Origin of the sequence: Brevibacillus sp. SKDU10, assembly GCF_001645205.1 — a bacterium.
GTDB lineage: Bacteria > Bacillota > Bacilli > Brevibacillales > Brevibacillaceae > Brevibacillus_B > Brevibacillus_B halotolerans.
Map to the genome: position 1 here is coordinate 57,672 of NZ_LSSO01000192.1, position 56,575 is coordinate 114,246.

At 41.6% G+C, this 56,575-nt stretch carries 59 protein-coding genes, 1 other RNA gene and 2 other annotated features (1 of these 62 running past the window's edge); of the genes, 6 read left to right on the forward strand and 54 right to left on the reverse strand.

From position 1 onward, the window contains the following. The 9 genes from AYJ08_RS19235 to glmU form a co-directional block, all read right to left on the reverse strand. Window positions 1–410 carry the 5' portion of a putative polysaccharide biosynthesis protein gene (locus AYJ08_RS19235; protein ID WP_064019049.1) on the reverse strand. It extends 1,240 nt beyond the left edge of the window, so only the first 410 of its 1,650 coding nucleotides appear in the window; its start codon is at window positions 408–410; the stop codon falls past the left edge of the window. 194 nt (window positions 411–604) lie between these two features. Further along, entirely contained in the window at window positions 605–1,144 is a 540-nt protein-coding gene (spoVT, locus tag AYJ08_RS19240) for a stage V sporulation protein T (RefSeq protein ID WP_031412514.1), read from the reverse strand. A 348-nt stretch (window positions 1,145–1,492) separates the two neighbouring features. Beyond that, window positions 1,493–2,587 (reverse strand): peptidylprolyl isomerase, encoded by a 1,095-nt coding sequence (locus AYJ08_RS19245; protein ID WP_031412515.1) that lies wholly within the window; start codon window positions 2,585–2,587, stop codon window positions 1,493–1,495. Between the two features lie 43 nt (window positions 2,588–2,630). After that, entirely contained in the window at window positions 2,631–6,197 is a 3,567-nt protein-coding gene (gene mfd, locus AYJ08_RS19250; RefSeq protein WP_064019050.1) for a transcription-repair coupling factor, read from the reverse strand. A 209-nt stretch (window positions 6,198–6,406) separates the two neighbouring features. Then, window positions 6,407–6,637 (reverse strand): anti-sigma-F factor Fin family protein, encoded by a 231-nt coding sequence (locus AYJ08_RS19255; RefSeq protein WP_064019051.1) that lies wholly within the window; start codon window positions 6,635–6,637, stop codon window positions 6,407–6,409. A gap of 76 nt (window positions 6,638–6,713) precedes the next feature. Beyond that, window positions 6,714–7,286, reverse strand: a complete 573-nt coding sequence (gene pth, locus AYJ08_RS19260; RefSeq protein WP_064019052.1) for an aminoacyl-tRNA hydrolase — start codon at window positions 7,284–7,286, stop codon at window positions 6,714–6,716. Window positions 7,287–7,433: 147 nt separating this feature from the next. Continuing rightward, window positions 7,434–8,057 carry a 50S ribosomal protein L25 gene (locus AYJ08_RS19265; protein WP_064019053.1) on the reverse strand — a complete coding sequence of 208 codons (624 nt, stop codon included), beginning with the start codon at window positions 8,055–8,057 and terminating at the stop codon, window positions 7,434–7,436. Window positions 8,058–8,141: 84 nt separating this feature from the next. Further along, window positions 8,142–9,092, reverse strand: coding sequence for a ribose-phosphate diphosphokinase (locus tag AYJ08_RS19270; protein ID WP_003343435.1), 951 nt, complete (start codon window positions 9,090–9,092; stop codon window positions 8,142–8,144). 24 nt (window positions 9,093–9,116) lie between these two features. Further along, a complete protein-coding gene (gene glmU / locus AYJ08_RS19275; RefSeq protein WP_064019054.1) occupies window positions 9,117–10,496 on the reverse strand; it encodes a bifunctional UDP-N-acetylglucosamine diphosphorylase/glucosamine-1-phosphate N-acetyltransferase GlmU in 1,380 nt (459 codons plus the stop codon). A gap of 158 nt (window positions 10,497–10,654) precedes the next feature. Between glmU and AYJ08_RS19280 the strand changes: the two genes are divergently transcribed. Beyond that, on the forward strand, window positions 10,655–11,671 hold the full coding sequence (locus tag AYJ08_RS19280) for a CobW family GTP-binding protein (protein ID WP_064019055.1): 1,017 nt from the start codon (window positions 10,655–10,657) through the stop codon (window positions 11,669–11,671). Between the two features lie 142 nt (window positions 11,672–11,813). Here AYJ08_RS19280 and spoVG read toward each other — a convergent pair whose 3' ends face one another. From spoVG to metG, 10 genes are all read right to left on the reverse strand, one after another. After that, window positions 11,814–12,101 carry a septation regulator SpoVG gene (gene spoVG, locus AYJ08_RS19285; protein WP_003343428.1) on the reverse strand — a complete coding sequence of 96 codons (288 nt, stop codon included), beginning with the start codon at window positions 12,099–12,101 and terminating at the stop codon, window positions 11,814–11,816. A 176-nt stretch (window positions 12,102–12,277) separates the two neighbouring features. After that, complete coding sequence (gene purR, locus AYJ08_RS19290) at window positions 12,278–13,108, reverse strand: pur operon repressor (RefSeq protein ID WP_003333910.1); 831 nt, start codon at window positions 13,106–13,108, stop codon at window positions 12,278–12,280. A gap of 62 nt (window positions 13,109–13,170) precedes the next feature. Beyond that, window positions 13,171–14,049 (reverse strand): 4-(cytidine 5'-diphospho)-2-C-methyl-D-erythritol kinase, encoded by an 879-nt coding sequence (gene ispE / locus AYJ08_RS19295; protein ID WP_064019056.1) that lies wholly within the window; start codon window positions 14,047–14,049, stop codon window positions 13,171–13,173. 139 nt (window positions 14,050–14,188) lie between these two features. Next, window positions 14,189–14,371, reverse strand: coding sequence for a small, acid-soluble spore protein, alpha/beta type (locus AYJ08_RS19300; protein ID WP_031412525.1), 183 nt, complete (start codon window positions 14,369–14,371; stop codon window positions 14,189–14,191). Window positions 14,372–14,449: 78 nt separating this feature from the next. Further along, entirely contained in the window at window positions 14,450–14,722 is a 273-nt protein-coding gene (gene veg / locus AYJ08_RS19305) for a biofilm formation stimulator Veg (protein ID WP_003333913.1), read from the reverse strand. A 192-nt stretch (window positions 14,723–14,914) separates the two neighbouring features. Then, window positions 14,915–15,802 (reverse strand): 16S rRNA (adenine(1518)-N(6)/adenine(1519)-N(6))-dimethyltransferase RsmA, encoded by an 888-nt coding sequence (gene rsmA / locus AYJ08_RS19310; RefSeq protein ID WP_064019057.1) that lies wholly within the window; start codon window positions 15,800–15,802, stop codon window positions 14,915–14,917. A gap of 3 nt (window positions 15,803–15,805) precedes the next feature. Next, window positions 15,806–16,363, reverse strand: coding sequence for a ribonuclease M5 (rnmV, locus tag AYJ08_RS19315; RefSeq protein WP_003333915.1), 558 nt, complete (start codon window positions 16,361–16,363; stop codon window positions 15,806–15,808). Between the two features lie 182 nt (window positions 16,364–16,545). Next, window positions 16,546–17,589 carry a resuscitation-promoting factor gene (locus tag AYJ08_RS19320; protein WP_064019058.1) on the reverse strand — a complete coding sequence of 348 codons (1,044 nt, stop codon included), beginning with the start codon at window positions 17,587–17,589 and terminating at the stop codon, window positions 16,546–16,548. Window positions 17,590–18,305: 716 nt separating this feature from the next. Then, on the reverse strand, window positions 18,306–19,085 hold the full coding sequence (locus tag AYJ08_RS19330) for a TatD family hydrolase (protein ID WP_064019060.1): 780 nt from the start codon (window positions 19,083–19,085) through the stop codon (window positions 18,306–18,308). Window positions 19,086–19,231: 146 nt separating this feature from the next. Beyond that, a complete protein-coding gene (metG, locus tag AYJ08_RS19335) occupies window positions 19,232–21,265 on the reverse strand; it encodes a methionine--tRNA ligase (RefSeq protein ID WP_064019061.1) in 2,034 nt (677 codons plus the stop codon). A gap of 52 nt (window positions 21,266–21,317) precedes the next feature. Further along, window positions 21,318–21,570: a binding site (T-box leader), on the reverse strand. A gap of 441 nt (window positions 21,571–22,011) precedes the next feature. On the opposite strand from metG, the gene AYJ08_RS19340 reads away from it, so the two are divergent. Continuing rightward, window positions 22,012–22,278: an AbrB/MazE/SpoVT family DNA-binding domain-containing protein gene (locus AYJ08_RS19340; protein ID WP_064019062.1), complete on the forward strand. Its 267-nt coding sequence runs from the start codon at window positions 22,012–22,014 to the stop codon at window positions 22,276–22,278. A gap of 71 nt (window positions 22,279–22,349) precedes the next feature. On the opposite strand, the gene rsmI is transcribed toward AYJ08_RS19340, so the two are convergent. From rsmI to AYJ08_RS19400, 13 genes are all read right to left on the reverse strand, one after another. Next, window positions 22,350–23,228, reverse strand: a complete 879-nt coding sequence (gene rsmI, locus AYJ08_RS19345) for a 16S rRNA (cytidine(1402)-2'-O)-methyltransferase (protein WP_064019063.1) — start codon at window positions 23,226–23,228, stop codon at window positions 22,350–22,352. Between the two features lie 38 nt (window positions 23,229–23,266). Continuing rightward, window positions 23,267–23,569, reverse strand: a complete 303-nt coding sequence (locus AYJ08_RS19350; RefSeq protein ID WP_082891033.1) for a GIY-YIG nuclease family protein — start codon at window positions 23,567–23,569, stop codon at window positions 23,267–23,269. Continuing rightward, window positions 23,523–24,290, reverse strand: coding sequence for a tRNA1(Val) (adenine(37)-N6)-methyltransferase (locus tag AYJ08_RS19355; RefSeq protein WP_064019064.1), 768 nt, complete (start codon window positions 24,288–24,290; stop codon window positions 23,523–23,525). Before AYJ08_RS19355 ends, AYJ08_RS19350 begins: the two co-directional genes overlap by 47 nt. Before the next feature lie 102 nt (window positions 24,291–24,392). After that, a complete protein-coding gene (gene yabA / locus AYJ08_RS19360) occupies window positions 24,393–24,779 on the reverse strand; it encodes a DNA replication initiation control protein YabA (protein ID WP_031412539.1) in 387 nt (128 codons plus the stop codon). 26 nt (window positions 24,780–24,805) lie between these two features. Further along, window positions 24,806–25,621 carry a PSP1 domain-containing protein gene (locus AYJ08_RS19365; RefSeq protein WP_064019065.1) on the reverse strand — a complete coding sequence of 272 codons (816 nt, stop codon included), beginning with the start codon at window positions 25,619–25,621 and terminating at the stop codon, window positions 24,806–24,808. Window positions 25,622–25,624: 3 nt separating this feature from the next. Then, a complete protein-coding gene (holB, locus tag AYJ08_RS19370) occupies window positions 25,625–26,608 on the reverse strand; it encodes a DNA polymerase III subunit delta' (RefSeq protein WP_064019066.1) in 984 nt (327 codons plus the stop codon). Window positions 26,609–26,618: 10 nt separating this feature from the next. Next, complete coding sequence (locus AYJ08_RS19375) at window positions 26,619–27,062, reverse strand: YaaR family protein (protein ID WP_064019067.1); 444 nt, start codon at window positions 27,060–27,062, stop codon at window positions 26,619–26,621. A 33-nt stretch (window positions 27,063–27,095) separates the two neighbouring features. Continuing rightward, window positions 27,096–27,425, reverse strand: a complete 330-nt coding sequence (locus AYJ08_RS19380) for a cyclic-di-AMP receptor (RefSeq protein ID WP_003333929.1) — start codon at window positions 27,423–27,425, stop codon at window positions 27,096–27,098. Window positions 27,426–27,835: 410 nt separating this feature from the next. Beyond that, window positions 27,836–28,459: a dTMP kinase gene (gene tmk, locus AYJ08_RS19385; RefSeq protein WP_031412543.1), complete on the reverse strand. Its 624-nt coding sequence runs from the start codon at window positions 28,457–28,459 to the stop codon at window positions 27,836–27,838. A 25-nt stretch (window positions 28,460–28,484) separates the two neighbouring features. Then, window positions 28,485–29,969, reverse strand: coding sequence for an aminotransferase class I/II-fold pyridoxal phosphate-dependent enzyme (locus AYJ08_RS19390; protein ID WP_064019068.1), 1,485 nt, complete (start codon window positions 29,967–29,969; stop codon window positions 28,485–28,487). A 108-nt stretch (window positions 29,970–30,077) separates the two neighbouring features. Further along, window positions 30,078–30,260, reverse strand: a complete 183-nt coding sequence (locus AYJ08_RS23155) for a sigma factor G inhibitor Gin (RefSeq protein ID WP_082891034.1) — start codon at window positions 30,258–30,260, stop codon at window positions 30,078–30,080. A gap of 36 nt (window positions 30,261–30,296) precedes the next feature. Continuing rightward, window positions 30,297–31,400, reverse strand: a complete 1,104-nt coding sequence (locus AYJ08_RS19395) for a hypothetical protein (RefSeq protein ID WP_064019069.1) — start codon at window positions 31,398–31,400, stop codon at window positions 30,297–30,299. Between the two features lie 27 nt (window positions 31,401–31,427). Continuing rightward, complete coding sequence (locus tag AYJ08_RS19400) at window positions 31,428–32,939, reverse strand: alkaline phosphatase family protein (protein WP_064019070.1); 1,512 nt, start codon at window positions 32,937–32,939, stop codon at window positions 31,428–31,430. Window positions 32,940–33,073: 134 nt separating this feature from the next. Here AYJ08_RS19400 and AYJ08_RS19405 point away from each other — a divergent pair, with 134 nt between their 5' ends. Next, window positions 33,074–33,598 carry a hypothetical protein gene (locus AYJ08_RS19405; RefSeq protein ID WP_064019071.1) on the forward strand — a complete coding sequence of 175 codons (525 nt, stop codon included), beginning with the start codon at window positions 33,074–33,076 and terminating at the stop codon, window positions 33,596–33,598. Window positions 33,599–33,601: 3 nt separating this feature from the next. Here AYJ08_RS19405 and AYJ08_RS19410 read toward each other — a convergent pair whose 3' ends face one another. From AYJ08_RS19410 to ffs, 8 genes are all read right to left on the reverse strand, one after another. Further along, window positions 33,602–33,871 carry a pro-sigmaK processing inhibitor BofA family protein gene (locus AYJ08_RS19410; protein WP_064019072.1) on the reverse strand — a complete coding sequence of 90 codons (270 nt, stop codon included), beginning with the start codon at window positions 33,869–33,871 and terminating at the stop codon, window positions 33,602–33,604. A 17-nt stretch (window positions 33,872–33,888) separates the two neighbouring features. Beyond that, window positions 33,889–34,125 (reverse strand): DUF2508 family protein, encoded by a 237-nt coding sequence (locus tag AYJ08_RS19415; protein WP_064019073.1) that lies wholly within the window; start codon window positions 34,123–34,125, stop codon window positions 33,889–33,891. Between the two features lie 30 nt (window positions 34,126–34,155). Continuing rightward, on the reverse strand, window positions 34,156–35,121 hold the full coding sequence (locus AYJ08_RS19420) for a CPBP family intramembrane glutamic endopeptidase (RefSeq protein WP_064019074.1): 966 nt from the start codon (window positions 35,119–35,121) through the stop codon (window positions 34,156–34,158). Window positions 35,122–35,352: 231 nt separating this feature from the next. After that, window positions 35,353–35,949 carry a recombination mediator RecR gene (gene recR, locus AYJ08_RS19425; RefSeq protein WP_031412553.1) on the reverse strand — a complete coding sequence of 199 codons (597 nt, stop codon included), beginning with the start codon at window positions 35,947–35,949 and terminating at the stop codon, window positions 35,353–35,355. Between the two features lie 37 nt (window positions 35,950–35,986). Continuing rightward, window positions 35,987–36,298, reverse strand: a complete 312-nt coding sequence (locus AYJ08_RS19430; protein WP_003333941.1) for a YbaB/EbfC family nucleoid-associated protein — start codon at window positions 36,296–36,298, stop codon at window positions 35,987–35,989. Window positions 36,299–36,333: 35 nt separating this feature from the next. Further along, the gene (dnaX, locus tag AYJ08_RS19435) at window positions 36,334–38,115 is read right to left on the reverse strand and encodes a DNA polymerase III subunit gamma/tau (RefSeq protein WP_064019075.1); all 1,782 of its coding nucleotides are present in this window, start codon (window positions 38,113–38,115) and stop codon (window positions 36,334–36,336) included. A 171-nt stretch (window positions 38,116–38,286) separates the two neighbouring features. After that, a complete protein-coding gene (locus AYJ08_RS19440) occupies window positions 38,287–39,720 on the reverse strand; it encodes a PAS domain-containing sensor histidine kinase (protein ID WP_064019076.1) in 1,434 nt (477 codons plus the stop codon). 199 nt (window positions 39,721–39,919) lie between these two features. Continuing rightward, an RNA gene (gene ffs / locus AYJ08_RS19445) (signal recognition particle sRNA large type) lies at window positions 39,920–40,185 on the reverse strand. Window positions 40,186–40,376: 191 nt separating this feature from the next. On the opposite strand from ffs, the gene AYJ08_RS19450 reads away from it, so the two are divergent. Next, window positions 40,377–41,105, forward strand: coding sequence for a pseudouridine synthase (locus AYJ08_RS19450; RefSeq protein ID WP_064019077.1), 729 nt, complete (start codon window positions 40,377–40,379; stop codon window positions 41,103–41,105). A 14-nt stretch (window positions 41,106–41,119) separates the two neighbouring features. Here AYJ08_RS19450 and tadA read toward each other — a convergent pair whose 3' ends face one another. The 7 genes from tadA to AYJ08_RS19485 form a co-directional block, all read right to left on the reverse strand. Next, a complete protein-coding gene (tadA, locus tag AYJ08_RS19455; RefSeq protein ID WP_003333946.1) occupies window positions 41,120–41,620 on the reverse strand; it encodes a tRNA adenosine(34) deaminase TadA in 501 nt (166 codons plus the stop codon). A 202-nt stretch (window positions 41,621–41,822) separates the two neighbouring features. Continuing rightward, the gene (locus AYJ08_RS19460) at window positions 41,823–42,089 is read right to left on the reverse strand and encodes a hypothetical protein (protein ID WP_031412566.1); all 267 of its coding nucleotides are present in this window, start codon (window positions 42,087–42,089) and stop codon (window positions 41,823–41,825) included. A gap of 61 nt (window positions 42,090–42,150) precedes the next feature. Then, the gene (locus AYJ08_RS19465) at window positions 42,151–42,405 is read right to left on the reverse strand and encodes a GlsB/YeaQ/YmgE family stress response membrane protein (RefSeq protein WP_064019078.1); all 255 of its coding nucleotides are present in this window, start codon (window positions 42,403–42,405) and stop codon (window positions 42,151–42,153) included. Window positions 42,406–42,767: 362 nt separating this feature from the next. Beyond that, window positions 42,768–43,559 (reverse strand): sigma-70 family RNA polymerase sigma factor, encoded by a 792-nt coding sequence (locus AYJ08_RS19470; RefSeq protein ID WP_197490757.1) that lies wholly within the window; start codon window positions 43,557–43,559, stop codon window positions 42,768–42,770. Then, entirely contained in the window at window positions 43,510–44,010 is a 501-nt protein-coding gene (gene rsbW, locus AYJ08_RS19475; protein ID WP_003333948.1) for an anti-sigma B factor RsbW, read from the reverse strand. Before rsbW ends, AYJ08_RS19470 begins: the two co-directional genes overlap by 50 nt. After that, complete coding sequence (locus tag AYJ08_RS19480; RefSeq protein WP_003343375.1) at window positions 44,007–44,363, reverse strand: STAS domain-containing protein; 357 nt, start codon at window positions 44,361–44,363, stop codon at window positions 44,007–44,009. Before AYJ08_RS19480 ends, rsbW begins: the two co-directional genes overlap by 4 nt. Before the next feature lie 172 nt (window positions 44,364–44,535). Then, the gene (locus tag AYJ08_RS19485; RefSeq protein ID WP_064019079.1) at window positions 44,536–44,862 is read right to left on the reverse strand and encodes a YflT domain-containing protein; all 327 of its coding nucleotides are present in this window, start codon (window positions 44,860–44,862) and stop codon (window positions 44,536–44,538) included. A gap of 253 nt (window positions 44,863–45,115) precedes the next feature. Here AYJ08_RS19485 and AYJ08_RS19490 point away from each other — a divergent pair, with 253 nt between their 5' ends. Continuing rightward, window positions 45,116–45,331, forward strand: a complete 216-nt coding sequence (locus tag AYJ08_RS19490; protein WP_064019080.1) for a hypothetical protein — start codon at window positions 45,116–45,118, stop codon at window positions 45,329–45,331. A gap of 132 nt (window positions 45,332–45,463) precedes the next feature. On the opposite strand, the gene aceA is transcribed toward AYJ08_RS19490, so the two are convergent. The 7 genes from aceA to guaB all read right to left on the reverse strand — a co-directional run bounded on the left by aceA (window position 45,464) and on the right by guaB (window position 55,294). Then, window positions 45,464–46,747, reverse strand: coding sequence for an isocitrate lyase (aceA, locus tag AYJ08_RS19495; RefSeq protein WP_064019081.1), 1,284 nt, complete (start codon window positions 46,745–46,747; stop codon window positions 45,464–45,466). Between the two features lie 22 nt (window positions 46,748–46,769). After that, window positions 46,770–48,383, reverse strand: coding sequence for a malate synthase A (gene aceB / locus AYJ08_RS19500; protein WP_064019082.1), 1,614 nt, complete (start codon window positions 48,381–48,383; stop codon window positions 46,770–46,772). 451 nt (window positions 48,384–48,834) lie between these two features. Then, window positions 48,835–50,118, reverse strand: a complete 1,284-nt coding sequence (gene serS / locus AYJ08_RS19505) for a serine--tRNA ligase (RefSeq protein ID WP_064019083.1) — start codon at window positions 50,116–50,118, stop codon at window positions 48,835–48,837. A gap of 49 nt (window positions 50,119–50,167) precedes the next feature. After that, window positions 50,168–50,408: a binding site (T-box leader), on the reverse strand. A gap of 109 nt (window positions 50,409–50,517) precedes the next feature. Then, a complete protein-coding gene (gene pdxT / locus AYJ08_RS19515) occupies window positions 50,518–51,120 on the reverse strand; it encodes a pyridoxal 5'-phosphate synthase glutaminase subunit PdxT (RefSeq protein WP_064019085.1) in 603 nt (200 codons plus the stop codon). 1 nt (window position 51,121) lies between these two features. Next, complete coding sequence (pdxS, locus tag AYJ08_RS19520) at window positions 51,122–52,006, reverse strand: pyridoxal 5'-phosphate synthase lyase subunit PdxS (RefSeq protein ID WP_003333956.1); 885 nt, start codon at window positions 52,004–52,006, stop codon at window positions 51,122–51,124. 156 nt (window positions 52,007–52,162) lie between these two features. Then, complete coding sequence (locus tag AYJ08_RS19525; protein WP_064019086.1) at window positions 52,163–53,458, reverse strand: D-alanyl-D-alanine carboxypeptidase family protein; 1,296 nt, start codon at window positions 53,456–53,458, stop codon at window positions 52,163–52,165. A 375-nt stretch (window positions 53,459–53,833) separates the two neighbouring features. Continuing rightward, on the reverse strand, window positions 53,834–55,294 hold the full coding sequence (gene guaB, locus AYJ08_RS19530; RefSeq protein ID WP_064019087.1) for an IMP dehydrogenase: 1,461 nt from the start codon (window positions 55,292–55,294) through the stop codon (window positions 53,834–53,836). Between the two features lie 179 nt (window positions 55,295–55,473). Between guaB and AYJ08_RS19535 the strand changes: the two genes are divergently transcribed. Continuing rightward, a complete protein-coding gene (locus AYJ08_RS19535; RefSeq protein ID WP_064019092.1) occupies window positions 55,474–56,505 on the forward strand; it encodes a YaaC family protein in 1,032 nt (343 codons plus the stop codon). Window positions 56,506–56,575 lie beyond the last annotated feature (70 nt).

A 56,575-nucleotide genomic window follows, 5' to 3' on the forward strand; every position in this document is an offset into this window, starting at 1 on the left:
ACTAATGGTAAAGACCATGCTACGGCTCGTAGCGGCAATGTAAGCTGTTCATCGCCCATAAATCGAGCTAATGCAGGAGCCCCTAGATACAAAAGGAGAAAAAAGAATACTCCTAGTATTCCTAGTGAAACGCTGGCTACACGGAAAGCCTTACGTGCACCTAGATGGTCCTCGACTGCTAATCGTTCTGAGACGATTTTGGAAATGGCAATTGGAAAACCTGCTGTTGCCAAAATCAATAAGGCTGTGTACAACGGGTATACCTGCATGTACACATATAACCCAACATCACCTGTGATATTTTGATAAGGTATGCGATAGATCGCTCCGAGAACCTTGGAGAGCAAGCCGGCAATACCTAGAATAGCAGCACCTTTGACAAAATGATTCGCACTTCTCTCTCCTGCCATACAGTATCTATTTCTCCTCTTACAAAAAGTCTACGTTCAGAAACTTTGTCCATTATACCACACAGAGGAAGTGAGTAATCAAGGGGAATGAGACGTGGGTCATTGGTGGTTTACTTCCCATGTAGTAGGGAAAGTCAAAAAAACAAGCCCCTTGTGTAAGGCTTGTTTTTTTGACTTGCGTTAGTTAATCACTATTATTGTTCCATTTGTTTAGCTAGGAATCCAGCGGCTGTTTCTGCCATTTTCAGCTCTAAATCGCCCATTTTGGCTTCTGTTTTGCTGACAAGGATCACTGCGCCAATTGGATCTCCACCTGCTACGATAGGAGCTACTACATAAGATGAATACTGCTCCGGCATATCACGGCATAATTCATATTGACCGGAATTTTTTTCTACTCTGCTCTTGCGTTCTTCCAATGATTTTTCTACTAGACCGCCAATTGGTTTTTCCAAGTATTCCTTCTTGGAAGCGCCAGCTACTGCAATAACCGTATCTCGATCGGAAATAATGACAATATGATTTAAGCTTTCGTATAAAGAGTCAGCATATTCCTTAGCAAAATCAGCTAATTCCCCAATTGGAGAATATTTTTTAAGGATTACTTCCCCATCACGATCGACAAAAATCTCAAGTGGATCCCCCTCACGAATACGAAGTGTGCGACGGATTTCCTTCGGGATTACAACCCGTCCGAGGTCGTCTATACGACGAACAATTCCAGTTGCCTTCATAATCTTGTTGCCTCGCTTTCTTGAGAAGATTGATTTGTAGTTTTTTGAGGATTTACTCCTATGATTTCCTATCTTCTCGCCTTTTACTAATATCTTGTATTTGTATTTGTTACCAACTAACCTTGCTTTGTACTCTCCCCCGGGCGGTAGCGAGTGATAATAGTATTTGCCTTGGAAAGAAGAATATGCGATCAAAACAAAATTAAACCAGCTTTTTTTATCCCAAGGTAACCGTTTGATAGGTCTGTCCTGCACTGACATTTCCCCAATAAAAAAGCTCCTCTTGTAATCAACCGCAAACTGTAAACACAGTCCGCTTGGTTACAAAAGGAGCTACTTTTATTTATGCTATTTTGTTTCAGGAGTAGCTGCTGGAGCTGGCGCTTTTACCTCTGGAAGAGATTTTTTCGTAATAATCGCGTCCAGATCTTTGGTAGTGTATTGCTCAAAATTCTTCTCCAACACCTGCTGCTTCAACTGAGCTTTTACTTCATCAAAGGTTTTTACTTTACGGTCTTCTACTTTCACAATGTGATAGCCATATTCAGTCTTAACTGGCGGTTCACTGAGGACTCCAATTTTTTGGGTGAGAGCTGCCTTCTTAAATTCTGGCACCCAGTTGTTCACATCAGCATTTGCATATAATCCACCGTTTGCTTTGCTGCCTTCGTCCTCAGACACTTGTTTGGCAAGAGCGGCAAAGTCCTCCCCTTTTTTCAAGCGGGCAAGATAGCCTTTTGCCAATTTGTCTGCTTCCTCTGGTTTACGGTTCTCGAATTTAACCAAGATGTGGCGCACAGAAGCTGTTGTATAGGCAGATTTATCTGCTGTATCATAGGCTTTCTTCAAATCAGCATCTTTTACTTCACCTTCCATAACCTTCACAGAAGCGTTAATCGTTGCCAGTTGTTTCACAATCGCTTCTTTTGTGATGTTATGATTCTTCATCAATTGGTTAAATTTATCCTCGCTGCCGAGAACTTGGATATACTGACCTTTTAGTGATTCAAAAGATTTATCCGCTTCTGTAGCTGCTGCTTTCTTAATCGCTTCGTCAGCCTTTTCCGCTTTTAGCTTAGTAGCTAGGTATTGACGTGCATAGTTATCGACCATCTCTTGTGTAGAAACTCCAATAGCATAGGCTTGCGGAGGATTCATGAAGCCAAGTGCACGTAAGAAGTCTTCAAACTCCTGGCCTGTTAGCTTCCCGCCCTGATATTCAAAAATAGCAGCATTTGGATCAACCGTAAAAGGCAATTTAACCGGTGGGAATTGCGCAAGCGTATCTTCCTTATCAGCCGGCTGTTCTGCTCCTGGTTTAGCTGGTTGTGCTGTTTCGGCTTTATTAGTCGCTCCGCAGCCACTTAAAATCGCTAGCGTTAATGCCGTGGTGGAAAGTAGGGCCAACATACGTTTACCCTTCGTAAATGTTGTCTTTTTCATGAAACAAAAGCTCCCTTCTCGGCACCTTTAGCACCTAGTGGATTTAGTGTAATGAGGGGTCAGGGCTCTTACTCTTTTCAATCAGATGGAAATCATTAATTAAGTTTATTACCATCTTGACCCCATCCTCAATCTTTAACCCCTTAACTTTAACAGTTACGATGATCTGTTGTCCACCTGGGGTTGTCGAAAGCCCAATCCGGCGATCATATTTGCTAGACAAGCCAAATAAAGCCCCACCATCAATATTGGAGGTTTGATGCTCTGCCAAAATGATTTTAATAACATCAGGATCTTTCTGACTAATCTCAACAATATGATGCTCCATCGCTTGAATACGTAAACGTGAAATCATCAGTAAATTATCTACTGGAGATGGGATATTACCAAAACGGTCGATCAGCTCATCAGCAAGATCATCCAGTTCCTCAATTGTAGAGGTTGCTACAAATTTTTTGTACATCTCGATCTTCTGACGACTATCAGTAATATAATCAGAAGGTAAATACGCATCAATTTGTAGATTAATTTCAACTGGTGGAACAGGAGCAATCTCTTCTGTCCTTACCTCACCACGTAAATCATCAATCGCTTCCTTCAGCATTTGTGTATACAAATCAAATCCGACAGTATTAATGAAGCCGTGTTGCTCCGCTCCCAATAAATTACCTGCTCCACGAATCGATAAATCTCGCATCGCAATTTTAAAGCCGGATCCAAGCTCTGTGAATTCCTTAATAGCCTGTAACCGTTTCTCCGCTACCTCTGTCAGTACCTTGTCGCGTTGGTATGTGAAGTATGCATAGGCAATACGATTAGAACGGCCTACGCGCCCCCGTAGCTGATAAAGCTGCGACAAGCCCATCCGGTCGGCATTATAGATGATTAACGTATTTACGTTTGGAATATCGACACCAGTCTCAATGATTGTGGTACTTACCAACACATCATAATTTCCATCTAAGAAATCGAGAATAATTCGTTCTAGCTCACTTTCATTCATTTGTCCATGAGCAACCGCTACCCTAGCATCAGGAACTAAGGCCGAAATATGCTCCGCCATTTGTTCGATACCTTGTACCTGATTGTAAAGGAAGAAAACCTGTCCTTCACGGGCCAACTCTCGCTCAATCGCTTCTCGAACCAGAGCCGGGCTATAGTCTAATACATAAGTTTGTACAGGAAAGCGATTTTCCGGCGGTGTCTCAATAACAGATAAATCACGTACTCCTAGCATAGACATATGGAGCGTACGCGGAATAGGAGTAGCTGTAAGCGTTAGTACATCTACATTGGTTTTTAATTGCTTCAGTTTTTCTTTATGGCTTACACCAAAGCGTTGCTCCTCATCGACAATCAGTAGCCCTAGGTCACGGAATACAATATCCTTAGACAGCAATCGGTGCGTGCCGATCACCACATCTACCGTTCCTTCCTTTAGACCCTTCATTGTTGCATTTTGTTCCTTTCGAGAACGAAAACGGCTCAAAACCTCTACTCTGATCGGAAAATCAGAAAACCGCTCCTTAAACGTTTCAAAGTGCTGTTGAGCTAGAATCGTAGTTGGTACAAGTACAGCGACCTGCTTTCCGTCCATGACCGCTTTAAAAGCAGCACGTATCGCTACTTCTGTTTTTCCATATCCTACATCCCCGCAAACCAAACGATCCATAGGACGCTTGCTTTCCATATCAGCTTTCACTTCTGTGATGGCCCGCAATTGATCCACGGTCTCCTGATACGGGAACATAGCCTCAAATTCTCTTTGCTCCAGACTATCCTTGTTAAAGTTATAGCCTACAGCTTGCTCTCGTTGTGCATACAGCTTGATTAGATCCTCGGCGATATCTTTTACCGATGTTTCTACCTTGCTCTTTACACGTTTCCACTCATTTCCGCCTAAATTATAAATTTTTGGCTGAGCTTCTTCACTGCCAACATACTTTTGTACATGATCGATTTGATCAATAGGGACAAACAAACTATCTCCGCCTGCGTATTGTACATGTAAATAATCCTTATGAATACCTAGGATTTCCTTTGTTTCAATTCCTAGATATTTACCAATCCCATGATTAATGTGTACAACAAAGTCACCAGGCTTTAACTCCATGTAGTTCTTGATGCGCTCAGCATTGCTCATGTTTTGATTTACTTTGCGAGCTTTGCGCTGCTTTGCTGTAAAGACTTCTCCCTCTGTAACAACAACCATTTTGCTTAATGGCATTTCAAAACCGCTTTGAATATTTCCAATAATAATAGTAGGTCGGCCTGGAGGAATGGTTCTTACCTCTTCTAGCAGCAAATCAGCTTCCATCTCATAATCATCTAAAACTCGCTCCAAACGCTTGGCGCGCTCCGCATCAGCAGCAGCGAAGATAATTTGATGTTGACCCTTTATCCATCGTTGCAATTCGCTTTTTAATACGTTCATTTGCCCATGAAAATTTTGCATCGTACGACAGTTCATGTTGACGATATTTTGTGGATGCGTTTTTGGGGTTTGACGTAAAAATAGCGATAAATAAATAATCTGTCTCTTCTGCCCATGAATGAGCTCATCATACGACTGTGACAGAATAAGATTAGACATAAAATCGCCTTGTTCGATACGACCAGTAATCCATTCTGATTCGTCCTTTTGCAATTGTACAGCAGTATCAATGACACGGGACGGTTCATCAATAATCATTAACGTATCAGAAGGCAGGTAGTCTAGGATGGTTTCCATCTCAGGATACAGAACGGATAAATAGCTGTATAGATTAGCTGGTCGGCTACCCTGGCGCATTAATTCAATATCGCGCCCTATCTGCTCCATCAATCTTTCTTTTACAGCCTCATCCTTGGTGTTACCTAATGTTTCACCTAGTTTTTTCTCTAAATAAGCAGCACTCTCTACGAGTTTCGATGAAAAAACAATTGTCTCTTTTACCGGGCCGATCATATATTGTTCTAAATGTTCTTGAGAACGCTGTGTACCCATATCAAATGTTCGAATGGAATCAATTTCATCATCAAAGAGCTCAATTCGAATCGGCCAGTCCGAATCAACAGGAAATAAGTCAACGATTCCGCCACGAATACTTAATTCGCCTTTACGTTCAACCATCTCAACTCGTTCGTAGCCTAATTCGACCATTCTCTCTAAAAAGTCTTGTAAATCTAAAGTTCCTCCACGACTTACAGTCATTTGAGCCTCTTTCCATACATTGTGAGGTACAGTCAAGCGGCGAATACCTGCAAAAGGAACAACCAAAATACCCGTGAAGCCATTCGCTAAACGGTTAAATACTTGAATGCGTTGTGCTAATGTCTCTGGACTCGCAATGGCCATTTCTGACCCAATCAGCTCATTACCCGGATAAAGCATGACTTCCTCTGGGGAAAGCAGCTCTGCTACGTCCTCATACACTTTTTGCGCTTGAAACATATTATGCGTCACGATACACAGGGGGCGTTTACTCTCTTGATAAACGGCTGCCATGAAAATATGACGAGCGGAACCAGATAGTCCGGCCATCAACTGTTCATGTAAACCCTGTGACAAACCAGCAAGAATGGTTCCGAAATTGGAATCTTCTTTTATACGATTAATGATGACTTGCATCCCTAATCTCCTCTCCAACCTTACTCTCCTATTACTACATAGGTTACAGCACTAAAACTGCGGCGCAGATCAACCTTCCCACATCGCAGTTTGTACGAAAAAGTTATTTATTTATTCAATCGATAAAAATCCACAGGTAGCCTTAGCTTCTAAAAACTAGGCTACCTTAATATTCATGCCTTGTCATTGTGAAAGGTAAAAACGGCTTGCTATTGCAGCGGATTACCTACAACCGACAAATCAGGATTTTGATCAAGGGCTTCTTTACAATAGTCACAAACAACGCGAACAACTGTATTCCCTACCTCATCCTTGGATATTATATGTTGGCGCTCCTGTTGGGTCAAGAATTGAAAGCCTAGCTGCCATTCGGAGACATTCGATTGCTGAATTTCCCCCACCTTCATGCCACAACAACGACATACATAGCGGTAACTCATATGATTACCCCCTAAGTGAAAATATAGTACTTTCTTCCACTTAGTATAGGCATATTATAGCTATTCGATACTGCACCTATCCACGTATTGGATTATAGCGATTCATAACCGTCAGGAAGCTATCACCTTTGATCCAATCTTCACTGGCTTTTGCTGCTGATTGAATTGCATCTTGGATATGCGGCCACTCGCTTTTTGGAAATGAGTGCAGTACATAGTCACTCACACTTTTGCCCGGTTCTGGACGATCAATACCAATTTTGATGCGGCTAAAATCTTGTGTGCCTAAATGAGCAATAATGGATTTAATCCCGTTATGGCCTCCTGCACTGCCCTTTTCCCGCAGTCTCAGCTTGCCTACCGGTAAGTCAAGATCATCATAGATGACAACTATATCCTTTGCTGTCAGTTTATAAAAAGAAACGATTTGACCTACCGTTTCTCCAGATAGGTTCATGTAGGTTTGTGGTTTTACTAATAAAACCTTCTCTCCCTGTACATTTCCCTCTCCTATAATTCCACGAAATTTCATCGTGCTTAACGGAATTTGTAATTCTTTACTTAATGTATCTATTGCAAGAAACCCTACATTATGTCTGGTATCCTCATATTGTTTACCAGGGTTCCCTAACCCAATGATGACTTTCAATGAAATTACCTCCAAGCAAAATAACCTACTTATTCCATTGTACATGAATGTAAGCCTTTTAAAAAGCAAGGGAAGTCGACTTCTTCCGTCAAAAAACGGCATGTCCATACATAAAAGAGCCTCCCAAAGGAATTGGGAGGTCACTGGTTATACTTTTTCCGCTTCGGGTACAGGAGCTTTTGCTTGTTCTGCAACTTCCATAGCGCTTTGCTGAGCTTCAATGGATTCATCCGATTTTGCTTTTGGCGGAAGCACGCTTATGACTACTTCCAGCTCGTCAAGATGCACGTCTACGTTTGGAGGTATTTGCAAATCTTTAACAAGTACAACATCTCCTATATGTAGCCCATCTGTATCTACAGTGAGTGTTGCTGGGATATCTGCAGGTAAGCAGGAGATTTCTACACTGTGACGAACCAATGTAGCTGCTCCCAATTCAGGATCTCCCGTCATCGTAATAGGCACAGACGTATGAATTTTTTCCTTCATGTCTATTTGTCTAAAGTCAGCGTGCAAAATCCTGCCTTGAACTGGATGTCTTTGAAGCTCATACACCATCACGTTATATTCATTTCCATCTACCTGTAGCGTAAAGGGAACGTTAGTGGTTTGCGTACGTAAGACTTGATCCAGCTCAAGCGCAAGTATCTTGACTTCCTTATTTCCTACATCCGTTCCGTATAACACCGCAGGAACCCAGCCCTCACGACGAATCGCTTTAGCTGTTGTTTTATCTTGAGCTGTACGTACCTCTGCTTTAATTGCTACCAATATAAAAACCTCCTCTGACCAAGTAGATCTAAGACAGTTCTAGCTTGTCCAGAGGAGGTAATGAATATCAACTATACTGTAATTTTAATCGAACAATTTACTAATTGACAATTCTTCGTGAACACGAATAATCGCTTCTCCAATTAATGGAGCCACAGATAATACCTTCACCTTATCAATTAATTTGTCCGAATCTAAAGGAATCGTATTTGTAACAATCAATTCCTTAATCTTGGAATTTTGGATACGCTCTATGGCAGGACCAGAGAGAACAGGATGTGTGCAACAAGCATACACTTCACGAGCCCCTGCATCTACCAATGCATTAGCAGCTAAAGTAATCGTTCCGGCTGTGTCAATGATATCGTCAATGATGATAGCTGTTTTACCTTCAATGTTACCAACAATATTCATAACCTCAGCTACGTTTGGTTCAGGACGGCGTTTATCAATGATGGCAATTGGTGCTTCTAATCGTTCAGCCAGCTTACGAGCACGTGTAACTCCTCCGTGGTCTGGTGATACAACAACAACGTCTGAGAGATTTTTCTCTTGGAAATATTTAGCCAAGATTGGAACTCCCAACAGATGATCTACAGGGATATCAAAGAAGCCTTGGATTTGTGTCGCGTGTAAGTCCATTGTAATCACACGCTGTGCCCCTGCTGTTTCGATAAGATTTGCAACTAATTTCGCTGTGATAGGATCACGAGAACGCGCTTTGCGATCTTGTCTTGCATATCCATAATAAGGAATCACAACATTAATGCTTTTGGCAGAAGCACGTTTTAGAGCGTCGACCACAACCAGTAACTCCATTAGGTGTTCGTTAACTGGTGCGCAAGTAGGTTGGATAATGAATACGTCTGATCCACGCACACTCTCATTTAGCTTGATTTGGCACTCACCGTCACTGAATCTTGCTGTCTCCATGTTGCCCACGTTTAAGCCGATATGTTCAGCAATCTCCTGAGCCAATTTAGGATTGGCACTGCAAGTGAAAACCTTCAGCTTCGGGTCACGATAATTAGCCATCTTGTTAAAAGCCTCCCGTTATTCTTATTCGCTTTGTTTACGTGGTAGTTTTACCGCGTAGTCCAGTTTATTGGTTTGGCGTTCACGCGCAATGGCAAACGCTCCATCTGGTACATCTTGATTAATGGTCGAGCCAGCAGCAACGTAAGCATCATGACCTACCGTCACAGGAGCAACTAGGTTAGAGTTGCATCCGATAAAGGATCGATCGCCTACTATCGTCTTATGCTTTTTCGCCCCATCATAATTCACGGAGATTGTTCCGCATCCAACATTAACACTCTGACCAATCTCAGCATCTCCTAGGTAGCTGAGATGAGGAATTTTACTTCCTGCACCAATTTTAGCATTTTTCAGCTCCACAAAATCTCCAATTTTTACATTTGAGCCAATATGTGTTTGCGGTCGTACATAAGCAAACGGACCAACTGTAGCCTGTTCATCCACTTGGCTGTCCACTAATACGGAATAAGAAATGCTTACGCCATCCGCCACTTGCATATTGGTTAATTCAGTTTGTGGACCAATTTTGCAGTCTGTGCCAATAACCGTTTTTCCTCGCAAATAGGAATTCGGTTCAATTATTGTGTCGGCTCCAATCACTACATCTGCTTCAATATAGGTAGAAGCTGGATCAATGATAGTAACACCGTTCTTCATGTGTTCAACAGCAATGCGTTTACGCATATAAGCTTCTGCCTCAGAAAGCTGAACGCGATCGTTAACCCCCATTGTTTCATCTGGGTCTTCGGCAGCATAAGCCGATACTTTCTCGCCCGCTTCTCGTAGAATACCCACACAATCGGTGATATAGTATTCATTCTGAGCATTATCATTCTTCACCTTGGATAATGTTTCCCAAAGCTTCCGATTATCAAAGCAATAAATACCTGTGTTAATTTCTGCAATATTACGTTCCTCGTCTGTTGCATCCTTGTGCTCAACGATGCGTAACACTTCATTTCGTTCATTTCGAACAATGCGACCATATCCGGTTGGATCGGCCATTAAAGCGGTTAAAACGGTAGCAGCAGCGTTCTGCTCTTCATGATAAGCCAATAGCTTGGTAAGCGTTTCCTTTGAGAGCAATGGCACGTCCCCATATAAAAGCAAAGTCGTTCCCTCTTGATCCTGCAAGAAATCTTTGGCTTGCAAAGCTGCATGACCTGTTCCCAATTGTTCTGCTTGCATGGCGTATTGAACACGGTCTTGTAGCGTTTCACGAACTTTATCAGCTCCGTGTCCTACTACTACAACTACATCGTTTACTTGCATGGAAGCCAAAGTATCCACAACATGCTGAACCATTGGCTTGCCGCATACAGGATGCAGTACTTTATACAATTTGGATTTCATACGTGTTCCCTGACCAGCAGCAAGAATTACCGCATGTATAATAGACATGTTAACCCTCCAACATACTGAAGTTCCATCATGACTATATCTTAAAATAGGTGTTCATTTCAAGACATGATGAAACTTTTCCTGTTTGATAACACTTAATAAAACAACTACTATTTAAATAACATACTCTATTTTATTCAAAATACAAGGAGGATGAAATGAGTACAGATGTATATATATTGACAGGTTATCTAGGAAGTGGAAAGACGACTCTGCTACAGCAGCTCCTAGCTTATCTGCGTGATCAAAGCAGTAATGTCGTTGTTATGATGAACGAAATAGGAGAAGAGGATGTAGATGGGGAGCAAGTCGAGGGATTTGGTTTTCCCGTAAAAAAAATGCTCAATGGATGCATTTGTTGCTCCATTCGTGGAGAGCTGACAGAAAATCTAAAGGAAATAATGCAAAATATAAAACCAGAGCACCTCATCATTGAAACAACAGGTGCAGCTGACCCCATTGAAGTAGTCGATGCCATGACGCATCCCGAGCTTTATGACAGAATGAATTTAAAAGGAATTATCAGCGTCATAGATGCTTCGAGGTATTTAGAGCTGACTTCTTTCTTTCAAGCTGGCGGGGCGTTGATTAAGACCATTCGCAATCAGGTAAAATATGCAGATCTTTTAATCATAAACAAAGTTGATTTAGTGGAGGAAGACATCTTAACAAAAGTAAAAGCAAAGCTTCAGGAAACAAACTCTCATGCCCCTATGCATGTAACGATCCGGACAGAAATGGATCTGGAGAAGCTGCTACAGGTAAAACGACTGGCTCAAACCAAAGAGATGTCAAACACAACCTCTATCCCTGTACAAAAAACGATCGGCCGATTTTCTCCATTAGATAAATTAAAGCAAACATTAGGACTTAAAACAAACCAGCCTTCCCTTTTTCACTCGATTGATACTTTTTCATATCATTTCAAGGGACCCGTTGACGCTGAAGCCTTTGAAGATTTTTTGTATGATCTTCCCAAAACCATCTACCGGGCAAAAGGATACGTGCAATTTATTGGACAAGACGATCTGATTTCTTTCCAGCAAACTCAAACACAGGTACATTTATTTCCCTTTCGCAATTTCGGGCCAAAAATGGTAGCAGTTTTCATTGGAGAAGGATTTGATAAGGACAATATTATAGAAGCTCTCGAAAAATGCTACCGCACTTCATAAATTAACCATTTATGCCAAAAAATAAAAAAGCACCTAAAAAACAGGTGCCCTTTTATTTCATTTTTCATTAATTTCAGAATTAGGACGTTTGTAAAATGCCTAGGCATTCACCGAATACAGGGCGAATGCCAGCTCTTCTTCATCATGCTCCCGCTTCAATCTGCGCTTCTTCTTCAACTCCGACACGCTCATATTCAGATAGAACTGCTGCCTGAATTTTTTCGCGAGTTGTTGAAGAAATTGGGTGGGCAATATCTCGGAATTCACCATCAGGAGTGCGTTTGCTAGGCATAGCCACAAACATTCCGTTGTTCCCATCAATTACACGGATATCATGAACCACAAACTCGTGGTCAATGGTAATTGAGGCAATCGCTTTCATTCTGCCGTCCGTATTAACACGGCGAAGTCTTACATCAGTTACTTCCATCATGTTCACTCCCTTTATCTATGTCGGATAGCCTATATTTTCAACGTGATGGTTAAATATTCCTGCTTTGTTTTCCGAAAAATTGTAAAAAATATTTTTATCTGGCTTTTCTTTATTTTGATATAGAAAAGGGTCCCATGCATAGCTACGCTATCAGGACCCATTTATCTAGTGCATTATTCTTCTTTATTGGAAAAATAACTACCTAGTTCAATCATTATTTGTTTTTCTTTGACATCTACTTCTTGAAGCTTTGCAAGGGAAATATAATCTTCAATTAAACGATCTGCATCATCTGCTGTTTCTACAAACACGCCACAGCCCACAACTGTAGCTTTAAACTCCTGCAATAAGTCCATCATACCCTGAATGGTTCCACCTGCTTTCATGAAATCATCCACTATGAGGACACGAGACTCCTCTGGGAGTGCTCGTCTGGCAAGAGACATCGTCTGAATACGTTTACTGGAGCCAGATACGTAATTGATACTTACTACTGAGCCTTCTGTTACCATATTGTTTCTTCTTACCACCACCACAGGGACATTCAAAAAGCTTGCAGTCGCATAAGCGAGTGGAATACCCTTTGCCTCTACCGTCATTACCACGTCTACATCGCTTTGACGAAAAGCTGAGGCAAGTAGCTTCCCAATATGATTTAAGGTTTTGGGATCGCCAAGAATATCAGACATATACAAATATCCGCCTGGCAGTAAACGCTCAGGTTTAGCCAATTCCATAATCAATGTTTCCATAAACGCTGCGGCATGTTCATGAGTGGTTCGCGGGATGTATTTAACTCCTCCAGCCGCACCTGCTACCGTGCGTAGGTCACCGATTCCCTGAGACTCAAATGCTTCTTTGATAATGGACAAGTCTTCACTGATAGAGGACTTGGCAGAACCATATTCTTCTGAGAAATATGTCAGGGGAATCAATGTGTGTGGATGAGCTAACAAATGCTGCGTCATATCCACTAACCTCGCGCTTCTGCGCAATTTTCTCATCAATTCTTCCTCCAAACAAAAAGCCGTATATTATTACCATAATGTAACATTAATGTACGTGTTTAATCAAGTATTTCCATCTCTGATTCGCCTAACATTCGGACTGCATACACATCTTTGACAAAACCTCGCAATGCATTATAGATCCGATGCACTTTAGCTTCTTTTTGTACCAAAGCAAATACAGTGGGACCACTTCCTGACATCAGTACACCATCTGCCCCTGATTCTAGCATAAGCTCTTTAATTTGGCGGACTTGAGGATAACGATTAAGTGTAACCTCTTCCAAGACATTACCCAAAGATCTTGCCATTAAAGAAAAATCCTGCTCGCTTATAGCTTGTAGCATCTCTTCTGTCTTTGGATGCTTCTTAATTTGATCGACCCGCAAATTTCCATATACATCTGCTGTGGAAACTCCGATCGGTGGTTTGGCCAATATCACCCAGCAGGGGGTGGGACTGATCATATGTCTGAGTTTTTCTCCTCGACCTTTAGCCAGGGCTGTACCTCCGTACACACAGAAGGGCACATCAGAACCGATCTCCTCCCCAATCACAGCCAATTCATCCAGACTTAGCCTCAAATTCCACAAACGATTCAAGCCTCTTAGCGTTGCAGCTGCATCACTGCTTCCTCCTGCTAAACCTGCGGCAACAGGAATTTGTTTATCTATATAGATATGAACTCCTTTATTGACCGAATAACGCTCTTGTAATAGCTTGGCAGCCTTGTATGCATGATTTCGCATATCATTTGGAACAAAGCTTGCGGAACAATCGATTAGGATATCTCTTGACTCCAACAATGTCAGGTCAACGCGATCAGCCAAGTCAACCGTAGTCATAACCATTTCAACTTCATGATAACCATCTGGTCGCTTGGAGAGTACGTCCAATGTAAGATTTATTTTTGCGGGAGCTTTGATTGAAACTCGCACCGTGTTCACCTCAGCTTATCCTAATCTCTTCTTCTGATTTTATCACAGGCAGAAATAAGCTTGCCACTTGCGAGAGGGAAAGTCAATAAGAAACAAAAAAGCCGAGGGGGATTCCCTGCGGCTTTTGGATGTCAGTAAGTTATTTTATCGATTGTCTAGCTAATGCTTCCTCGGCAATTTCAATTGCTCGTTTCACCATGTTACCAGCATCGCGGGTTGTGATACCACCCCAGCCTTCGCTTTTGACGGTGTCGTAAAAGCCCAGTTCCTTGGCCAATTCATATTTGAACTCCTCGGACATGATGCCTCTTCTTCGACTCATCGTGCTTCAGCCTCCTTTACTTACTGACAAGGTTAGTATGATCAGTAAAGGGTAAAACAAAACAGTAGAACATAGGCTCTACTGTTGAATAAAGGTAATCTTTATATGTGTATCGTCTCGACATACCATTAGTTCTACGGTTTCCGTCAAAATATCAGCATAGCTGTAAGAAACTCGTTCAAATAACTGGTCGTCATCAAGCTTAACTACAAATACTGAGGGGTATGTCTCTTCTAGGATGCCAGTCCTTTCGACGGTCTTACGACGACCGCCATTGGCCTTGAGCATGATACGTTCTCCAATGTGTCCGTCCAAACTGCGTTTAATATCAACTAACGCGTTCCTAGCCATTCCAATTATCCACCTCGCTTATGTACAAGTATAACAGCCTATACTTAGTTTGTCAAACAAACGAAAAATTATATCAACCAAAGGAGCTTTTTGTCAATGAATTTTTTAGGACATTTATGTCAATTCTCATCGAAAAATATCTCTTCTTACATAAAAATGCCCTATCCTTTTCGTGAGGGATAGGGCATACACTTATTTTATCTGTAGGCGGTGAATGGTATTGGCTAATGTCGCAAATTCCTGAATAGAAAGCGTCTCTCCACGTCTGCTTGGCAAAATGTCGGCTTCTTCTAGCGCTTGCAGGGCCTGCTCCTTCTTTTCTTTACCGAAGTAGTTGGTAACTAAGTTATTCAGTAAGGTTTTGCGTCTTTGAGCGAAGGAAGCCTTTACAACCCGGAAGAATAGCTTTTCATCTGCTATCTCTACGATTGGTTGCTTGCGAATAGACAGCTTAATGACCGCTGAATCAACATTAGGCCTTGGAATAAATACGCTGGCTGGCACAATCATCTCTATGCTCGTCTCCGCATAGAATTGAGCTGCTACACTCAGCGAGCCATAATCCTTCGTACCAGGTTTAGCAGCAATACGCTCTGCCACTTCCTTTTGGATCATGACAACAATATGATCAAGCTGGATACCAGATTCTAACAACCCCATGAGAATTGGTGTCGTTACGTAATAAGGCAGATTAGCTACCACACTGACTCCGCTACACCCAGATAGGTGCTCTTCTATAAGAGCAGCTACGTCCAGCTTCAATACATCTCCATGTACCACTGTGATATTGTCGTAAGGAGTAAGTGTATCCTCCAAAATTGGCAGGAGACGTTGGTCGATCTCTATCGCCATTACTTTTCCCGCTGCCCGACAAAGCTGCTCAGTCAAGGCTCCAATACCTGGCCCTATCTCAATAACAGCTTTATCCTTAGAAAGCTCTGCAGCATCTATGATGTTATGCAAAATGTTAATATCGGTTAAAAAGTTTTGTCCCAAGCTTTTTTTGAGGGAAAAGCCGTACTTCTCAATGATCTCCCGCGTTCTGGTTGGAGTTGCGATATCTTTATATCCAGCCGTCATCTATTAGCTTCCCCCTTGTTCTGAATCAATCTGGTCCACAGCAGCATCAAACTCCGCCTTACTGATTTGAAACATGTTTAACCTTTTACCTAATTGTTTAGCGTTAGAGTAACCGATACCCAATATCTCTCCTAATCGGGTGCGACGATGCTTGGTGTCCATTCCGGCTACCATTCCGGCTTGCACGAGGTGCTCCAAGGTAATTTCCCCTTGCCCCTCTAGGAACTCGGTTTTTACATCAGCCAGAGCCTGTCTAATGGCTTCCGGTGTTGCATGCTCCACACCAAGATTACTTCCCTTTTTTCTAGCATCCTCTTTTTTAATAAAAGCATGCTTGCATCCGGGCACAGATTGGCTGACAATTTTTCTAATGCGCTCACCCGGATAATCTGGATCGGTAAACACAATCACACCGCGTTTCTGTTGTGCCATCTTTATTTTTCGAAGGGTTACCTCGTTGATTGCGGAACCACCTGTCTCGATGGTATCAGCATCGACTGCCCGCTTAATTGCGGCCGTATCGTCTCGTCCTTCCACCACGATAACCTCTTTGATCTTCATCCGTTAATCCATCCTTCGTTCTTGTAGTACTTGCTTGCAAAAAAACTTTTTTTATTTGTCCTAAAATAGGAAACGAAAGCAAGCTTACTTGCGTATAAGAAGTATAGAGATTCAAACAGCTTACCACATTTATGCACAAAACAAAAGACAGGAGAAACTCCTGCCTTTTTCTAAAGTAGATGTTACGGCAACTTCGGGCCGATTACATGTACCTTGTATCCTTTTTTACGACCGAATCTCATTGCCTCAGATTCGCTGCCCAAATATACATCCATCTTGTGCCCTTTGATGGCCCCACCGGTATCCTCCGCACGACGATAACCGATGCCCTCAATGTAGACCCACCAGCCTAATGGAACCAATTTGGGATCGACTGCCACTGTTTTTCCGACTGTAGCCTTTACACCCATTGCTGTTCTTCCGTATCCGCCGCCAGCGTTCGGAGCATAGGCTGTAAGAGTTACGTTATTCAAGACGCGTTTTGCGCGAATATCTTTTCCACCACGCGAAGGTAGGGAAGCCGCCATAACTTCTTGTTTCTTCGTACCCACTGCCAAAACGCGGTCTTGTTTTTCTGTTACCACGTCGGTTTTGACCAATTTGCGGGATACCTCTTTGCCATTCTCAAAGACCACACTATAGTGCAAAATAGCTTTCCCAGCTTGACCTTTTTTTAGTTCACGCACTTCGCCTTTGTTGAGGGAAGTGTCTTTTTGGCGTATTTCTCGAAAAGCGATATCTTTATTAACCTGAACTGCTTTTTCTTCTACCCTAATGACAGAAATTTCCGTATCTTTCGTCAGCTTTGAATCTACAGATGGATTTATTTTATCCTTCTGGCTTACTTTGACACCTGCATCCGCCAATGCACCGGCTACTGTACGTTTTGTTGTATGAACCACTGTCTTCTGTCCGGCAATTTGGACAGGTATTGCCCAGCTCGTTTGCAAATCAACGGTCATGGCTTTTTCAACAGATGTGTCCAAGCCTGGTTTAATACTATCTTTATCAGTAATTTGAATTTGTTTTTCTTGTAATAATTGTTCAACCGTTTTTGCCGTAGTCGTGATGTCCTGGGATACCCCATCAATGACTAGCGTTACTTGCTTTGGCTGGGTAGATAGGTTAAAGAAGTAGATACCCACTGATAACAACACAAAGGTTGCAGCTCCTAAAATCGAGAGGAGCAATCGATTGTGCGGTACCCAGATTTTACCTAATTCCATTCCCCACACTCCTTTTTTAAGCCTGAGAAGGATATTATATCACTTTTTTTCTTTTGTCAAATTCTCCCCCTTTTCCTCTCCAGATTGTGCGGCTGACTTTTTTACGGAAAATCCAGCTATTTCTGTGTTTCTCAACATGTCTTTTACCTTACCAAATAAGCCACGGAGAATGAAAGCAGTTTTCTGTCGAGCAATTCTGTCGATTCCTCTTTTTCGTTCGACAGGACACTAATTTCGCTTTAAAAAAGCGAAAAAAAGGGAACCTACGAAAACATGTTATGTCAATATGCAGTTTGATAGAACGCATATATAATTTTTACTCATTGCCCAGAGATCATGTGACAATCTTGTAACAAAAAAATAAAAACCCATTAAAAGTTTATATATAGTGATACTTTTTAAAATTTTAATAAAATATGCACTTTATGTATCTGCTTATATTTGGTTTCACTACATTTTGTTTACCAATAATGGAAAATGGACAAGTAAAAATCCTTTCATTAGTTTTAAATATATTAAAAATTCACTTCCACTAATCTAGTGAATTTTTATCGCTTTTTTTTACAAAAATAAAAGAATTTTCTTGAGATCTTTTTCCAAACATTCTATATAAAGTACTTACTAGAAAGCTACTTTTTAACGTCCAAACAACAACTTTCCATAAAAAAACCTGATCAATTTCCAGATGAAATCGATCAGGCTTACGCGTTCCTTCATTATAATACAGTTTCTCTAATGTTAAACAAACGGCGCGCATTATTAGCTGTAATCTTTGCCAATTCCTCATAAGGCAGTCCATGGATTTGAGCCATCTCTTCAGCAACAAATTTGACATACGCTGATTCATTGCGCTTACCTCTAAATGGATGAGGTGTTAAATATGGACAGTCTGTTTCAATCAAAATACGCTCAAGCGGGATTTTTGCTGCCACTTCTTTTGGTCTTTTCGCATTTTTAAAAGTGAGAGGGCCGCCAAACGAGATATAAAAATTCATATCCAGGGCCATTTTAGCCAACTCATAGCTACCAGAGAAGCAATGCATAATACCGCCTACTTCCCCTGCTTTTTCTTCTCGCAGAATATCGATAATATCCTGATGTGCATCACGGTCATGAATAATAATCGGCATTTGTAATTTTCGAGCCAGACGAATCTGTTTACGGAATACCTCTGCTTGTACATCACGTGGTGACGTATCCCAATAATAGTCCAGCCCCATTTCTCCCAGCCCAACAACCTTAGGATGTTTACTCAATTCTTCTAACCATTCCAGGTCTTGTTCCTTCATAGTAATAGCATCTTGTGGATGCCAGCCAACAACCGCGTAAATAAAGTCGTACTTCTCAGCCAGCTCCATTGTTGTAGGGATTGTCTCGCGGTTAAAACCAACGTTTACGATCGTACTTACTCCATTCTCCTTCGCACGAGCAATTACCTCATCGCGGTCCTCATCAAATTGTTCTGCATTCAAATGCGCATGTGTATCAAACAGCATAGATTTCCCTCCTTTATTTCATAACCTGTATTGAGATCATCTACCGTTACGATCATAATCAAAAAGGCAAGCAGTGCGAACGCCACACAAGGCTTCCGCACTGCTTTTAAACAACAATTCCTCTTATTTATTAGCCTGTGCTAGTGTTATTTTACAACAGAACCATTTGGCATGCTGGCATCAACCGTAGAAACAGTCAATTGGTCACCATGAGAAGCTGCTAAAATCATACCCTGAGACATTTCTCCACGTAATTTTACAGGCTTCAAGTTTGTTACTACGATAACCTTTTTACCAACCAATTCCTCTGGCTTGTAATATTTCGCAATACCTGAGACGATTTGGCGTTGTTCATCACCCAAATCAACTTGTAAAACTAGTAGCTTATCTGCATTTGGATGCGCAGCACATTCTTTTACCTCTGCTACACGTAATTCAACTTTTGCAAAATCATCAATTCCGATCAAATCTTTTGATTCAGAAGACTTTTCTTTTGCTTCAACTGCTTCTTTTTTCTCTTCGTTCACTTTGCCTTCCCCTTTCAATGCATCCTGTTTCTTTTTATTCTCTTCTGCTTGCTTGCGAGCTTCTGCTGTGCTTGCATCAATAAAAGCTAGCTCCTGTTCAACGTCAAGGCGTGGGAATAACAATTCTCCGCCGCGATTTACCTTGATTCCAACCGGCAATCTTCCCCATTCACCAGCTTGTTCCCAAGTCAATATAGCCGCTTGTTCTGCAATACCTAGCTGCGCCCAAATTTTAGCTGGAGTCTTGGTCATAAATGGTTGCAACATAATAGAAGTAATGCGAATACTTTCCGCTAAATTATACATAACAGTAGCTAGACGCTCTTTATTTTCTTCTGATTTAGCCAAAGCCCACGGTTGTGTTTCATCAATGTATTTATTCGTGCGGCTAACTAGATCCCACAGATGGCTTAGTGCATTACTAAAGCGCATTTCGTCTAAATGCTCTTCTACAAGCTTTTTCGTTTCAAGCGCCTGCTTAATTAATTGATCATCAAATTCCCCTGATTGACTTGGACTTGGAATAATGCCCTCGAAATATTTTTCAATCATGGCAATCGTACGACTGACCAAGTTACCTAGATCGTTTGCCAGGTCGTAATTTAAGCGTTGGATAAAGCTTTCTGGTGTAAACACTCCATCCTGACCAAAGGCGATCTCGCGGAGCAGGAAGTAACGAACACCATCAGAGCTATAGCGCTCAATTAAGAATTTAGGATCGATAACATTTCCTTTTGATTTGGACATCTTGCCATCCGGCATTAATAACCAGCCATGACCAAAAATTTGTTTCGGCAATGGAAGATCCAACGCCATCAGGATGATTGGCCAATAAATCGTATGGAAACGGAGAATATCCTTTCCTACTAAATGAACATTAGCAGGCCAGTAGCGCTGATACTTTTCATCGTTATCGGATAAGTAACCAAGCCCTGTAATATAGTTAGCAAGCGCATCAATCCATACATAAATCACATGCTCTGGATCTGTTGGCACCTTTACGCCCCAATCAAATGTGCTACGAGACACACTCAAATCCTGTAAGCCAGGTTTTAAAAAGTTGTTTACCATCTCATTGCGACGAGATTCAGGCTGGATAAAATCAGGATTTGCCTCAATATGAGCAAGGAGTTTGTCTTGATATTTGGACATACGGAAGAAATAGTTTTTTTCCTTTACTTTTTCAACAGGGCGTCCGCAATCTGGGCAGAAGTAGCCTTTATCGGTTTTCGCCTGAGTTTCAGTCCAAAATGCTTCATCTGGCACACAGTAGTAGCCTTCATATTCACCTAGATAAATGTCACCTTGATCGACTAAGCGTTTAAAAATCTTTTGAACGATAATTTCATGTCGTTCCTCTGTCGTACGGATAAAATCATCATAAGAAATGTCTAGCTTCTGCCATAGGTCCTTAATCCAATCAACTACAGGATCAATAAACTGCAAAGGAGCTAGGCCTTCTGCGGCAGCTCGTTCCTGTAATTTTTGACCGTGCTCGTCTGTACCTGTGAGATAGTATACATCGTAGCCGCGCAATCTTTTGTAACGGGCCATCGCATCTGCAGCAATGGTTGTATAAGCATTCCCGATATGTAGCTTATTACTTGGATAGTAAATAGGCGTTGTAATATAAAATGTTGGCTTTTTTGTCATGTCATACACCCTCCTAATATGTTTTTACACATACAAAAAAGACTCCTCCCCTAATTGGGACGAGTCTTGTACTCGCGGTACCACCCAAATGCTCCGTTCCTTCACAGAAACGGACTCGGTAAGTAGTCAACAGCTACTCTCCTATAACGCAGGAATACGTCGCTCCTTATCCGCCATCACTACAATGACCGTTCATGAACGAAACTCAAGGACCATCTTCCACTTCCTTCACTTAACTGGCTTTCACCTACCCCAGCTCTCTAAATAAGCTTTTGAAAGTGTACTCTTCCCGTCAACGTTTACTATTAAAATGATACTTCTATTGTATACTAAATTATCTGTTCATAAACGTAATGTCAAGGGATTTACGATAGGTTTCTTTTTCGCCAAAAAAATGTCGAATCTCGACATATAATTCGACATTTTTCTATATTAATATCCATTATTAGGTTAATTTGTCGTATGACATTTTCCATCTTTTATGAAAAAAGATTTCTGACAGATTCATATACAAAGGGGTTTTTAGCCTCTAATTTCATATAATTATTACTGATATTTCGTGATTATCACGTTTTATTCGTACAAATTGTAATAATTGTAAAAATGCCATTGACACCTTTGGTAATCACTGGTATCATAAGCTATAATAAATTGTCGAATATTGACGATTAATAGATAAATATTCGGTATTCATCGATACAGGATCCACCCACTTTTTTTAAGAGTTTGAGAGGAGCTTGAAGGGTATGAAATCAACTGGTATTGTAAGAAAAGTAGATGAATTAGGACGTGTTGTTATTCCAATTGAACTTCGTCGTACACTTGGAATTGCAGAAAAGGATGCTCTAGAAATCTTTGTTGACGGAGAACGCATCATCCTTAAAAAATATGAACCAGCTTGTATTTTCACAGGAAACGCTGAGGATTTGGTATATTACAAAGGAAAAATGATCAGCAAAGCTTGTATTGAAGAGATGGCATCTATGCTTGACGAGAGTTCCCAACCGAAATAATAATAAAAGGCTATTGCTCCAGATAATGAGCAGTAGCCTTTTTTTTGAATATTTGCTGTCATTCTTCTCAATTAGTCTTGGTGGTATTCATTATACACTTCTCTGCGTGTCAGCTTTCGATCTTCAGCCGTTCTTTTACATGCTTCCTTAACAGACATTCCCTGTTCGATATAATGTTCTACATGTTCTTTTAGACCAAAGTCGCTCCACCAAACCTCTGTTTCTTCTTCCGTTAAAGGCTGGCCATTATAGCCAGAAACAATTATGCAAAACTCTCCTCTAATCTCTGTTTGCTCTAGCCAGCCTATCAGCTCAGACATCGTGCCTCTGGCGAATTCCTCGTATCTTTTGGTCAGCTCTCTCGCCAGCACCGTCCCACGATCGCCTAATACCTCTTGCATAGCCGCTAATGTTTTCGTAATGCGATGAGGTGCTTCATAAAATAATAACGTTTCTGGGTAATGAGCTAAACGATCCAGCTCTACCTTACGTTGCTTTTTATCACGCGGTAAAAAACCGCAGAACACAAATTTTTCTGTCGGTAATCCAGAGGCAATCAAACCTGTTAATGCCGCGTTAGCACCAGGGATGGGAACGACCGTACAGCCAGCGTCAATTGCTTCTCGTACCAGGTCGGCTCCTGGATCAGAAATGGCGGGCAGGCCTGCATCACTGACTAGAGCAATGTTTTTTCCATCCAACAACCAGTTAATTAATTCCGGTCCACTAGATGCTTTATTGTGTTCATGATAGCTAAGTGTACGTTTCTCTATCTGAAAATGAGTAAGGAGCTTTCTGGTTTGGCGTGTATCCTCACAAGCGATCACGTCCACCTCACGCAATGTCTGCAAGGAACGGACTGTAATATCATCCAAATTTCCGATAGGTGTTGCCACTAGGTATAGGATACCTGTGCTTGTGTTTTGAGCAAAACTCTTTTGTATATTCATCTATCGTAACTCCTAAATGATTATTTCATCGAAGTAGATTAAACCGATGCATTACCGAATAAAATCAAGCTTTCCTTGGCCGAACGTTGAAGACGTTTAATTTGTTCTTCCCTTTTAAGTCCCCATGAACGATCAGCGCCTTCTTCCCAATACACCAGCTCAATCGGACAACGGCCTCTTGTATATTTGGCACCTTTCCCTATTCTATGCTGCTTAAGCCTACGCTGTATCTCTGTTGTGTATCCCGTATACAACGAACCGTCTGCACATTGTAACATATATACATAGTGACTTTTATGCGAGGGAATCTCGCTTTCCATAATAGATTTCATATAGTTCATCGCAGTACTCTTCCCCTTGCTTATACACAATCAGCGGTGGTTGTATCCGAAGCTCCGGTTTCCCTCCTCGTATCCCTTCCACAAGTACCATATTAGGTTCACTATCTTGGCGGGAATGCACGAACCGCATACGCTTAGGCTCGATACCATACATCCTCATGCCTGTAACAATATCTATCAGACGAGTTGCACGATGCACTAATGCCAGTTTCCCCCCATTCTTCAGCAGTCTGCTCCCAACCCGTAGTACATCATCTAACGTAAGATGAATCTCGTGGCGAGCTATAGCACGATGGTCATTTTTACTTGCTTCTCCTGCGATCGAAGGCATATAAGGTGGATTACAAGTGATGAGATCATATTTATTATCTCCAAATCTCTCCACCGCCTTGCGTACGTCGCCATGATGAATAGTAATACGTTCTTGCAATCCATTCATGATCACGTTACGTTCTGCCATATGAAACAATCGTTCTTGCAGTTCAATACCTTCAAATTCAGCAAATGGCGTTCTTGTACTCATTAATAAAGGAATGACTCCATTACCTGTGCAAAAATCTAATACTTTTCCCCTCTTAGGTACCTGTGCAAAACGAGCAAGTAATACTGCATCCATTGAAAAACAAAACACTTCATGGCTTTGAATGATTTTTAATTCGTAGGTTAACAAATCGTCAATCCGTTCTGTATCATACAAGGGGACTTGCTGTTTTTCTGTCATATTGTATCCTCTCTTACCAATCAGAAGGTAGTTATCCATCATTTTATCAGTAAAAAGCGACCCGTCTGTGTAAAAGACATCAGGTCGCTTTTGTTTTTCGTATCACTTGTGTCCACCGCTTAAAAAAGATAAGCAGAACAGGCAATCGCCTTCTTTTCTTATACTACCATAGTGTACGTTGCAAATATGAAATCCTTCCGCATATAGTCGCGCAAGATTATCATATCCTTCGCCCACTATTTTTTGATTGCCTACTACCTTTTGACTGGCTGCTGCCCTTTTTTGTTGGCCAGCACTTTGTTTTTTTGAAGTAGACTGATCGGCTCTTTTCTGGAATCGGTTACGCAAGTGTTCATTTTCAATGAGAAGCTGAGCATTCTCTTCCAAAAGTTTGACGATCACGTCTTTTAGGCTGCCAATCTCCTGATAGAGTTCGCCCACTCTCTCTTCCATGCTCGCGATTTTAGCGAAGATTTCCTGTTTCTCCAACTTCATCACCTCTCGCTACCCGTCCTCTATCCGATCTCTGGTCGACTTGTTACAATTTCATCAAAGGTAAACTCCATGACTCTTCCTACTTCTAGGAGATCAACCTGAGCCACTCTGCCTAAAATATTCAAGCTTACAACTCTGCCATCCCCCATTGGTGTTTTCACCCATGAGCTTAGTTCAGGTATTTCTTCCTTCGTTGTTTCGTAGTTATCATTTTCATACTTCAAACAGCACATGAGACGTCCACACAAACCGGAGATTTTAGCCGGATTAAGCGAGAGATTTTGATCTTTCGCCATTTTAATGGATACCGGTTCAAAATCACCTAAAAAGGTGGAGCAGCATAGCATTCGACCACAAGGTCCTATACCGCCAAGCATCTTAGCTTCATCCCGAACACCAATCTGCCGTAATTCAATGCGCGTACGAAACACCGCTGCTAAATCCTTTACTAATTCACGAAAATCAACGCGGCCGTCCGCTGTAAAATAAAAAATAATTTTATTCCGGTCGAATGTATATTCAACATCTACCAGCTTCATTTCCAGTTGATGTTCTCTAATCTTGGTTTGGCACACCTGAAAAGCATTTTTTGCAGCAGCGCGATTCTCATCGACTTGCCTAGCATCCGATTCATCGGCAATTCGAATTACTTTCTTTAAAGGAAGAACTACATCAGAATCTTCCACTGTCTTTTGTCCGATCACGACCTTGCCATACTCAACACCACGTGCTGTTTCAACAATCACGTGACTGTCTTTTTCTATCCGCATTTCGTCAGGATCAAAATAATATATCTTACCCGCTTTTTTAAAGCGGATTCCGACCACCTCGTACAAAATTTATCCCTCCTGGATATGAAGAACAAGTCGCTCTAACGCTAATTGTGGGTTAGCATTACGCTCTATCCGATTTCTTGTCTCCATGGCTACATCAATTCCTCGCAATATCTCGGTTTGAGCCCACTGCAAGGCCTGCTCTTCTAATGCATCCTGTTGGTCTATGTTGATGATGTTGGCCCTACGCCCTACTTGAATATAGAGGATATCTCGCAGCCAAAGGATGAGCAAATCCAGAAAGAGAGGAAGTTCTTCTTTTAATCTATCGTTACGTTGAAATTGATCTTGAATCGTAAACAGCGCTTGGGAATCACGTTGTTTCAAATCCCTTCCCAATTGTATCACCATAGCTTTAAGCTGTGCAAACCATTCTGATTGGCTTAATAGCCGTGCATCGTCCAGATTTGTTGTAATTTGGGAAGCAACTTGGGCAAGGCCCCGTGTAATTCCTTCGTTTACAAGCGATTGCACAATCATTTCAACCGGTAGAGGGTTGAATACTATTGTCTGACATCTGGATAAAATTGTGGGTAAAATGGCATGACTGTTTTCAGATAGCAACAAAGCAAGCACACCCGCTGGTGGTTCTTCTAAAAATTTCAGCAAGCTATTTGCCGCTTGGGTTGTCATTTTATCTACATGCTCTAGAATATAAACCTTATTCTTCGATTCAACAGCACGCATCTTCATTTCTTTTTGCAAGGCTCTAATTTGCTCTATTTTGACAGAGGCACCATCTGGAGAGATTTGATACACATCAGGATGGTTCCCTGATTGAATACGTTGGCAGTTCAGGCATGTCCCACAAGCGTCACCGGGCTGATCTAAGCAAAAAATGGATTTAGTCAAATGCCGAGCCACTTCCATTTTGCCTACCCCTTTTGGCCCCGTAAATAGGTATGCATGAGCCAAACGATCGTGCTTTATACTATTAGCTAAGACTTCTGCCACACGCTCTTGTTTTTTTGCTACATTACTCCAGCTCATTTATTGTCACCTAAAAATATAAATTGATTAGCATGCCTCTGATTTCACCAATTCGAGCAAGCATATCTATCAAAGGAGCCTGCTCGCTCAATAGATCGTCTGCCAATGCCAATAATTCGGCATCGATCTCTTTGATAATTTTATGAATGCGACCTCTTCCTCGGCGATTGGTTCCTTTACGCTCATCAAGAGCAATCCCAAACCGAACAGCTTCCTCCATAAATCGCTTGATAAGATTACGATACATATAGTAATCTCGTACATTGCGGGAGCGAGCCAAAATATCTCCGTGTTTATCTATTTCTGTAAGCAGCAGCTGAAGTCTTTCCTCGTTCAATCTCTGCCCTTCACCTTTAACCATATCTCGAAAGTTCATCTTTTCCACAGATACATCCCTGCGTTGACCTATCCCTTTTACTTCGAATGTAGGTCTGATGCCATTATCAATTTTCACTAGGTCCTCACTCCCGCTCACCTTTACCCGAAACTAAAAAGAATGGAAATGCTCTACGTCCATCACAAAAACGGCTGCGCCCCCCACTTGTACTTCAAGCGGATATGACAAAAATGAATCAACTCCACTTCCAAGCGGCGACACAGGAGTCACCATCTGTTTGCGGGATTGGCAGTTCTGCTCAATGATGGTGATAAGCTCTGTTACACGACCATCATCGGTCCCTACAAGAAACGTTGTATTCCCAGCGCGGAGAAAGCTTCCTGTACTGGCCAATTTTGTAGCACGGAATCCTTTTTTTACAAGGGCTTGTGATAAACGCCCACTGTCTTTATCCTGCACAACAGCGATGACCATTTTCATAGTGATTTCATCCTTTCTGCTTCGCAATTGTAGTGCTTAGCTCTCTTACCAGTAACATATAAATTACTCTGGCTATAATTCGATTGAAGGGTACCACTTTCCTGTAGAAAAGGGCATTGCTTAATCGGAAAAATCAAATAAAATTTGGTACTATCATTATTTTTAAGGGGCTTACCTTATTGTTATGTCAAAATAGCTACTTGGTGTAATTTTTCTAGCTTTCACACAAAGAAATCTTCCTCAGTGCTTTTTCCTATTATACAGCATGTACGACCTATTTTTCATTCAAACATATTTTTCTTGCTAAAGAGTTTTGCTGAAAAAAAAAGAGCATCTCATCATCGCTGCCTACACCGTATCGACGGGGAAAACACGAATGATGCGTCTGCTCTTTTTTTAAGGCTATCCCTCTATGCTTTTTTTATTTTTTCTTGGACGATAGCAAGCATTTCGTCGACTACCTGCTCTATTGGCTGGTCAGCATTAATACGAACAATCCGTTCCGGGAATTTATCAATCAATAGCTCATATCCTTCACGCACCCGGTTGTGAAATGATACTTTTTCCAAATCAAGGCGATTTTTTTCTCGATTGGAATTAGCCTCAATCCTAGCTAGTCCCACTTCTGGGGATACATCAAGATAAAAGGTAAGATCGGGCATACGATCCTCAATAGCAAATTGATTAATAGCAAATATTTCGTCGGTAGGTAGCCCCCGCGCAACACCCTGATAAGCTAGACTACTATCAATAAATCGATCACAAAGTACAATTTTCCCCTGTTCCAACGCAGGTATTACTTTTTCCACAAGATGCTGGCGTCTTGCTGCGGCATATAATAGCGCCTCTGTTCGCCCATCCATTTTTGTATTTGCTCGATTCAATATTACCTCACGAATTTGTTCAGCGATATCCACCCCACCTGGTTCACGTGTGACTAAGACCGGCAGCCCCTGTTCTGTTATTCTCTTTTCTAAAAGTGTAATTGCAGTGGATTTTCCCGCACCGTCTCCACCTTCTAATGAAATAAACATGCCTGTGTTCACCATACCCTCTCATTTAACAATGTTTACCTTTTATGACTTGAATGGTTTTTACCGTAGCATCCTTCACCCCATGAAAACGAGCCTCTTTTCTTTGTAATTCCTGTAAAAGAGCAATTACCTGCTCGTCCAGGACTTCACCTGGAACAATCATAGGTATGCCTGGCGGATATGGAATCACCATCTCAGCACAGATACGTCCCTGTGCTTCTTCTAATAATATAGACTCCGCTTCCTCTTCTGCCGCTATATGCATACTCATAGCTACTTTACGTAAAAAGCAGGAGGAGACTAATCCTGTTTCAAAAGCACGCAGGCCTTCTCCTCGCACTTCTTTTGACAGTTCTTCCATAACCGTAAGCAACCTTTTACAATCCAGCTCTGTCGTACCTGTAGACCCTAGTAGCAAAAGATGATGCAATCCAGCTAACTCTGTATAAATATAAGCTTCTTCTAGCTTTGTTTGCAATTCAAAGCCTGATAGCTGAGAGGAATGTAAATTGATTACAATTCGCAGCGGATCTAGGGTTTGATACCCTGTTTGCTTCTTCCAGCCGGCTACTGAAAACCAATCGAATTGACTAAGACGTTCTTTCGTTTTTTCAATAAGCCCAATCGCCTTCTGTAGCTCTTGTTGCCCCTCTAGCACCATATGTCGACGGGCTAAATCAAGAGACGCCATTAACGGATAAGAAGGGCTAGAGGATTGTAGCATCGCCAGATAACGATACAATCGGCTGCGATCAATAAGTTCTCCTTGAACATGCAGCATTGACCCCATTGTAAAAGCAGTTCCCATCTTATGTGTAGACTGAATGGAAATATCAGCCCCACTCTGCATAGCTGAGGCAGGCAGGTCCGGATGAAAACCATAGTGCGCGCCATGCGCCTCGTCAATGATTAATGGAATGTGATAACGATGAACAACCGTAGCCATCTTTTCTAAATCAATACCCATCCCATAATAAGTCGGGTTGGTAAGAAAGACAGCCTTGCAATCAGGGTGCTCCATCAAAAGCCGTTCTACATCCTCACGCCGTACACCTGCGGCAATACCAGTCTCTGCATCTACAGCAGGAACGACAAAGATCGGCTCCGCTTTCGCAAGCATCAATCCATGGTAAACGGATTTATGACAATTACGCTGAACAATAATTTTATCTCCAGGTCGGCAAATCGACATGATCGCAGCCAAATTCCCTACTGTTGTTCCACCGACTAAAAATTTGGTTTCTTCAGCTCCGTATGCCTCTGCTGCCAACTGTTGAGCTTGAGCAATAATATCTTCCGGCTGATGCAAGTCATCCAAGCCTGTAATCTCTGTTAAATCAATTGACAGGTATTTTTCAAAAAAAGACCTTGCTTCCTTATCGAAGCTTCTCCCCATCTTATGCCCAGGTACATGAAAAGGATGAGGGTTTTGTCGTACATGCCTTTGTAGTGCATCAAACAACGGAGCTTTGCGCTGTCTCTCCCAAAAATCTTCCTGATTTTGCATCATCTTTCTCACGTCCTTTTGTTTCGGTACCCCCTATTGTACCATGTTCAAAAGTCTAAAAGCCCATAAGAAAAGAGGCATCGCCCATTGACATGCCTCTTTTACATGTTATTATGCATTCTTTTTAAACCAGATTTGCCGCATCTGTTTAATATAAAAGGGATAACGTTCGTCACGTACGTCGGTCTTGACCATTTCTTGCTCACATGTATAACAAATAAATCGGTTACAAATGGATATACCAACGGCTTGTTCCCTGTTGCAGATAATGCAGCGATGAGAGTGGTCTTCCATATGGGACACCTACCTTTTCGCTAAGCTTATCAACCATTATATCCCATTATAATCCGTTCCATTCCAAACGTTCGGCTTTTGACCAAGTGTTCGATAGTATATTTTCTCAAGCTTTGCCTCATTTGACGGAAAGCAATCCATTACGTCTAAAATATAAGGCTTAGCCATACTTTCGTATAAGCTGTCTAAACGTATACTGAGAATATCCTGATCATGTCTTACAATGAGTAGAACATCAGCCAGTTTTGCTGCTTCCAGCGGAGTATTGCAATAGCGCCAGTCCCGAGGTAGATTGTTCGTTTTTTGCTGACACGCTCGTACGTAACATGAGACTTCCAAGTCGACAGGTTGTGCAAGCATATCAAGAGGAAAGCTAGGGTCAAATCCCCAAATAGCGACTCGCTTGATGCTTACTTGCTGCAACAGATCATTCCACTCTCGCTCAAGCCATTCTTGTTCTAGCTGTAGAATCCCCTTGTCATAAACATGGGGAAACAGCCAGCCTTGTCCAATTCGTCTGTCCATGCCCAGACCTTGCCCTACAATATATGCTCTAGCCCCCAGCTCGTCACATCGAGTGGCTAGCCTATGATAAAATCTTGTTTTCTGATTCAAAAATATTTGACGTGCCCAAGCAATTTCAACTGCTTCTTCATATCTGCATAAAAACGAAATGTAACCATGCATGGCAAGCCCTCTTCGTAAACGGTCATGCCAATTTCGTACTGCAAAAGCATCTTCGGAAAAGCATTCGCAAGCCTCGCTACCGATTATGGCTTTTTTTTGCTCCGCCCAGCAGAGTAAGCGTATGATTTCAACAGAATCTTGTAAGGGCTGTAGCCGTTTTATAAACTCATACGCTGCCGTATCAGAACAATGATCTCCTGCTAGAAGCACAAGATAGCGTCGATTGCTTGACCGATTATTCCTAACACATTTTGTTATATCACGCATAAACTGTTGCCATTCTCCAGGAGACAGACCTTCAGTAAAAAGCCAGCCGGATAGTTCCCCTTTTGTCTGCTCCCATTCCTTTGCAGAAATGATATCTATCTCACATGTGGCAAATGCATCAAGGCATTCCCGCGGTAACGATAGGGGGGCTACCGAGTGCAAGTACACAAGCGTTGCCTGGCTCACCTATGATCTGCTCCTTCCGCTTGCCTATCATATAATCTGCTCAAATTTATCATTCCCAGAAATGGGGAATTGATGATCCTCGTTTTGACACGTGATCATCCCTTCTAACAAAACGGGCCCCTTTGCTTGCTTTGGATATGGAACTGCTAAAAGATAAGCGATTGTGGCAGCTACTGACACGATGGCAGGCCGTGTAGTCACAACCTTTCCTCGATGGATAGACGTTCCTTGCATGATAAGTGAAATGTAGCGTTCTTTATGACTCAGATGTACACGCCCACCCATGCCTGTCGCTTCTCCATGATCAGAACAAACCATAAATACGGCTTGATTGAGCTTGCCGAGCTTGTCTAATTGGTGGTAAAACTGCGCGATCATTTGATCAGCCTGATTTATTTTTGCAAGATATTCGTCGCAATAGACTCCACATGTAATTCCTGTTCGATAAATATCTGTCATTTGTACAAGCAAAAAATCTGGATTGTCTTGCTCTGCAATTTGAATAGCTTGCTCTATTCGGCCGTTATCAGTCTGTTGATTTTCCCGTACATATGCCTGGCGAGCTTCCTCATCAAATAGACAGCTTATCTCCTCTTCAGCCAATATCCTCCCTACCTTCCCTGCTCGGTGCAGGACATCAAGGATTGTCTCGCGCTGTATTGTTTTTCGATTACCAAGATGGCTATTTATCTGGTGCTCAGACGGATAGGTTCCTGTCAAAAGAGAGCAAAAACAGGACTTTGTATCTGCGGGATATACACTCTCTGCCTTTTCCCAGCTAGTTCCTGTTCGTTGCAACCAATCAAGAAAAGGGGTGTGAGCTTCGACCAACTGTTCTTTATTGCAGCCATTCAACACCACCAAGTAAACTCGTTCAACGGGAAAAACATACTGTGTAGTAATCTTTTTCGCATTATCTATATTCTCATCAGGCTTCCATGTAAAAAACAGTTGATGGATGGCATAGCTGTAAAAAAATAATACAAATGCAAATACAAAGTGAGATAAAATACTCTCACTCACTGTCCAATCCTGCCATGACACAGAAGCTTCCTGCATCGCTATCAGTAAAATCAAGGCCTTGGGCAATTGCTCAAATATATTAGCACTGCTTGAATCACTAGCCCTAGTAAGCCTTTTCATAAAGTGCATCAATTGGAAGGAGAAGCTGATATGCCCAGTTCCAGAGAAATGATAAATGCCCCATAACACGGTAACCACAAGGAGATAGAGACAGATCGTATATACAGTCATACTAAGCAACAGGCATTTATACCACAGGATGCCTGCAAAACAGAGGGGTCCTAGTAAAAACCAGCGAATATGCAAGGGATAATCATAGAAAAACAATAAGAGGAAAATAGGGAAGCATAATAGTAGAGATATAAAAAAGCTTTGCCAAAACACTATATCTAACCATTCCGAAAAATGAAACAATAAAAAACCAACCACCACGAATAGGAGAGTAAATATGTTTCCCTGTCGAAAAATACTCCAGCAGCCCATGGCAATCCTTTCCCGGTTGAAAGCTGTACTCATGGCATCTCCCTCTCCTTCCTACTACCAATTAATTCCTATGATAATAACCCTATATTTACCTGTCAATTGAAGGATACAATTATCTATATAACCTACCGATAATACTATAGAACGAACAAAAAGGAGGCCTGTTGATGAAAGAACAGACCATTTACAGCTACCGCTTACTATATCGTTTTCGTTGGGGAATTGGCGGTTATCTGTTACAACTAATCGGGATCATTACGGCCGCTTTTATTTTGGGCCTTTGGCAAGCTCTAACTTGGTATTCTTTCATTCTTTTCCTTTGTTATCTTATTTTTATCCCGCTATTACATATGACTGCCGTTTGGGTGTATACCTCTATTCTAGCTCAGCCATTTCAACTATCCAAATTGTCTTGGTTGTCTCCATGGTGGGGCACTACTCATTCGCTTATGGTATCACTTTCAAGCTACAGAAGACTGGAGACAGTGACTTGCCTAGGTGTATTCTTCACATGTTTAGCTATTTTTCCATGGTCTTCTTTTCCTTCCGGTCATTTCTTGGTAATCATCACCATATTTAGTTTACTTCCTCGTTTCATTCCGTTGCTTGTTTCTTTCCGCCATCCACAGGAAGCCTATGTGAAATACGAAAAAGCAAGCCTTGCATTTCTAATGACTGATGGAAAGAGTTAATGCTTAGCCTAGCAGAAAAAGCCGAATAACGATCAGTGCAAGTAAGCCCGGAATCCGTAGAAAGCCTGCTATAATAGCTGTTACGGGATTAATCGGCACATAGAATCCCGCCATCTCACCAAAGAAATTAGAGAAATACAAAAGGATCGCACCAATAATGACATTTATAGCAATCGTTCCCGTCCAACGCAATGGACGGGAAACTGATCTACTAAGCGCCACCAAAACAAGGAACCCAATGATCATTCCAGCTATCATAATCTCCGTATTCATTTCGCCATCCTCTCCCTCTACGCATCTCTTTGTTTCTCATTTCGACGGCGTATTTGTTTGAGCAGATACATGTATCGCTTTTCAGCAAGACGGTATTGATAAATAAAATGGTCAATCTGTTGAAATCCTTCCGAGACATCCACATGCCGCTGAGCATTTTGCCAATACTGTAGTGCATTAGCAATCGCTTCCTGTAAATGGTAAGGCTGCACCTGCTGCTCTTTCAAACCCGCGTTCCGCTTCAACCATTTCATACAAGTCCCCCTTCTATCTATTCATCAGGTTTATGATTGATAAGAAAGAATGACACTAACTACATTGTTGATTGAATGCAAAATAATCGAGGCCCACAGTGAGTGAAAGCGATGACGGACAATTCCAAGGGACAACCCAATTATAAATAAAGGTAGAAATAAGGCTATATCAATATGAATAATAGCAAACCAAAAGCTCGCGATCAGGATTCCCCAGAAAGCTCCCCACTTTTTCACAAGATAAGTCTGAAGAACCCCGCGAAACATCATTTCCTCTGCGATCGGGACAAATAAGCCTGTCATAAAAAAGGATAAAAGAATCGTTATCAAGCTGTTTTGCTTGGCATCCCTTATTTCTCGGCTGATTCCTTCCTCACGTGCAGAGCTTAACGATATGTGAAAAAGGTCAGCCAAAGGGGCCACCACATAGCTCAGCAGGAATGTAATCCCCAAATAACAGCCGATGATAAAGAAAAACATTTTCCCGACATCAGTTGGACTTTGAAAGCCTATTGATTCTAACCGTCCTCGAAACCAAATGAAACAAAACATACACAAGAAAATTTGCAAGGAAGCAGATTCAAATAATCCTCCTATACTTCCTGTTGTAAAAAGCGGATAGCTCAAAAGCCCTGTCCCATATAAGAAAATGGAGGCATTATAAAAGATTTGCATAAATGCGACTGCATGTATAAAATCCGTACCGTTTACCTCTGTATGACCAGTCCAAGCAGAGACGCACCGATCTCGAATCAAAGCAACAAAAAACAAAATACTCGTAAGCAATGTAAGGAATATATTGCTCCATAACAATAAAACTTGTATTGTTCCCATATTGGCTAGCATATGGATTTCCCAGGTACCGTCTGCCTTTCGCAAGATTGACGTTGCTGATAGTTGAACACCTATATACAGAACATATTGAAAGGTTAATACCCAAGCCCATTTTACAGAGCGCCTTCTTACCGTTGGCAGCAATGGCATGTAAGGTTGCATTCATTCACTCTCCTACTCTTTAGGTTATGCCTCGTCCTAGTAAAAAAGCACTTTCTTTCCCTATAAAAAATACTTCCTAACCAAATGTAGGTTTCCGTACTAGGAACTTACTCCCTCTATTAATAAATGTGGGTCTGTCCAAGCTATAACCCCATTGAACCATAAAATATCTTTTATTACCCCATATAACAAAAAGGCGCATGATTTCTCATGCACCTCTTATCCCTATTATTATAATTCCCGGCGACCTTCTAAGGCTTTAGTCAATGTTACTTCATCTGCATACTCTAAATCCCCACCTACAGGTAGACCATGAGCGATACGTGTGACACGAATGCCAAAGGGTTTTACTAAACGAGAAATATACATAGCTGTAGCTTCCCCTTCAATATTAGGGTTTGTAGCTAAAATAAGCTCTTGTACTTGTTCATCACCTAAGCGTTTGAGCAGATCGGGAATATGAATATCTTCAGGACCAATCCCATCCATAGGTGAAATAGCACCATGCAGAACGTGATAATACCCCATAAATTCTCTGGTCCGTTCCATGGCAACCAAGTCTTTTGGTTCTTGAACGACACAGATGATAGAACCATCACGGCTTTTATCACGGCAAATCTGACAGGGATCCGAATCGGTGATATTATTACAAACCGAGCAATAGTGCAGTTGCCGTTTGGCGTTAACCAATGCTTTTGCTAAATCAAGTACGTCATCTTCCTTCATGCTTAACACATGAAAAGCTAACCGACTTGCTGTTTTTGGTCCAATGCCCGGCAATTTCATAAATCCTTCTATTAATTTCGAGACGGGCTCTGGATAAAACACAATGACCTACTCCTTTACGGGAGCTTATGCTGGCAAATTAGAACAATCCAGGAATGTTCATGCCGCCAGTAAAGCGTCCCATTTCTTTTCCAACTACTTCATCAACATTTTTCATAGCGTCGTTAATTGCAGCAAGAACTAGATCCTGCAACATTTCCACATCTTCTGGATCAACTACTTCTGGATTGATTGTTACATCAATAACCTGCTTATGTCCATTCGCTTTTACAACTACAGCGCCACCGCCAGCTTTACCTTCTACTACTCTTTCCTTCAATTGTTCTTGTGCTTTTTGCATCTCATCCTGCATTTTTTTTACTTGTTTCATCATTTGCTGCATGTTTTTCATTCGTAATTCCTCCTTTAAATGTATGTGTTCGTGCTTTATTCCTTAATGTGTGTCAATCGTTCTCCCGCGACCCGAATCGCTTCAGCTATAAATGGATCTTCTGGGGCCTGATCTGACCCTGAGGGATTTGAATGCGTTTGTTCTCCCCGGACATTTTCCCACTCGTCTTCTGTTATGGATAGAAGCTGAAGTGGTTTACCTGTTACAGTAAGAAACGCGCGCTCGACAATACCTCTTAGCTCTGGTTCCATTGTTTTTTCACAATGAATCGATCCTTTAAAAGTAACGATTACGGCATCAGAGCTAGCAACGGTTGGCTGACCGCTTACAACCCATGCATGATATTTATAGTGGACCTTTTTCACTTCGGATAAAATTTGGCCCCACGCACCACGGATTTTTTGGGAAAGTCCCTCATCCACTTGGCGAACAGCTTCACGTACCTTCGTCATAGAAGTCTTCGAACCGCCTGTAGCCGGCATAGCTCGTCGAACCTCTCGTTGTTTTCCTTCTTCTGAAGCCGCTTTTCCTCCTGCTGCAAGGTTTCCCTGTAGAATTTGGGTTAGTTTCTCTTCTAGCATTTTTACACGCTCGAAAAGAGGAGCCATATCCGGACTAGACACCGCTTGAGTCCCTCCAGAAGCAGTGTTTGGCACAGCGCGCGCACCTGCTCCATTACCAGCCTCCATTGCTTCTTGCCCTACAGATATAGAACCGGCTGTGGAGGACGAGGCAGATAGGTGGCATAAGCGAACCAATGTCATCTCTACCAAAACTCGTGCGAACGTTGACCATTTCAGTTGGGTCAAGGCCTGATTAAGCTGTTCTATTACTTCATATAAAACAGGCAGAGCAAAGCGGTTGGCTACCTCTGGGAATTTTTCATCAATTAGTGTACGCTCCATGATTTCTTCTAGATTAGGGGCTGTTTTATATAACAACATATCCCTAAAATAAAACAGCAGGTCTTGTAAGAACTGTTCAGGGTCTTTTCCCTGAGACATAATCTTCTCCAGCTCTTCCATTACCCCTGTTACATTCTGTTCAGAAATCATACAACCAAGTGTGGAAAAATAAGCTTGGGACACAGCCCCTGTAATCTTTAACACGTCAGATGCGCTTACTTGATTCCCGCTATAGCTAATAGCCTGATCCAGCAAGCTAAGTGCATCACGCATTCCACCCTCGGCCATTTTCGCAACTAGCTTGAGTGCTTGTTCCTCAGCTTCAATTTGTTGAGCATCACATATATGCTGTAAACGCCGAGTCATTTCAGCTAGCGAAATGCGATGAAAATCAAAGCGCTGGCAACGTGAAATAATGGTTGCTGGCAGCTTATGCGGCTCGGTCGTCGCTAATATAAATAGCACGTGCCCGGGCGGTTCTTCCAATGTTTTTAACAGTGCGTTAAACGCCTCTGTTGTCAGCATGTGTACCTCATCAATGATGTACACTTTATATTTTACTTCGCTTGGTGCAAATTTGACCTTATCACGTATATCTCGGATTTCTTCGACACCACGATTGGATGCAGCGTCAATCTCCAAGACATCGGTCACTGAGCCTTCTGTTATTGCTATACATGCTGGACATTGGTTACAAGGTTCACCATCCTGTGGATTTTGACAGTTTACTGCTTTTGCCATAATCTTAGCTGCACTGGTCTTCCCTGTACCCCTTGGTCCATTAAACAGGTAAGCATGCGAAAGTCGCCCCTCGCGAAGAGCATTTTGCAAGGTTGTTGTGACATGAGTTTGTCCAATCACATCACCAAAGGTTTGCGGTCTGTATACCCGATATAGCGCTGTATAAGCCATCCTTGCTCACTCCTTCTCACCTGTTTTGTCAAACCTTTTGCATCTTATTTATTATACTATAAGCAATAGCCTTTTTCCAAAGTTGGTTACACCAAACAATATTTCCGCTCAAATAATATAGCGCCCGGCCCCATCTCTCATACCTGAAGATGCCCCGAACGCTATGTTTTTCTAGATATATGATAATAAAATGTGAAAGGTTGTTCCAAATCCTTTAGAGGAGACACGAATTTGTCCTCCAATATCATGAATGATTTTTTGGCAAACAGATAATCCTAGCCCAGTTCCTTCATCCTTTGTTGTGAAAAAAGGATCGAAAATCTTATCGATTAAATATCCAGGTATTCCAGGACCTGTATCTTGAATATTTAGACTAATCTTATTGCAATCCTCTTCATAATGGTATGATACCGTCAGAGTTCCTTCATTCCCCATTGCTTCCATTCCATTTTTACAGATATTTAAGAAGACCTGCTTTAATAATTCAGCATCACCGACAACCATTGGCAAGGCCTCTGTCCCTGTATAACGAACCTCAATTCCATGCAACAGTGCTTCATTTGCAACGATAGGCATGATTTCTTCAAAGACAGTATGTAAACTGATCATTTGATATTGAACATCGCGAGGTTTACTCAGAAGCAGAAATTCACTTACTAATGAATTAATTCGGTGCAGTTCCGTTAACATAATATCAGTAAAGGTCTTTTCTTTATCCATCCCATTTTCCTTGAATGATTGCTGAAACATTTGTAAAAACCCTTTGATTGAGGTTAACGGATTTCTTATTTCATGGGCTGTGCCTGCCGCTATCTGACCAATCATCGCCAGCCGGTCGCTCCGTTCAATCTTTTGTTCTAATGAACGCATATTGGTCACATCTTTGAAGATAACATAAGCTCCAACAATTTGACCTACTTCATTATGCAAGGTATTAGAGTCTACTAAAAGCTCGTAACGTTGCTTTTGATTTGTCCAGGACATCGCTTTATTTTGGAATTTTACTCCTTCTAAAAGCTCTCGCTGTACTAGTCGCTGTTCCTCAGGAATCCCTGCAAAAACCTGATCAATATGCTGGTTTAATACAAGCACTCGATCTACACCTAATATTTTACAGGCTACTTGACTTATATCGACCAATCGAGCCTGAACATCTAGAACGACGACACCCAGATTAATTTCAGAGGTGAGCTGGTTAGCCATGCGTTGGGATAGGGATATGGATAAATCCTTGGTTAACTGGAAGAAATGAAGAAAATAGATCGGCTCCCCATTTTTATAAGAAATCGTAATCATAACAGGTGTTTTTGATTTTTTCCCCTGAACATCCTGATAAATCATTTCTGTAGGCTTTAATAACTGTTTTTCTTTTTCTAATAAACTATCATAAAGATGTCTAACAGAATTCATATACGGTACTACTTTTTGAAATGGTGCAGCGATGATCTGTTCGTAGCTAAACCCTGTTGCCTGCAATAATGCTTCACTCACTTCCAAAATGAGACCCTGTCCATCAACTATGAGCAAGGCGTGTTTGATATGCTGTGAGTATTGCTTTAGTCTTGAGAAAGCATGGCACTTCTGTGACGTTATGATTTTCTCCAACTGTTGCCTCTCCCCTTCCCCATTACTTACAGTAAGCGTTTATTACTTTTCGTAGACTTCAAATAGAGATTCGTCAACAAAATGGTAAGCCCCTGCTTTCATGGAATAGTTTTCCTCCAAAATATATCGCTACTCTTCGCCAGGTAACAACAAAAAACGCCACTTATCAAAAGTGACGTTCTAGTTATATGTATAGATGCCGTGCACCTATCATTGATACATTCCATCCGAGCGTTACTTATACAATTGACTCAGACCAGGCTACCCTACGGCACACGCAAGGTCCCACTTATGGCTGCTTCCTTCCGGACCTGACCAGGTTCATAGGTTCACGTTGCATAGGACCCAATCCTCAACACCAACGGTATAAGGCAGACCTCACATAAAATGACCGCTGATAGGAATTCAATCCTGCTATTGCGGATTGCAGGCTACAGGGCACCGCAACCTCCCCATCTAGCACGGCAAACTTTATAAACAAAGTACTGAAAACCTTTTGCTTACTTAGCATACCATAATAGAATTGAGATAAGCAAGCGATAAACAAATCCAGCACAGGAAAAAGCAAGCAAGTATATTTCCAGAGTGCCTCCTTGATTTTCGTTATCAGATCAGCCAATATAGGGAGAAAGGAAGAACAAAGTGAGGCTGAATGAATGAAACGTGAACGTCTAGATAAAATATTAGCTAACACAGGAAAAGGAACTCGCAAGGAAGTAAAACAACTGATCAAACAGCGCATCGTTACCGTAGATGGTGTCGTGGCAACCGATCCTGGTATGCACGTCATTCCGGAGCAACAGCATATAGAAATTGATGGTGTACCTCTTCAATTCAAACGTTGGGTATTCGTCATGCTTAATAAACCAGCCGGTGTCATTTCAGCAACTGAGGATGCTCTACATGAGACAGTTGTCGATTTGTTACCAGATGAATGGAGACATAAAGTACACCCTGTAGGTCGTCTCGATATCGACACAGAAGGACTTCTCCTTCTAACCAATGATGGACAACTCTCCCATAGCCTGCTTTCTCCGAAGAAGAAAGTAGATAAAGAGTATTTTGCCCGAATTCAGGGACGTGTTACAGAGGAGCATATCGCTGCTTTCAAGCAAGGTGTAACGTTGGATGACGGTTATGAAACCATGCCAGCTACTCTCGAAATTCTTCATTCAGGGGACATTTCAGAAATTCACGTGACCATCATGGAAGGAAAGTATCATCAGGTAAAGCGTATGTTTGCTGCTTTCGACCTTAAAGTTACTTATTTAAAACGCGTTCGTATGGGTCCTCTCTTACTCGATGAATCACTTGAGCTAGGTGAATTCCGTGAACTGACCGAAGAAGAATTGAACTCCTTGCGTAAAGGACAAGAAGCTGAGTAAGCTCAGAGCAGAATTTAATCAGTTTGTGTGAGGGAGATGTTCTTTGCATCTTCCTTCTTCTTTTTTCGCAGTTGTCGGAAAAAATCCTTAAGCATCATCTGACATTCTTCTTGCAATATCCCTGCCCATACAGGCACCTGATGGTTAAATCTTGGTTCAGCGCATAAATTCATCAAAGTTCCTGCACAGCCGGCTTTTGGATCAGTTGCCCCGTAATAAACCTGTTCAATCCGACTTTGCACAATTGCGCCTGCACACATCGGACATGGCTCTAGAGTCACATACAGATCACAGCCGATTAAACGCCATCCCCCTAGTTTTTGACTCGCTTCCCGGATAGCAATCATTTCGGCATGTAAAGTCGGGTCCTTTTGCGTTTCGCGCAGATTGTATCCTCTGCCGACAATCTCTCCCTTTCGTACGATAACCGCACCGATCGGAACCTCTCCTAATGCTGCTGCCTTTTTTGCTTCATTCATCGCTTCTCTCATAAATCTCTCGTGTTGTGGTTCCATCTATCATCACTACTTTCCGTACCCATTTTCTATTATTCTTCAGTATAGCTCGCGAGGTATTTAACTTCAAACTCTTCACTCTGATCGATCACCATCTACAATCTCCTGCTTATTTGTTAGTAATCCTTGTAGGATCATACTCATTGACAAACAAAAAGGTAGGTGAGTACCTTGACTCACCCACCCTATGTCTAGCAAGCTTCTATGATTGATTTGAGCTCGAAGTGGCTTCATTGCGATTAGATTTGTCCGTTGTGCGATTATCTGAGTCAGAAGTAGCTGCCACTTCTTTAGCAGCTCCTGTATAAAAAGGGGGATGGGACAAGCCATCACTTCTTGAGCTCTGAAGTGTACTTCGAGAATTTTCAATCGTTTTTTCTAATGTTTTAATGACAGCATCCGTTAAACTAGGCAGAACAGCAATCACAATCTCAAGCAACGTATTTTTTACCTCTATATTCTTTTGCATTGCAACTACCTCCTACACTTAGATTCGTTTGTGAACAATAGCTTATCAGGATGGTTATACTCTAAGCTCGTCCTGCTGCTCGGGAGAATAATCCTAGGATGAAAACAAACAATGCAGCACCTATTATGGCTGGAATTACAGCAAATCCACCAATGACAGGTCCCCAGTTACCTAAAATCAGTGAGCCTAGCCATGCCCCAACAAAGCCTGCAACCATAGAACCGATCAAGCCACCTGGCATACTGTTTTTAACTAAGGCGTCGCCGATAATGCCAATGACGATAGCCATAATAATCATGATGATAAAATGCAACATATCAATCACTCCTTACTTTGTAATTTATCTGTAGTAGCGACTATTGTAAGGTTTCAAATTTCATCACCTTGAAACCTTAATTAAATCAGAATTTTCGAACTTATTTGTTCTAGTTTGCTTCTGTTTGGAGATAACGTCTACAAGAATTTGCAACCGGCTTCGAAGCGGTATCCGGCTCCATACCCCAGCTCTACATCTCATAAGCACTCCTCCATTCCTGTTTTATTTATTTTCGGTTGTAGCATGAATATAACCAAGTGTTCTTTAATTTGAAACAGGTTATCTTATCATAAATGAAGCAACACTCGCGCTATCAGAAATAGATCGCATAAAAAAACACGCTATTACATAACGTGTCTTCTCTATTTTTTTGAAGCAATATGACCTGTCGATAATAGATCGCGCAGCTTTTTAACCGCTCTTTTTTGGATACGGCATACACTCATCTGTGAAATCCCCAATTCATTAGCAATCGTTCGCTGTGAAAGACCATCTATGTATGCAGAATATATGACTTTTTGTTCCTCTTCTTTTAATTGCTCTAACGCCTCTCTTAAATCTAACTGATTTTCGAGCGCTCCAAAATCGTCCACTGGGGAACTGACTAAATCTCCAATTGTTGACCCGCCCTCGTCTGTACTTAGAGGAGCATCAAGAGAAGTTAGTTGGTAATACTCACGACCAGCTAATACCTCAATTGCTTCTTCTACAGACATTTCCATTTTATCAGCAATCTCCCCAACGTCTGGAGATCGCTCCAATGTAATGGTTAACTCATCAATAACCTGTTGAATACGTGCGCCTTTTTCCTTAATGCGACGTGGCACCTGAACATACCAAGATTTATCTCTCAAATAATTTTTCATATGCCCAATTAAACTTTTCATCGCATAAGGTTCAAAAGCAAATCCTAAACTAGCATCAAATTGCTCTAATGAGCGGAGTAACGATATCTGCCCAATCTGATATAAATCCTCATAAAAATCCCGACAGTTACGAGAGATCTTTTTAGCCGCCATTTTAATCATAGAATCATAATTCATTAATAAATCTGTAGCCAGTTCTTGGCAGCCTGTATCCTGATACCTTCGTATCTTTTCCAGATCACTCTCTACTATCCCGGGAGATGACGCTAACATTGGATTCTGCTGCATGCGTATTCCCTCCTAGACTTCCGCCGAGCCATTTAGTAAGTACCACCTCTGTACCATGATCATTTGATACCTCTACCTCATCCATCAGTGCCTGCATCATGTAAATTCCTAATCCGCCAGCCTTAATATCCGCTATTTCTTTATCATGTAAAGAGTCCGCCTTTTCAGACACCGTTTGATAATCAAAGCTCTCTCCATAGTCTTTAATGACAATGCGCAGGCTATCGGGAGCCGTCTCGAATGCAACGTCAATAAAACCTTCTTCCATTCCTGCATAGGCATGAACAATAACATTATTACAAGCTTCTGATACAGCTACTTTCATATCCTCAATTTCTTCAAAAGAAAAGCCCATTCTGGTTGCTAATCCATATAAAGAAAGCCGAACTACATCGATAAAGTCAGCATGAGCAGGTATGGTCATACGGACTAATTTATTTTGAGCAATCATGCCGTTCCTCCTGTCTTATCCATACGTGATTCCTTTTGTGGCATTAAAAACTTCGTAATTCCAATCATATCGAATAAACGCTGGGTCTTAGGAGAAACTTCCTCTACATTCAAAGTTGTTCCCATTTCATTTCGCATTTTGAGAAAGGAAATAATAATTCCTATCCCTGTGCTATCGATATATCGTAAATCTCGTAGATTTAAGGTTAATGTTTTGTCCTTTTGTATAACGAGGGGCTCTAAAACCGTTCGAAAATAAGGAGCCATGGATAAATCAAGCTGGCCCTGCAGAAATACAATTGTCCCTGACTCGGTTTCCTGCTGCGTCACCTCAAAAATATTCGTTGGGTTCATTCTCTTTATCACCTCTGCATTAATAACTGATGTTATCATGTAACCACATTTATCTGCTATTGAATCAGTCGAAAAGCATTTCATCCATCTCTTTGACGATATGAAAGATTGGGAGAATCCCACCTAATGAGATTCCCCCATGCGCTTTTTCATCCTTGCGCTTTCATTTGGTTTAACTTGGTTTCGCCACTACTAATACGCGTCCCTCGTCCAATTCACGCTCATAACGCTCCGCTTCTAATTTACTTAATCCTAGCGATTCCATTTTAGAGCGCAATTCATCTCCACGAGAACGGAATAAATTACCGATGCTGCCCAATACTCCTTCCTCGCGTACTCCTATTTCCTGGGTTTCTGTAGTTTCGGCAAGGGTGTGGGTCCGCTTTTCATCATGGGCTAGTACATAAATTTGATCAGGAGCGTATCCCAAACGGTCGAACTGTTGAATAACCTCTCTCACTTGTACTCCGTTTTCTACTACATGAACGTGTGGTACCATTGTTCATTCCTCCTTCAAATGTTTATGTTTCTTGCTTGCTCTTTCCTTACCCTAGCTTTTTTTAACTGAAACAAAAAATATCGGCAATGAAACTGCTCTTACTTGTTTGTTTCAGTAATCTATTAGTTGGGTAAAAAGTAAGCACTCACCCCTAAAAACAGCGCAACGAAAGCATCCACTCCTTTTCACCGTCGCTATAACCAAGGGATTATCGAGAGTTAGCCTAGATGATCAATATAAGGAGGAATTTCCAATGAACAAGTCTACATGGATAGCAATGGGTGCTGTGGCGTTTGTTGCAGCCGTAACACCAGCAGTCGCCAAGTATATGCATACCTGGTGGAAAAAAGAACAAGATAAAAAGGCAATCGACATTACTGATGCAAATCGCGAAGAGTCGTCCTCGAAAAAAGAAGAGCAAAACTCGCCGCAGAAACAACCAAAACCCGTTTACCATACCTTTTCATAAAACATAACCGCATCGTTTTGCAACTGCATGAAAAAGAGCAGGTTAACTTTTTAAAGACACCTGCTCTTTTTTCTGTATTCATATAGTCTGGTTGTATCATATTTGTGCTAGCTTATCGCTAAACTCTCTCTCCTATCTACTGCCTGAAAATTGCTCTTCTTCTGTTGAGCCATGCAGGGCTGTCGTGGAAGAAGTGCCGCCTGAGATGACTTGAGCGACTTCATCGAAATAGCCTGTGCCCACTTCACGTTGATGTCTTGTTGCGGTATATCCCTTCTGCTCACTAGCAAACTCTGCTTGCTGTAACTCAGAGTATGCTGCCATACCTCGATCCCGATAGCCGTGAGCTAGCTCAAACATACTGTGGTTAAGCGCATGGAAACCAGCTAGAGTAACAAATTGGAACTTATACCCCATCTTACCGATTTCCTGCTGGAAGGAAGCGATGGTCTCTTCATCTAGTTTCTTTTCCCAATTGAAGGATGGAGAACAATTATAGGCTAATAACTTATTGGGATATTTCTCATGAATCGCTTCGGCAAAACGTCTAGCTTCTTCTAAATTAGGTTCAGATGTCTCGCACCAAATAAGATCCGCATAAGGCGCATATGCCAGTCCTCTGGCAATCGCTGCATCTAGTCCTCCACGTATTTGATAGAATCCTTCTGCTGTACGATCCCCTGTCAAAAATTCCTGATCGCGCGGATCAACATCGCTGGTTAGCAGATAAGCCCCATTGGCATCAGTACGAGCTATCACGATGGTTGGCACACCCATCACATCCGCGGCAAATCGCGCAGCTATTAAATTTCTAACGGCTGCCTGAGTAGGAATTAAAACTTTTCCCCCCATATGACCACATTTTTTCTCGGAGGCTAATTGATCCTCAAAATGAACACCTGCTGCACCCGCTTCAATCATAGCTTTCATTAATTCAAATACATTAAGTGGTCCACCAAACCCTGCTTCCGCATCAGCTATGATTGGTGCGAACCAATTGATATCTTCCTTTCCTTCTGAATGAGAAATTTGATCGGCCCGCTGGAACGCTTGATTAATTCTTTTTACCACTTGTGGGACACTGTTAGCTGGATATAAGCTCTGATCGGGATACATGTGACCAGAAAGGTTGGCATCAGCAGCGACTTGCCATCCGCTTAAATAAATAGCTTTTAACCCAGCCTTCACTTGCTGGATCGCTTGATTCCCTGTTAAAGCTCCCAAAGCATGGACATAATCCTCCGTATGCAGCAGATTCCAAAGTCGATCCGCCCCGAGCTTTGCCAAGGTATGCTCGACTTGAATGGAACCGCGTAAGCGAACTACTTCCTCAGCCGAGTATGGTCTTGTAATTCCTTCCCAACGTTTAGACTCCCAAGACTGCTCCAAATCCTTTATCTGCTTCAATTTAGTCATTTTTCCCCACTCCTCTTTATTTTTAGATGTACTCATACGCTGGTATTGTAATGAAAGGCATAAATTCTTCTGCCTGAACAACTTCTTTAAACAAAGCAATCGCTCGTGAAAACTCTCCCGCCTCAAAACGTTCGGGACCAATTTTCTGCTTTAAGACAGCGATTTCCTCATGGATCAATTCCTCTACCAATTCCCATGTAATTTTGCGGCTATCTATTAATTTTCCATTTGGATGCCGAATCCACTGCCAGACTTGAGCACGAGATATTTCCGCCGTAGCCGCATCCTCCATGAGGTTATTAATTGGTACTGCTCCCATTCCCCTCAGCCATGCCTCTATATATTGGATAGCGACGCTAATATTTGTCCGTAACCCCTGCTCTGTAATCGTCCCCTCTGGAACAGCAAGCAGGTCTGCCGCACATACCTGTACATCGGTTCTCTTTTGATGCAATTGGTTAGCAGAAGGCATGATTTGATCAAATACACTCATTGCAACTGGGACCAGACCAGGATGCGCAACCCATGTGCCATCGTGACCAGCCAGTGCCTCCCTTTCTTTGTCGAGCCTTACCTTCTCAAAAGCTGCTTCATTAGCTAACACATCATTTCGAACAGGAATTTGTGCTGCCATTCCTCCCATCGCATGAGCATTACGTTTATGACACGTCTGAATGGTTAGATCGCAATAAGCTTTCATAAAAGGAACAGACATGGTTACTTGAGCGCGGTCAGGAAAGATAATATTGTTGTTTTTGCAGAATTTTTTGATAAAACTAAAAATATAATCCCAGCGTCCACAGTTCAGTCCAGCACTGTGATCCCGCAGTTCATACAAAATTTCATCCATTTCAAAGCTTGCAAGAATTGTTTCTATAAGCACTGTCGCTTTAATCGTTCCTTGTTCAATTCCTAGTCTTTGCTGAGCAAATATAAAAACATCATTCCATAGCCTTGCTTCTTCGTGCCCTTCTATTTTCGGAAGATAAAAATACGGGCCTGATCCTATTTCCAAAAGCTTTTTAGCATTGTGATAAAAATAGAGACCAAAATCCACTAGACCAGCTGACATAGGTTGACCATCTACACAAATATGCTTCTCCTGTAAATGCCAGCCGCGCGGTCTCACTAACAACGTAGTGATCTGCTCATTTAATTGATATACTTTCCCTTCTTTACTAGTAAAAGAAATCGTGCGATTAATGGCATCTCTCATGTTGATTTGACCTTCTATCGTATTTCTCCAAGAAGGGGAATTGGCATCCTCAAAATCGGCCATAAAAGCTTTAGCACCTGAATTGCAAGCATTGATGACCATTTTCCGATCTGAGGTAGGACCAGTAATTTCAACCCGACGATCCTGTAAATCAGCGGGAATAGGAGCAATCGTCCAATCCGCTTCTCGAATGTCTTTGGTTTCCTCTAAAAAGTGAGGCATTTTCCCTTGGTCAAATTCCTGTTGTCGTTTTTCTCTTTTTACCAAAAGTTCCTGTCGTCTCGCTTCAAATAATCTTGATAGCTCAGCTAGAAAAGCTACTGCATCTGGTGTCAATATTTCTAGATAACGTTCATTCATCTCTCCGGTAATTTGAACGCCAGTTGGATACGGTTGAATTTCAGTTAAAATTCTTTCCATTTTCAACACTCCCCTCCGTATAACTGCCTCAATTATTCAACTAATCCTGATCCACTACATGTACAACAACTTATGAAACCATGTCCCTGGCATGAGACACAGTAACCTCCCTCGTGTGTATGCCCCCTCCCCTTGCAATGTGGGCAATCGTTTTCGCCATTTCCATTACATTTGTAGCAGTCCATCTTGCATCCTCCTTATCCTGTGTAAATCTGTATTATAACAATCGAGGTTTATATAAATTAATATATAACAGTTAATTCCGAATTGGCAATCTTTTTTATATTTATTTTCCAATAAATTGTTTTTTATCATAAAAAATCCTTAATCCAATAGCTTTTTTACACTCAAACTCACAAAAAAAACTGGTAGCCGCCTTTTAAATAGACGACTGCCAGTTATGCTTTTACCTATGAAGTTTATTGCTAACACTCAAACTGTACTTATACAGCTATTTCTTAGCCATAATTCGATCGATTCCACCCATGTAAGGACGCAATGCTTCTGGAATTACAACAGAACCATCTTCCTGTTGGAAGTTTTCCAGTATAGCTGCTACTGTACGACCTAATGCCAAGCCAGAGCCATTCATTGTATGCACGAATTCAGGCTTGCTTTTTGCATCGCGACGGAAGCGAATATTGGCACGACGAGCTTGGAAATCCTCAAAATTGGAACAAGAAGAAATCTCACGGTACGTGCTATAGCTTGGAAGCCATACTTCCAAATCGTATTTTTTCGCAGCTGTAAATCCAAGATCACCTGTACACATGCTCATGACACGATATGGCAGGCCAAGCATTTGCAACACGGTTTCCGCATTGTTTACCAGCTTTTCCAGCTCTTCATATGAATCCTCAGGTTTCACGAACTTCACAAGTTCAACTTTATTAAACTGATGCTGGCGAATCAATCCACGTGTATCACGTCCAGCTGACCCTGCTTCAGAACGGAAGCATGCACTAAATGCATTATATTTAATCGGAAGTTGAGCCACATCAAGGATCTCGTCACGATGCATATTTGTAACAGGTACCTCAGAGGTTGGGATCAAGAAATAATCTACCCCATCAATCTTAAAAGCATCCTCTTCAAACTTAGGCAGTTGCCCTGTCCCTGTCATGCTAGCGCGATTAACCATATATGGCGGCAATACTTCTTCGTATCCATGCTTGTCTGCATGAAGATCCATCATGAAGTTGATTAGGGCACGTTCTAAGCGAGCACCCATTCCTTTATAGAAAACAAAACGGCTTCCCGTTACTTTAGAGGCTGTTTCAAAATCAAGAATACCCAACGCATCGGCTACCTCCCAATGCGGCTTTGGTTCAAAACTGAAGGTCGAAGCCTCTCCCCACACACGATGCACTACATTGTCATCTTCAGTTGTACCTATTGGCGTGCTTTCATGCGGCAAATTAGGAAGGCTTAATAAAATGATAGTGAGCTGTTCATCTAAATTGCGCAACTCTTCATCCAATGCCTTAATGCGTTCATTCACTTGTTTCATCTCAGAAATCAAATGATCTGCATTCTCTTTATTACGCTTTAATACAGCTACCTGCTCTGATACTGTATTACGTTTATTTTTTAGCGTATCCCCTTCTTGAATAAGCTGTCTACGTTTTTCATCCACTTCAGCAAACTGATCCAGTGCGGAGATATCCTCGTTACGGTGCGCCAATCGACGTCTTACTTCTTCAAGATCCTGACGCAGTATTTTTACGTCTAACATGTAAAACCCCTCCAAATTTTAGACAAAATAAAAAACACCCATCCCACCTACCAGGGACGAATGTTAACTCCGCGTTGCCACCCTCATTGATAAGCCATATCACTCTGACATAGTTAAGCAAGCTGGTCTTATCCTCTTCATTCCACGTAAATAACGGTACGCGAGACCGGGCAAAGTTATGTCCTTTACCACTCAAAGATGGATTCTTCTGCCCATTGGGTCGATTCGCACCAACCATCGACTCTCTTAACCAATTAAAACAGAGTACTATTTCTTATCAACATGTTTTTTATGGGTGTTTTTCTTGTTATTAAATGTACTACATGATGTAAGCAATTGCAATCAATGCTCTATGTCCATTTTACACGCTCTGTTTTATTTTGAAAAGAAGAAAGCACCCTATACGGATGCTTTCCCTGTTGTTTGATATTCTTTCACCATGTCTAAAAAATATTTATGCAATCGATAATCATCTGTTAGTTCTGGATGAAAGGATGCCGCTAAAAATTGCCCTTGGCGAGCCGCTACGATATTGTCTTCATGCTTCGCCAGCACTTCACCCTTATTGCCGATTTTCAGGATAAGAGGCGCACGGATAAAGACCGCTGGAAAGTCGGAAGCTACGCCAGCGATTGGCATCTTGATTTCAAAGCTTTCCTTTTGCCGCCCAAAAGCATTTCGCGCTACCTTCATATCCATTAAACCTAGATGGGCTTCTGGTGCATGTTCAATTTCATTTGCAATTAAGATAGCGCCTGCGCATGTTCCAAAGACAGGCTTCTTCTCATTTGCAAACTGACGAATCGCATCCATAAAGCCGTATTTATGCATGAGCTTACTAATTGTTGTACTCTCGCCACCGGGAATGATCAAGCCATCTATCTCAGATAGCTCGTCCACCTTTTTAATTGCGATTGCTTCTGCACCTGCCAACTCAAGCATGCGCATATGTTCTGCAACCGCACCCTGTAGGGCGAGAACACCGATTCTTGGCTTACTCATATTACCAGCCGCGCTCCTGCATGCGCTCAGCCTGCGGCAACTTAGAAATTTCGATTCCTGTCATCGCAGAACCAAGGTCTTTCGAAACGCGTGCAATCAATTCGTAATCTGTATAGTGTGTAGTCGCTTCTACAATAGCACGAGCGAATTTTTCAGGATTCTCGGACTTAAAGATACCGGAACCTACAAATACGCCGTCTGCGCCTAATTGCATCATCAAAGCAGCATCAGAAGGTGTAGCAACACCACCAGCCGCGAAGTTTACAACAGGAAGCTTTCCTGTTTTGTGAATTTGCTCTAACAATTCATACGGAGCTCCAAGATTTTTCGCTTCAGCCATTAATTCATCATAAGACATGCTTTGCACTTTACGGATTTGTGATTGCATCGTACGCATATGGCGAACAGCCTCAACAATGTTTCCTGTTCCTGGCTCCCCTTTTGTACGAATCATAGATGCACCTTCTCCGATACGACGAAGAGCTTCACCCAAATCACGCGCCCCACAAACAAATGGCACTGTGAAATCTTTTTTATTAATATGGTACAAGTCATCAGCAGGAGTAAGTACTTCGCTTTCATCAAGATAATCTACTCCCATAGATTCAAGGACACGTGCTTCTACAAAATGACCAATACGTGCTTTTGCCATTACAGGAATCGTAACCGCTTTTAATACTTCCTCTACAATTCCTAGATCAGCCATGCGCGCTACGCCACCGGCCGCACGAATATCAGATGGAACGCGTTCCAGTGCCATAACGGCTACTGCACCCGCAGCTTCCGCAATTTTAGCTTGCTCGGCGTTAACAACGTCCATAATTACGCCGCCTTTTTGCATTTCTGCCATTCCACGTTTAACACGATCTGTACCTACCTGTACCATCAGTGAGCCTCCCCTATAAGTGAACATCCCTACAAAAGGATTAGATTTGCAACATTGTTTTTATTGTAAACCAATCAGAAAAAGTAGACAACATATCTTGACAGAATATTTGCCTTCTTTTAAAGTTCTGCCATCCGCAGCACTACCTCTGCTTGATTAGCCAACAATACTTTTAAACAGATTAGCGATAAATTCGAAGATACTTCTAAAGAAGAGGCGAATCCAGCTGCCTTCTTCTACATCCTCAGCAGCTATTAAATCTACTCCGCCCTTTTGATTGCTTGGCATCAAATAATCGCTTTTTCCTTCTGTATCAAGGTAGACGGTTCCAATCACGTCACCTTTTTTAATAGGCGCGGTCAAAGGTTTATATTCTACACGCGGCGTTACTTTCGCTTCTTCTCCGATTTTACCCACAACATTAACAGATTTAGCGGTAACAGCCGGAACCTCTAGAGATACGCCCTTTTTAAGTGGCGCATTTTCAAATCCTGGAACAGGTACGCCTTTTCCCAGTTTTTCTGTAGTTTTGTAGGTGCTATAGCCATAATTTAATAACTTTTTGGTTTCTTCAAAACGGCTTGTTTTTGTTTTAGCTCCCATGACAACTGTGATCAAGCGCATTCCATCACGATAAGCCGTTCCCGTAAAGCAAAATTGTGCTGCATCCGTATAACCAGTTTTAAGACCATCTACTCCAAGCGTTTCATTCGGCAAGCCTGGAAGCATCCAGTTATTGTTTGCTAGCTTGATTTCGTCTTTTTGACCTTCACGGAACACCCAGCGCGGGATTTTAGAAATTTCTAATGCCTCAGGATAATCACTCACTAAACGATCTGCCAAGATAGCTGCATCACGTGCAGACATCACATTATCCTTGCTTGTATCCGCTGGTTTATAAGGTCCTAATTCATTAGCAGGCAATCCAGTGGATGTAACAAAAAACGTATTTTTCATCCCAAGCTCTTGGGCTTTTTTATTCATCATGTCTACAAAGTTGGATTCAGTTCCACCAATCTTTTCTGCTAACAGGGCTGTAGCATCGTTAGCAGAGGCAATCGCCATAGCTTTATATAGTTCACTTACCTTGTGACTTTCCCCAGCATTTAAGTACACGCCAGAGGAATCTTTCTTTTTGGCAATAAAGAAAGCATAGTCACTAACAGGTACAAGTTCATCTTGCTTAATTTTACCTTTTTTAATAGCCTCTAATACCAGATACTCTGTCATCATTTTAGTCATACTAGCTGGTGGTAATGGCTGATCTGGGTTTTTACTGTACAAAACCTTTCCCGTTGATGCCTCGACTAAAATTGCTGAACTCGCCACTAGATCAAGATTGGCAGCCGTCTCAGCAGCAGAAGCCTGCATTGCTCCCCCCACAATGGATAGCATACCAATTGCACCAGCCAATAAAAGTTTGCTTACTCTTGCTGTCCATTTGTGCATCATGTCTACAATCACTCCCCCTACTTTTAAAAATATCCTTTTTTTCTTTTTTCCTGTTGAACACAGTCTTTAGTCTATCATACTAAAAGCCGTTGTTTGAAGAGCACCAGACGCATCTCCATGAGAAAAAGGACTGGTAATCCTAGCCAACTGAAAAACCTCTCTTTTAACCTGACGTTCCAAAAGGATGTTTGGATTCAGATTTTCTTTTTTTATTTAGAACATCGTTTCGAATTCTGCAATCCTATATGGTAATGAGCTACTATACGACATATATTCTAGTCTTTGGTTTGTATAAAAAACAAAAGGACTCCCAAATGGAAAGCCCTTTTGTCTTACCTTGCTTTTTAGCTTGGTAAAGCGATCGTTGCCCTATCCTTATGAAATAGAGTAGTTTGGAGATTCTTTTGTAATTTGAACATCATGCGGATGGCTTTCGCGCAAGCCTGCACCAGTAATACGAACGAAAGTAGACTTGTCACGTAAATCAGCAATGGTTGCCGCTCCACAATAGCCCATACCAGCTCTTAGACCACCAACAAGCTGATATACAACATCAGCCAAAGGCCCTTTATAAGCTACGCGTCCTTCAATACCTTCAGGAACAAGCTTCTGAGCATTCTCCTGGAAGTAACGATCTTTACTTCCCGCTTTCATAGCGCCAATGGAGCCCATTCCGCGATAAACTTTAAAACGGCGTCCTTGATAAATTTCAAATTCACCCGGAGATTCATCTGTACCTGCAAACAAACTACCAATCATGATAACAGATGCACCAGCACCTATAGCTTTTGCTAGGTCACCAGAGTATTTAATACCACCATCAGCGATGACTGGAATATTATATTGACGTGCTGCAGTCGCACATTCATAAATCGCTGTGATTTGTGGAACCCCAATACCGGCAACAACACGAGTCGTACAAATGGAACCAGGACCAATTCCCACTTTAATAACAGAAGCGCCTGCTTCAATCAGATCCTTCGTAGCTTGTCCAGTAGCGACGTTACCAGCAATAATCGTTAAATCAGGGTAAAGACTGCGGACCTTCTTAACGGTCTCTAGAACCCCTTTAGAATGGCCGTGAGCTGTATCAATAACTAGTACATCAATTCCTGCTTGTACTAAAGCTTCTGTACGCTCAAATGTATCATTGGATACCCCTACTGCTGCCCCGCAAAGCAATCGTCCTTGCTCATCCTTCGCTGCATTTGGATATTGAATAAGCTTTTCGATATCCTTAATCGTAATAAGCCCTTTTAAGACATTATTTTCATCTACCAAAGGTAGCTTTTCGATTTTATGCTTCTGTAAAATTTGTTCAGCTTCTGGCAATGTAGTGCCTACAGGTGCTGTAACTAGATTTTCTTTAGTCATTACTTCTTTGACCATGATGGAGAAGTCATGTACAAAACGTAGATCACGATTTGTTAAAATACCAATCAATTGGTTTTGATCGTTAACGATTGGTACACCGGAAATACGATATTTACCCATGAGGGCATCTGCATCTGCAACAGTGTGGTTTTCAGTTAACGAAAATGGGTTTGTAATAACACCACTTTCAGAGCGCTTTACGCGATCTACCTCACTTGCTTGCTGTTCAATGGTCATATTTTTATGAATGATACCTAGACCGCCTTGACGAGCCATTGCAATAGCAAGTGCAGATTCGGTTACTGTATCCATACCGGCGCTGATTAATGGTATGTTGAGTTTCACCTTTTTGCTTAATACTGTGGATACATTAACGTCTTTTGGAAGCACTTCTGATTTAGCTGGTACCAATAATACATCATCAAAAGTTAAGCCTTCCTTAGCAAACTTATTTTCCCACACGGTTCAAGGACCCCTTTCAGCCGAAAATCTTTTCATCAGTGTAGCAAACGGCTCAATTTAATGTCAAGGAATGCTTATATTGTTCGCTTTTATAGGAGAAAATATAAATGTTTCTTAGATTCCATAAGAATATCATTTATAAAAGTGAATATTCGGAAAATAAAGGAGTAATTTCTTCCATGTCTCTTCAAGATGTCTGGCAACAGCTTTCTATTATGGAAACAGAACCTACTTCACGATCTTTTCTTACAGCCTCTTACCATAGAATAGGCTTACAAAATCCTGAAAAACATGCCTTTCAAAACAGTACTCGTTTTTTATATACCTGGATGCAGGCTAGACATTATTATGAAATGGCTGCGAAAAGCTCTTTATTAATCAAGCCTCTCCTATTATTTTACGGATGCGCTCATTTACTCAAGGGTCTAATCCTTGCCAAAGATCCAGATTATCCCCAGAACAGTCGCATGCTACAGCATGGTGTTACAGCACGAAAAGTTAAAAAAAATCCTTACCATTTATTAGATGATGAAATGAAACCCCAAAAGGAAGGCTTCTTTCCACATCTATGTCGACTCCTTTCGATCCATCCCATATCGGATCGTTATCGAGTAAGTGATCTTTTCTTATCAATACCTGATCTTCGTGAGGAAATGGAGCATTTTCAAAAACCAAGTCCTTGGGTCGCTGTATCAATCATGACAGAGCGACCCTTTGTGTTTGCTCTGCCTCATGCTAGCCAAGGGGCACTCTCTTATTCAGACGAAACCTTGCAGCATTATTTAAATCGTCTATTTCCTGCTACTAATAACCAAGGAACCTCCGGAAGCTTTCCTTTATTCTGTACCCTTAGACAAAATACCGATAAAGCTAGGTTCGCTCTTCCTTCAACTTCATCTATTTCGAATCAGGAACGACTTTTTGAGTGTGATGACCGAGTGTCTCTGTTTGAGCATCCCCTCTTTTCAATGGATCAGAATAGAAATGTTTATCTTTGGAATGATATCGAGAATCATCCTGTTCCCCAATTTGCAAATCATTATTTACTGCTCTATGGTCTAAGCATGCTTTGTCGCTATGAAAGCGAATTATGGGGAGATCTAGTATTGTCACATCAGTATGCAGAAAAATTATTAATAGATAGGTTCTGCAAGTATCATATGGGAATTTTCCCATACATGGTAGAACAGCAATTACAACTCCTTAAATAATCTGTTCACACACCAAAAAAGCTAGTTACCATTTATGGTAGCTAGCTTCTATCTTTATTCCCTGAAAACT

What these genes read in the sequence shown, in the direction of transcription:
- AYJ08_RS19535 (WP_064019092.1), top strand. Translation starts at nt 55,474, where the DNA reads ATGTCTCTTCAAGATGTCTGGCAACAGCTTTCTATTATGGAAACAGAA.
- mfd (WP_064019050.1), bottom strand. Translation starts at nt 6,197, where the DNA reads ATGCAAGTCATCATTAATCGTATAAAAGAAGATTCCAATTTCGGAACC.
- AYJ08_RS19415 (WP_064019073.1), bottom strand. Translation starts at nt 34,125, where the DNA reads ATGAAATGGTTGAAGCGGAACGCGGGTTTGAAAGAGCAGCAGGTGCAG.
- AYJ08_RS23155 (WP_082891034.1), bottom strand. Translation starts at nt 30,260, where the DNA reads ATGGAAGACCACTCTCATCGCTGCATTATCTGCAACAGGGAACAAGCC.
- AYJ08_RS19490 (WP_064019080.1), top strand. Translation starts at nt 45,116, where the DNA reads ATGAACAAGTCTACATGGATAGCAATGGGTGCTGTGGCGTTTGTTGCA.
- spoVG (WP_003343428.1), bottom strand. Translation starts at nt 12,101, where the DNA reads ATGGAAGTAACTGATGTAAGACTTCGCCGTGTTAATACGGACGGCAGA.
- AYJ08_RS19255 (WP_064019051.1), bottom strand. Translation starts at nt 6,637, where the DNA reads ATGAGTTACCGCTATGTATGTCGTTGTTGTGGCATGAAGGTGGGGGAA.
- AYJ08_RS19270 (WP_003343435.1), bottom strand. Translation starts at nt 9,092, where the DNA reads ATGGCTAATTATCGTGACCCGAAGCTGAAGGTTTTCACTTGCAGTGCC.
- AYJ08_RS19280 (WP_064019055.1), top strand. Translation starts at nt 10,655, where the DNA reads ATGAGTACAGATGTATATATATTGACAGGTTATCTAGGAAGTGGAAAG.
- glmU (WP_064019054.1), bottom strand. Translation starts at nt 10,496, where the DNA reads ATGTCTATTATACATGCGGTAATTCTTGCTGCTGGTCAGGGAACACGT.
- veg (WP_003333913.1), bottom strand. Translation starts at nt 14,722, where the DNA reads ATGGCTAGGAACGCGTTAGTTGATATTAAACGCAGTTTGGACGGACAC.
- holB (WP_064019066.1), bottom strand. Translation starts at nt 26,608, where the DNA reads ATGAGCTGGAGTAATGTAGCAAAAAAACAAGAGCGTGTGGCAGAAGTC.
- metG (WP_064019061.1), bottom strand. Translation starts at nt 21,265, where the DNA reads ATGACAAAAAAGCCAACATTTTATATTACAACGCCTATTTACTATCCA.
- rsmI (WP_064019063.1), bottom strand. Translation starts at nt 23,228, where the DNA reads ATGAATATACAAAAGAGTTTTGCTCAAAACACAAGCACAGGTATCCTA.
- aceB (WP_064019082.1), bottom strand. Translation starts at nt 48,383, where the DNA reads ATGGAAAGAATTTTAACTGAAATTCAACCGTATCCAACTGGCGTTCAA.
- AYJ08_RS19470 (WP_197490757.1), bottom strand. Translation starts at nt 43,559, where the DNA reads ATGCAGCAGAATCCAATGTTAGCGTCATCTCCCGGGATAGTAGAGAGT.
- AYJ08_RS19320 (WP_064019058.1), bottom strand. Translation starts at nt 17,589, where the DNA reads ATGGAATTAGGTAAAATCTGGGTACCGCACAATCGATTGCTCCTCTCG.
- AYJ08_RS19390 (WP_064019068.1), bottom strand. Translation starts at nt 29,969, where the DNA reads ATGATGCAAAATCAGGAAGATTTTTGGGAGAGACAGCGCAAAGCTCCG.
- AYJ08_RS19410 (WP_064019072.1), bottom strand. Translation starts at nt 33,871, where the DNA reads ATGAATACGGAGATTATGATAGCTGGAATGATCATTGGGTTCCTTGTT.
- AYJ08_RS19465 (WP_064019078.1), bottom strand. Translation starts at nt 42,405, where the DNA reads ATGTTGCATTTTATCATCATGATTATTATGGCTATCGTCATTGGCATT.
- AYJ08_RS19450 (WP_064019077.1), top strand. Translation starts at nt 40,377, where the DNA reads ATGAAACGTGAACGTCTAGATAAAATATTAGCTAACACAGGAAAAGGA.
- AYJ08_RS19485 (WP_064019079.1), bottom strand. Translation starts at nt 44,862, where the DNA reads ATGGTACCACACGTTCATGTAGTAGAAAACGGAGTACAAGTGAGAGAG.
- rnmV (WP_003333915.1), bottom strand. Translation starts at nt 16,363, where the DNA reads ATGAAGATCAAAGAGGTTATCGTGGTGGAAGGACGAGACGATACGGCC.
- AYJ08_RS19380 (WP_003333929.1), bottom strand. Translation starts at nt 27,425, where the DNA reads ATGAAAATGGTCATCGCTGTTGTGCAGGATAAAGACAGTGGGCGTTTA.
- AYJ08_RS19525 (WP_064019086.1), bottom strand. Translation starts at nt 53,458, where the DNA reads ATGATGCACAAATGGACAGCAAGAGTAAGCAAACTTTTATTGGCTGGT.
- AYJ08_RS19330 (WP_064019060.1), bottom strand. Translation starts at nt 19,085, where the DNA reads ATGCTGTTTGATACACATGCGCATTTGAATGCAGAACAATTTGATGAG.
- aceA (WP_064019081.1), bottom strand. Translation starts at nt 46,747, where the DNA reads ATGACTAAATTGAAGCAGATAAAGGATTTGGAGCAGTCTTGGGAGTCT.
- AYJ08_RS19460 (WP_031412566.1), bottom strand. Translation starts at nt 42,089, where the DNA reads ATGCAAAAGAATATAGAGGTAAAAAATACGTTGCTTGAGATTGTGATT.
- rsbW (WP_003333948.1), bottom strand. Translation starts at nt 44,010, where the DNA reads ATGATTGCTCAAAATAAATTAGTCCGTATGACCATACCTGCTCATGCT.
- serS (WP_064019083.1), bottom strand. Translation starts at nt 50,118, where the DNA reads ATGTTAGACGTAAAAATACTGCGTCAGGATCTTGAAGAAGTAAGACGT.
- purR (WP_003333910.1), bottom strand. Translation starts at nt 13,108, where the DNA reads ATGAGAAAATTGCGCAGAAGCGCGAGGTTAGTGGATATGACGCAGCAT.
- pdxT (WP_064019085.1), bottom strand. Translation starts at nt 51,120, where the DNA reads ATGAGTAAGCCAAGAATCGGTGTTCTCGCCCTACAGGGTGCGGTTGCA.
- tadA (WP_003333946.1), bottom strand. Translation starts at nt 41,620, where the DNA reads ATGGAACCACAACACGAGAGATTTATGAGAGAAGCGATGAATGAAGCA.
- tmk (WP_031412543.1), bottom strand. Translation starts at nt 28,459, where the DNA reads ATGTTTATTTCATTAGAAGGTGGAGACGGTGCGGGAAAATCCACTGCA.
- AYJ08_RS19245 (WP_031412515.1), bottom strand. Translation starts at nt 2,587, where the DNA reads ATGAAAAAGACAACATTTACGAAGGGTAAACGTATGTTGGCCCTACTT.
- AYJ08_RS19430 (WP_003333941.1), bottom strand. Translation starts at nt 36,298, where the DNA reads ATGAAAAACATGCAGCAAATGATGAAACAAGTAAAAAAAATGCAGGAT.
- spoVT (WP_031412514.1), bottom strand. Translation starts at nt 1,144, where the DNA reads ATGAAGGCAACTGGAATTGTTCGTCGTATAGACGACCTCGGACGGGTT.
- rsmA (WP_064019057.1), bottom strand. Translation starts at nt 15,802, where the DNA reads ATGACGGCTGGATATAAAGATATCGCAACTCCAACCAGAACGCGGGAG.
- AYJ08_RS19480 (WP_003343375.1), bottom strand. Translation starts at nt 44,363, where the DNA reads ATGAACCCAACGAATATTTTTGAGGTGACGCAGCAGGAAACCGAGTCA.
- AYJ08_RS19350 (WP_082891033.1), bottom strand. Translation starts at nt 23,569, where the DNA reads ATGAACTATATGAAATCTATTATGGAAAGCGAGATTCCCTCGCATAAA.
- AYJ08_RS19300 (WP_031412525.1), bottom strand. Translation starts at nt 14,371, where the DNA reads ATGAGTCGAAGAAGAGGCATCATGTCCGAGGAGTTCAAATATGAATTG.
- AYJ08_RS19400 (WP_064019070.1), bottom strand. Translation starts at nt 32,939, where the DNA reads ATGAGTACAGCTTTCAACCGGGAAAGGATTGCCATGGGCTGCTGGAGT.
- AYJ08_RS19340 (WP_064019062.1), top strand. Translation starts at nt 22,012, where the DNA reads ATGAAATCAACTGGTATTGTAAGAAAAGTAGATGAATTAGGACGTGTT.
- AYJ08_RS19355 (WP_064019064.1), bottom strand. Translation starts at nt 24,290, where the DNA reads ATGACAGAAAAACAGCAAGTCCCCTTGTATGATACAGAACGGATTGAC.
- dnaX (WP_064019075.1), bottom strand. Translation starts at nt 38,115, where the DNA reads ATGGCTTATACAGCGCTATATCGGGTATACAGACCGCAAACCTTTGGT.
- pdxS (WP_003333956.1), bottom strand. Translation starts at nt 52,006, where the DNA reads ATGGTACAGGTAGGTACAGATCGTGTTAAACGTGGAATGGCAGAAATG.
- AYJ08_RS19405 (WP_064019071.1), top strand. Translation starts at nt 33,074, where the DNA reads ATGAAAGAACAGACCATTTACAGCTACCGCTTACTATATCGTTTTCGT.
- AYJ08_RS19420 (WP_064019074.1), bottom strand. Translation starts at nt 35,121, where the DNA reads ATGCAACCTTACATGCCATTGCTGCCAACGGTAAGAAGGCGCTCTGTA.